At 52.7% G+C, this 40,826-nt stretch carries 41 protein-coding genes and 1 riboswitch (1 of these 42 cut by a window edge); of the genes, 32 read left to right on the top strand and 9 right to left on the bottom strand.

The genetic code is table 11. The annotated features are described in order from the left end of the window. The 3 genes from ACH6EH_RS14155 to ACH6EH_RS14145 all read left to right on the top strand — a co-directional run. The coding region (locus tag ACH6EH_RS14155) for an ISL3 family transposase (RefSeq protein WP_397332787.1) at positions 1-759 on the top strand (759 nt) is incomplete at its 5' end. Between the two features lie 321 nt (positions 760-1,080). Next, positions 1,081-1,659: a hypothetical protein gene (locus tag ACH6EH_RS14150; protein ID WP_397332786.1), complete on the top strand. Its 579-nt coding sequence runs from the start codon at positions 1,081-1,083 to the stop codon at positions 1,657-1,659. A gap of 15 nt (positions 1,660-1,674) precedes the next feature. Further along, on the top strand, positions 1,675-2,358 hold the full coding sequence (locus ACH6EH_RS14145; protein ID WP_397332785.1) for a hypothetical protein: 684 nt from the start codon (positions 1,675-1,677) through the stop codon (positions 2,356-2,358). Positions 2,359-2,869: 511 nt separating this feature from the next. Here the strand turns inward: ACH6EH_RS14145 and ACH6EH_RS14140 are convergent. After that, positions 2,870-4,348, bottom strand: a complete 1,479-nt coding sequence (locus ACH6EH_RS14140; protein WP_138224879.1) for a potassium/proton antiporter — start codon at positions 4,346-4,348, stop codon at positions 2,870-2,872. 171 nt (positions 4,349-4,519) lie between these two features. On the opposite strand from ACH6EH_RS14140, the gene ACH6EH_RS14135 reads away from it, so the two are divergent. After that, positions 4,520-4,852, top strand: coding sequence for a hypothetical protein (locus tag ACH6EH_RS14135; RefSeq protein WP_397332784.1), 333 nt, complete (start codon positions 4,520-4,522; stop codon positions 4,850-4,852). A gap of 107 nt (positions 4,853-4,959) precedes the next feature. Then, positions 4,960-6,225 (top strand): mechanosensitive ion channel family protein, encoded by a 1,266-nt coding sequence (locus ACH6EH_RS14130; RefSeq protein ID WP_138224881.1) that lies wholly within the window; start codon positions 4,960-4,962, stop codon positions 6,223-6,225. Between the two features lie 98 nt (positions 6,226-6,323). On the opposite strand, the gene ACH6EH_RS14125 is transcribed toward ACH6EH_RS14130, so the two are convergent. Continuing rightward, positions 6,324-7,250: an ArsR/SmtB family transcription factor gene (locus ACH6EH_RS14125; protein ID WP_397332783.1), complete on the bottom strand. Its 927-nt coding sequence runs from the start codon at positions 7,248-7,250 to the stop codon at positions 6,324-6,326. Between the two features lie 190 nt (positions 7,251-7,440). Here ACH6EH_RS14125 and ACH6EH_RS14120 point away from each other — a divergent pair, with 190 nt between their 5' ends. Both ACH6EH_RS14120 and ACH6EH_RS14115 read left to right on the top strand, forming a co-directional pair. Beyond that, the gene (locus ACH6EH_RS14120; protein ID WP_397332782.1) at positions 7,441-7,677 is read left to right on the top strand and encodes a hypothetical protein; all 237 of its coding nucleotides are present in this window, start codon (positions 7,441-7,443) and stop codon (positions 7,675-7,677) included. A gap of 1 nt (position 7,678) precedes the next feature. Continuing rightward, the gene (locus ACH6EH_RS14115) at positions 7,679-7,957 is read left to right on the top strand and encodes an RNA polymerase sigma factor (RefSeq protein WP_397332781.1); all 279 of its coding nucleotides are present in this window, start codon (positions 7,679-7,681) and stop codon (positions 7,955-7,957) included. Positions 7,958-8,050: 93 nt separating this feature from the next. Here the strand turns inward: ACH6EH_RS14115 and aroC are convergent, their stop codons facing one another. After that, positions 8,051-9,106, bottom strand: coding sequence for a chorismate synthase (gene aroC, locus ACH6EH_RS14110; RefSeq protein WP_138224884.1), 1,056 nt, complete (start codon positions 9,104-9,106; stop codon positions 8,051-8,053). A gap of 109 nt (positions 9,107-9,215) precedes the next feature. Here aroC and ACH6EH_RS14105 point away from each other — a divergent pair, with 109 nt between their 5' ends. From ACH6EH_RS14105 to ACH6EH_RS14040, 14 genes are all read left to right on the top strand, one after another. Continuing rightward, entirely contained in the window at positions 9,216-10,115 is a 900-nt protein-coding gene (locus ACH6EH_RS14105; RefSeq protein ID WP_397332780.1) for a LysR family transcriptional regulator, read from the top strand. Positions 10,116-10,211: 96 nt separating this feature from the next. Next, entirely contained in the window at positions 10,212-10,919 is a 708-nt protein-coding gene (locus ACH6EH_RS14100) for a Crp/Fnr family transcriptional regulator (RefSeq protein ID WP_397332779.1), read from the top strand. Positions 10,920-11,044: 125 nt separating this feature from the next. After that, positions 11,045-11,350: a thioredoxin gene (gene trxA, locus ACH6EH_RS14095; protein ID WP_138227646.1), complete on the top strand. Its 306-nt coding sequence runs from the start codon at positions 11,045-11,047 to the stop codon at positions 11,348-11,350. A gap of 234 nt (positions 11,351-11,584) precedes the next feature. After that, entirely contained in the window at positions 11,585-11,911 is a 327-nt protein-coding gene (locus tag ACH6EH_RS14090; protein ID WP_397332778.1) for a thioredoxin family protein, read from the top strand. Positions 11,912-12,079: 168 nt separating this feature from the next. Then, positions 12,080-12,239, top strand: a riboswitch (FMN riboswitch). Between the two features lie 141 nt (positions 12,240-12,380). Continuing rightward, entirely contained in the window at positions 12,381-13,388 is a 1,008-nt protein-coding gene (locus ACH6EH_RS14085) for a DMT family transporter (protein ID WP_397332796.1), read from the top strand. Between the two features lie 188 nt (positions 13,389-13,576). Further along, complete coding sequence (locus tag ACH6EH_RS14080) at positions 13,577-14,779, top strand: GGDEF domain-containing protein (RefSeq protein ID WP_397332777.1); 1,203 nt, start codon at positions 13,577-13,579, stop codon at positions 14,777-14,779. A 184-nt stretch (positions 14,780-14,963) separates the two neighbouring features. Continuing rightward, on the top strand, positions 14,964-15,449 hold the full coding sequence (locus ACH6EH_RS14075; RefSeq protein ID WP_138224892.1) for a DUF4385 domain-containing protein: 486 nt from the start codon (positions 14,964-14,966) through the stop codon (positions 15,447-15,449). A gap of 243 nt (positions 15,450-15,692) precedes the next feature. Further along, the gene (locus ACH6EH_RS14070) at positions 15,693-17,462 is read left to right on the top strand and encodes an ABC transporter ATP-binding protein (RefSeq protein WP_397332776.1); all 1,770 of its coding nucleotides are present in this window, start codon (positions 15,693-15,695) and stop codon (positions 17,460-17,462) included. Then, on the top strand, positions 17,443-19,299 hold the full coding sequence (locus ACH6EH_RS14065) for an ABC transporter ATP-binding protein (protein WP_397332775.1): 1,857 nt from the start codon (positions 17,443-17,445) through the stop codon (positions 19,297-19,299). Before ACH6EH_RS14070 ends, ACH6EH_RS14065 begins: the two co-directional genes overlap by 20 nt. Before the next feature lie 75 nt (positions 19,300-19,374). Then, positions 19,375-19,707: a YbbN family protein gene (locus tag ACH6EH_RS14060; RefSeq protein WP_397332773.1), complete on the top strand. Its 333-nt coding sequence runs from the start codon at positions 19,375-19,377 to the stop codon at positions 19,705-19,707. 250 nt (positions 19,708-19,957) lie between these two features. Next, positions 19,958-21,937 (top strand): tetratricopeptide repeat protein, encoded by a 1,980-nt coding sequence (locus ACH6EH_RS14055; protein ID WP_397332772.1) that lies wholly within the window; start codon positions 19,958-19,960, stop codon positions 21,935-21,937. A 190-nt stretch (positions 21,938-22,127) separates the two neighbouring features. Continuing rightward, on the top strand, positions 22,128-22,817 hold the full coding sequence (locus ACH6EH_RS14050) for a methionine ABC transporter ATP-binding protein (protein ID WP_208203403.1): 690 nt from the start codon (positions 22,128-22,130) through the stop codon (positions 22,815-22,817). Then, positions 22,817-23,518: a methionine ABC transporter permease gene (locus ACH6EH_RS14045; RefSeq protein WP_138227648.1), complete on the top strand. Its 702-nt coding sequence runs from the start codon at positions 22,817-22,819 to the stop codon at positions 23,516-23,518. Before ACH6EH_RS14050 ends, ACH6EH_RS14045 begins: the two co-directional genes overlap by 1 nt. Before the next feature lie 77 nt (positions 23,519-23,595). Further along, positions 23,596-24,426: a MetQ/NlpA family ABC transporter substrate-binding protein gene (locus tag ACH6EH_RS14040; protein ID WP_208203450.1), complete on the top strand. Its 831-nt coding sequence runs from the start codon at positions 23,596-23,598 to the stop codon at positions 24,424-24,426. A gap of 40 nt (positions 24,427-24,466) precedes the next feature. Here the strand turns inward: ACH6EH_RS14040 and ACH6EH_RS14035 are convergent, their stop codons facing one another. From ACH6EH_RS14035 to ACH6EH_RS14025, 3 genes are all read right to left on the bottom strand, one after another. Then, entirely contained in the window at positions 24,467-25,714 is a 1,248-nt protein-coding gene (locus ACH6EH_RS14035; protein ID WP_397332771.1) for an ATP-binding protein, read from the bottom strand. A 213-nt stretch (positions 25,715-25,927) separates the two neighbouring features. Further along, entirely contained in the window at positions 25,928-26,896 is a 969-nt protein-coding gene (locus ACH6EH_RS14030) for an anti-sigma factor domain-containing protein (protein ID WP_397332770.1), read from the bottom strand. Then, positions 26,893-27,489, bottom strand: a complete 597-nt coding sequence (locus ACH6EH_RS14025) for an RNA polymerase sigma factor (protein ID WP_397332769.1) — start codon at positions 27,487-27,489, stop codon at positions 26,893-26,895. The genes ACH6EH_RS14030 and ACH6EH_RS14025 overlap by 4 nt, the downstream gene beginning before the upstream one ends. Positions 27,490-27,693: 204 nt before the next feature. Between ACH6EH_RS14025 and ACH6EH_RS14020 the strand changes: the two genes are divergently transcribed. The 8 genes from ACH6EH_RS14020 (at position 27,694) to ACH6EH_RS13985 (ending at position 36,168) form a co-directional block, all read left to right on the top strand. Continuing rightward, positions 27,694-29,301: a copper amine oxidase N-terminal domain-containing protein gene (locus ACH6EH_RS14020; RefSeq protein WP_397332768.1), complete on the top strand. Its 1,608-nt coding sequence runs from the start codon at positions 27,694-27,696 to the stop codon at positions 29,299-29,301. A gap of 253 nt (positions 29,302-29,554) precedes the next feature. Continuing rightward, the gene (locus tag ACH6EH_RS14015) at positions 29,555-30,505 is read left to right on the top strand and encodes an acetylxylan esterase (RefSeq protein WP_397332767.1); all 951 of its coding nucleotides are present in this window, start codon (positions 29,555-29,557) and stop codon (positions 30,503-30,505) included. Between the two features lie 206 nt (positions 30,506-30,711). After that, positions 30,712-31,089, top strand: a complete 378-nt coding sequence (locus ACH6EH_RS14010) for a Na-translocating system protein MpsC family protein (RefSeq protein WP_397332766.1) — start codon at positions 30,712-30,714, stop codon at positions 31,087-31,089. A gap of 129 nt (positions 31,090-31,218) precedes the next feature. Next, a complete protein-coding gene (locus ACH6EH_RS14005; protein ID WP_397332765.1) occupies positions 31,219-32,001 on the top strand; it encodes an ABC transporter ATP-binding protein in 783 nt (260 codons plus the stop codon). A 53-nt stretch (positions 32,002-32,054) separates the two neighbouring features. Further along, entirely contained in the window at positions 32,055-32,936 is an 882-nt protein-coding gene (locus tag ACH6EH_RS14000) for an ABC transporter permease (protein ID WP_138224908.1), read from the top strand. 73 nt (positions 32,937-33,009) lie between these two features. Beyond that, complete coding sequence (locus ACH6EH_RS13995) at positions 33,010-34,053, top strand: ABC transporter substrate-binding protein (protein ID WP_138224909.1); 1,044 nt, start codon at positions 33,010-33,012, stop codon at positions 34,051-34,053. A 56-nt stretch (positions 34,054-34,109) separates the two neighbouring features. Continuing rightward, positions 34,110-34,769, top strand: a complete 660-nt coding sequence (locus ACH6EH_RS13990; protein ID WP_397332764.1) for a cysteine hydrolase family protein — start codon at positions 34,110-34,112, stop codon at positions 34,767-34,769. 16 nt (positions 34,770-34,785) lie between these two features. Next, positions 34,786-36,168 (top strand): MFS transporter, encoded by a 1,383-nt coding sequence (locus ACH6EH_RS13985; protein ID WP_397332763.1) that lies wholly within the window; start codon positions 34,786-34,788, stop codon positions 36,166-36,168. 32 nt (positions 36,169-36,200) lie between these two features. On the opposite strand, the gene ACH6EH_RS13980 is transcribed toward ACH6EH_RS13985, so the two are convergent. Then, positions 36,201-36,752, bottom strand: coding sequence for an SLOG family protein (locus ACH6EH_RS13980; protein WP_208203394.1), 552 nt, complete (start codon positions 36,750-36,752; stop codon positions 36,201-36,203). Positions 36,753-36,891: 139 nt separating this feature from the next. Here ACH6EH_RS13980 and ACH6EH_RS13975 point away from each other — a divergent pair, with 139 nt between their 5' ends. Both ACH6EH_RS13975 and ACH6EH_RS13970 read left to right on the top strand, forming a co-directional pair. Next, positions 36,892-37,800: a DUF6612 family protein gene (locus tag ACH6EH_RS13975; protein ID WP_397332762.1), complete on the top strand. Its 909-nt coding sequence runs from the start codon at positions 36,892-36,894 to the stop codon at positions 37,798-37,800. A 192-nt stretch (positions 37,801-37,992) separates the two neighbouring features. Further along, positions 37,993-38,517, top strand: a complete 525-nt coding sequence (locus tag ACH6EH_RS13970) for a mismatch-specific DNA-glycosylase (RefSeq protein ID WP_397332795.1) — start codon at positions 37,993-37,995, stop codon at positions 38,515-38,517. 74 nt (positions 38,518-38,591) lie between these two features. Here ACH6EH_RS13970 and ACH6EH_RS13965 read toward each other — a convergent pair whose 3' ends face one another. Both ACH6EH_RS13965 and ACH6EH_RS13960 read right to left on the bottom strand, forming a co-directional pair. After that, positions 38,592-39,452 (bottom strand): 1,4-dihydroxy-6-naphtoate synthase, encoded by an 861-nt coding sequence (locus ACH6EH_RS13965; protein WP_397332794.1) that lies wholly within the window; start codon positions 39,450-39,452, stop codon positions 38,592-38,594. Positions 39,453-39,458: 6 nt separating this feature from the next. Then, positions 39,459-40,121: a futalosine hydrolase gene (locus ACH6EH_RS13960; protein ID WP_397332761.1), complete on the bottom strand. Its 663-nt coding sequence runs from the start codon at positions 40,119-40,121 to the stop codon at positions 39,459-39,461. Positions 40,122-40,366: 245 nt separating this feature from the next. Here ACH6EH_RS13960 and ACH6EH_RS13955 point away from each other — a divergent pair, with 245 nt between their 5' ends. Next, a protein-coding gene (locus ACH6EH_RS13955; RefSeq protein ID WP_397332760.1) for a TetR/AcrR family transcriptional regulator crosses the window boundary here: on the top strand, positions 40,367-40,826 show its 5' portion. The gene runs 146 nt beyond the window's last position; 460 of the gene's 606 nt are visible here — the first part of the coding sequence; its start codon is at positions 40,367-40,369; the stop codon falls past the right edge of the window.

The raw sequence follows: 40,826 nt of genomic DNA, 5'->3' as shown, positions 1-40,826 counted from the left end.
CGAGTTGCCGTGGATGAGACTTCTGCACGCCGTGGCCATCGTTATATTACGTTGTTTGTAGATGTCGATACCAAGTTAGTGCTGTACGCGACGGAAGGCAAAGGGAAAGATACCCTTGTACGCTTTCACAACCATTTGCTGGATCAAGGCGTAGAACCCGCACAGATACAGGAGTTTTGCAGCGACATGTCGGTCTCTTTTATAAGCGGGATTGAAGAGCAGTTTCCCACAGCAGCATTGACTTTCGATAAATTTCATGTGATGAAGTTGGTCAATGAAGCCGTTGACGATGTGCGTAAATCGGAACAAAAAGAAGCTCCGCAACTCAAGAAAACAAAGTATCTCTGGTTAAAGAATGAAGCCAATCTAAAGACGGAGCAGAAGGAAGAACTGCAAAGTCTCAAAGACAGCAACTTGAAGACGGGCAGAGCATATCGCTTAAAGCTCGCGATGCAGGACTTATGGACGACGCCTCATCTACTTGCTGATGTGTATCTTCGTGAATGGGTCGGCTGGGCGAGACGATCTCAACTGGAGCCCATGATGAAACTTGCTAAAACCATTAAAACGCATGAAGAAGGCATACTTCGATGGTTTCATAGTAAGATGACAAACGGATTGCTTGAGGGTATTAATGGACTTGTTCAAGCTTCTAAACGCAAAGCTCGCGGATACCGAAACGTGAATAATTTGATTGCTATGGTTTACATGACTGCTAACAAAACACGACTTCCAGCCCTCGCTGCACGAAGGAGTTGAACTCGTCAGTTCCCTCTTTCCCTTTATACCAGATTTTAAAGAAACTCTCAGATCTAAGCGATCCTATGAATCTACAGAATTCGGTGTTAGCCACTCAATTCAGCGAAGAGCCTTAATTTTATATACAGAACCAATTTTTAGGATACTACAATTTGCATAACCATTAATTTCATACTAAAATTTACCTTATAATGGTGATTGATCACTATTATTGTATTAATACAGAGTGTGAAAGGAGGTTGTTGAAATTAAGGGGAGTTTGCAGGAATTAATATTAGACACACTTTGAATACCAATTAACTTAAGGAGGTAGCAATGATAATGAAACTAAGATTGTCCACATTTCTATTAGTAATAGCATCATTACTTTTTACGAGCAGTATATATGCAAATAGCACCGATAATTCTAGTGAAGATGATATTATTACTATTTTAGCTGACGGGATTACTTCATCAAACAGTAGAGAACTTGTAGTTCAGTATGGAGAAAATGGCGGTTTGTTATTTTCGTTTGTAATGTACAATCATTCTCAAATGAATTGGAGTAATAGTCCGGGAAACTTTACAAATTTCAAAAAATCAGATTCAATTTTAGGATTGCCTGCTGGTGCTGGAACAAACGTAGCTAGATGCAATACTCAACTTGGTATTACTCCAAGAACTGTTGTTGGCTCTTCTTCAGAAGTTAGCCTCCCTTACATGGGAAGTTATTATGTAGACCCTAAATCATGGGATGGATACTGGGGAAGAACTTCTTCTAATCAGTCGGCAGGCAGCACCTTTGCTACCCGTTATTCCCCTTTCTCAATAACTTTCAAAAATCAAGTAAATGCCATGGCTGATCCGAGTATGTGTATGGGTGGAGGATCAGTTCAAAATTCATACACTATAAATCACTAACAGGGAGGTATATACATGAAGAAAAAATATTTACTGGTTCCCGCCGCAGGGGTTTGTGCTTTAGCTATGATGTTATCAATGGTTTCGGCTTCATCTAATAACAGTAATTCAAAATTAATCAGTCAATCATTTGATGAGATGAAAGTAACGATTGATAAGATCGATAAGATCAGTGCTGTACAAAATCAAAATTTGGCATCTTTTGATACACTGAAAGTAGACGTAGAAGACTTTGTTTTTTACAAAGCAAATGCACAATTGGTTGCGAAACTGAAAAATACTGAAGTGCCCAGTGATCAGTATCTAATTGATAATATGCTAAAAGACAAATTAACTGCATATGAAGCTATACAGCAAGGAATTACTGTGAGCGACGAGGAAGTACAAAAAGAGATCGATTTTCAACGAGATGTATTTGAAAATCAAATGGATTTGTCATCTCCAGAAGTACAAGATGTTTACGATATGATGAAGAACAGAATTAGAATCACAGGATTATCTGAAGAGGAATTTTGGAAGGCTGATTTCGTTAAACAAGGTTATAAAGATGCATTATTGGAAGGGAAGTTAATGAATTCTTTGCGTGGGGACGATAGAACTTTTGAAACCATTGAAGACTTCCAGAAATACAAAGAAGAATTATTAACCAAGTATAAGGATAAAGTCAGGTTAAATCTTGACGTACTCAACAACATCTGATTTTCCAAAGAATTGTTTCTAGGTGTAAGAATTACATTCCCCAAGGATCTATCTTCTCAATGACCGAAGAAAGGATCAAATTTATAGCTTAAACTTCATTAGCAGAGTATCTAGTGGTCTTCTCAAGTTATGAAGTGATAATTCTTGCTCGCCAACTCAGCTGAGGTATATTGGAAGGAATAAAATAAACCTTGTGAGCGGAAGTACCGCAGACACTGACCTTTAGGGGTAGAAGTCTGCGGTTTTTTATGTTCAGGTTAATATAGGAGGATGTTAGGATGAAGAACTGCACATTTTGTTCAACCAAAACCGCTATGCTGTTCACACATATGGACTATGATTCAGGGGAGTTTTGTATTGAGTGTTATTTGTAGTTGCATGGTTCGTGTGGGGTTTGTAGCTTTCCATTGGTTCCGTTAGGGATTGAATTGGATGTGGATTATCTACTAAAAGCAAAGTTCATCGGCCCGCATAAACGGCCCCGCATACCCGGGCTTTGCCCACACCCGGCTTACTTCCGCTTCTTCTCAGCCGCAGCCTCCGGCACCGGCACGGTGCGGAAGAAGGCCTTGATTTCCTCCCGCCGTGTCTTCGGCAGGAGGATGTACAGAATGTCGTCTTCGAGGAGCAGGGTCTGCCCTCTTGGCGTAATAATCTTGCCCTCCCTCACGATCGCGTTGATCAGCGCGACGTGGGGGATCTGGGATTCCCGAAGCTCCTTGCCGGCGACCCGGGAGCCGGGCTCCACGACAATTTCGATAATTTCCGAATTGGTCTGGCCCATGGATACGAGCTCCAGACTGTGGGGCACGGATACTTTTTTGCCGCCGGAAAGGCCTAGCTTGTTAGCTAATGGTGTAATAGTCGCCCCTTGAATGAGTGCGGACGTCAGCACGACGAAGAACACAACATTAAATAGCAGCTGGCTTCCTTCCAGTCCGGCCATCATCGGATAAGTGGCCAGTACGATCGGTACGGCCCCGCGCAGCCCCGCCCAGGAAATAAACGTAATCTCCTTCAGGTTGAAGTTCAGAAACCTCAGGCTGATAAACACGCCAATAGGACGCGCAACGAACATCAGCAGGAGAGACAAGGCAAGTCCTTGCCATACAATATGAATCAGCTGATTCGGGAACACGAGCAATCCCAGCAAAATAAACATCAGAATCTGCATCATCCACGCAAAGCCTTCATTAAAGCGGAAGATGGAGTGCCGATACGTCAGATCCGAATTGCCGACCAGCACGGCCATGACGTAAACGGCGAGCAGCCCGCTGCCCTGCAGCAAAGCCGTGACACTATACGTAAGAATCGCCAGGGCCATCGAGAGCACGGGATAGAGCCCGGACGAATCCAGATTGATTTTGTTAATAATCCAGACCGAGGCTTTACCGAACAGCAGTCCGGCGGCGAGGCCCAGTCCCATTTGCCAGAACAGCCCCAGCACCATCGACCATACACTGGTATCCGGCTGCATGATGAGCTCGATCAGGGCAACGGTCAAAAAGATCGCCATCGGGTCATTTGTCCCCGACTCGGCTTCCAGCGTAGAGGTCAACCGGGGCTTGATATTCTTGTTGCCCAGGACAGCAAATACGGCTGCGGCGTCCGTGGAGCCGACGATGGCTCCGAACAGCAGGCCTTCCAGCCAGCTGACGCCCAGAATATATTTGGCCAGCACCCCGATAATTGCAGTCGTAATAAACACGCCAACGGTGGCTAGCGTGACGGATGGGATAATAACTTTTCTAGTGCTGGACCATTTGGTCTGCAAGCCGCCCTCAAACAGGATCACAATCAGAGCAAGCACCCCGAACAGTTGAGTCAGAAAGGCACTATCATAATAAATAAACCGGCTGAGGATCATCCCGACCGCAATAAAGAATACAAGGGAAGGGACTCCTAACCGGGAAGAGAATTTCGTGGTAAAGACTCCGATCACTAACAAGGCTGAAAATAATAAAACGGAACGATCGACTGTGAACTCCAAACGGCATTCCCCCTCTGCTGCACTCATAAATATTGTAGCCCAAAATGGCACAGACGACAAACCGGATACAAGATGTAGATGTCTGACCGGAAGTGATCACATGCTTGATGTCAAGCGGATTCTAGGGAATAATGAAAGTACATACCTTATTTAAAGAGAGGGAGAGGACGCATGAGGATGGCAGCGGCGGTGCTGCTGGCCGTATGGCTTCTTCTGATGGGCTATCAGTTTTTTACGATGGAGCCGATCGGATTTCAGGGAGAAGTCGTTCATTACATCGGCGGATGTCTGTTGTTTTTTCAGCTGCTGGCGTGGCCGTTTGTGTTCAAGGTACCGAAGGTGACTTGTGGGTTTATGCTGTTTCTCGCGCTGCTCTCCTGGGGTGTGGCGAGGGCCATGAATCCGGCGTACTACGCCTTTGTGGCGGTCAATGCAGTCTTTGCGCTGCTGAGCTATGGCGGTCATCGGGAGCTGGCCCGGGCAGCCTCGGGTAAAAATATCTAACCTTAAATTTCCTGATCCTCCCCGGCTGGCTTGCCATGTATGTTAGAATGGAGGCTATTACTTGGCCGTGCTTAACGCATGGTGTGATGGATGACAAGGAGGAAGATATGGATTTTATTCAAGACTGGCTGATCAATATGGGCGTTGAAGGCGCGATGGTTACCTATTTGGCTAATGGCATCATGATTGCGGTCATTGCCTTGCTGAGCATCATTGCGAACTATGTAACCAAGCGCGTTGTGCTGAATGTGTTAACCTACTATATTCACAACAACCGTTATCAATGGGACAATTATTTGCTGGAGCGAAAGGTATTTCACAAGCTGTCACATGTGGTGCCTGCCATTATCATATATTATTCTTCTTATTTGTTCCCGGCGTACCAGCATCTGATTGAAAAAGGAGTCATGCTCTACATCATCGTCGTTGTGCTGATGGTGCTGAATGCGTTCTTGAATGCCATCAATGACATCTATAACACATATGAGGTTTCCAAAGCCCGGCCGATCCGGGGATATGTGCAGGTTGTGAAGATTTTTATCTATATTATCGGGGCTATTCTGCTTATCTCCAACATGATCGGGGAGAGTCCGGTCATCCTGCTTAGCGGGATTGGCGCGCTGTCCGCGGTCATCATGCTCGTATTCAAGGATTCCATTCTGGGTCTGGTAGCAGGCGTGCAGCTAACCTCAAACGATATGGTCCGTGTGGGTGATTGGATTGAGATGCCGAAATATGGCGCGGACGGCGATGTGCTGGACATTTCCCTGAACACCGTGAAGGTACAGAATTTTGACAAGACGATCACGACCATTCCGACCTACGCGCTGATCTCGGATTCCTTCAAGAACTGGAGAGGGATGCAGACCTCCGGCGGACGGCGGATCAAGCGGTCCATCTATGTGGATATGAGCAGCGTGTCCATCAGCAGTCCGGAGATGATCGAGAAGTTCAGAAGCATTCACTGCCTTCAGGACTATATCGCGCAAAAAGAGCTTGAGATCCAGCAATACAACCTGGAGCACCAGATTGACGAGCTGAACAAGGTTAACGGCAGAGCTCTGACCAATCTGGGCACATTCCGGGTGTATATCGAATGCTATCTAAGGCGCCATCCCAAGATTCACAAGGGTATGACCTGCATGGTCAGACAGCTTCAGGCCGGAGAGAACGGTCTGCCTCTGGAGATTTATGCGTTCACGAACGATATTGACTGGGGGGTATTCGAGAATGTGCAGGCTGACGTATTTGATCACATTATTGCAGTGGCACCGGAATTCGGGCTTCGTGTATTCCAGAATCCTTCCGGTCATGACCTGAAGCAGATGCTGACACCAGAACAGTCGGAACGGCCAGAACGCGGCTACTCGTAACCTGCTCCCTACAGCACAAAAGCACATAAAAAAACCTCTCTTCGCAGCCTGGCTGTGGAGAGAGGTTTTTTGTGTGTGAGCTAGTAAGCAGCTCAGGTCTACTTATCTCGGTTTAACCCGAATACGTAGGATTCCAGCATATCCCGAAGTGAATCGAAGGATTCCGGGCGCGCGCTGTATTTGTAGCGCTCCCCTTGCTTTTTTAGATGCATCCGGAGAAGTCCGGCTGTTTTGAGCAGAGAGAGATGATAGTGGAGATTGCTCTTGGACAGCTTGGTCTTCTGCTGAAGCTCGGTAAACGTGACAGGACCGGCGGCCAGGATATGCAGCAGAATCAGGCGCTTCTCATCGGCAAGGCTCTTGATCATCCGCAGCATCTGGCTGGTCGGTGTATCCTCATTCATCTGCTCATCATCAACGGCATAGCTGACGACAAGCTGCTTGTCGTTCATAATATCGATCCGGTTGAGCGGCTTGATGTGGTAGGTGGGAATCAGCAGAATAAATTCCAGTTCTTCCTCCAGGTCAAGCACCACCCCGCTCGTGGCAGCATCAATCAGGTCAGGATAAGATAAGGTCCGGCTCAGCTCCTCCACGCGGGCGGCGGAACGCTGAAGGCTGCCAAGGATGTGGTCCGAAATATGGCAGGCCTGCTGCCATTCCCGCAGTACATCCACACTCCCGTCACGGAACGCCTTCAAGCCAATGCTCATGCCGGGACCCTCCTCCAGATAAGGGGAGAGCCTTTCATACAATTCACCCTCGCCCAGCTCCGCCATCCAGTTCAAGTAAGCGTCAATCTCATGCTTGGCAGGGCTGTCCAGGATTAATAAATGCAAAAAAGAAATATGATCGCAGAATTGAAGCTGATCCAGCCGGGCATCGAAGGAGTCCGACAGATGCTTCTCCATCTGCTTTCTCCACTTGTTTCCCAGATCGTGAAGCTGGTTCTTTCGGTCTTGATAGGCAAACAAGCTCGTCACAAGCTCATGCACGGGAGAGTAGTCGATGTGGATCACGGTCATACCTTCAATTCGCTCCTTCTCAAGTTCAGGTCAAACACAAGTTTAACATACTTGGGCTAAAAAAGGATTGCAAAAATAAAAAGTTCATGTATTATTGAACTTAACAGATAAGTTCTAAAAAATATGAACTTCATGAATGAGCGGATACGGAACCTATTCTGATGATCATCCCATTTTAGGAGGGACAACAATGCATAATTGGTTTGGTGCAGAGTATTTAATTGATGAACAGCAGAAGGATTTAGAGAGAGAGGCCTGGGAGGCGTGGAAGTATGTACAAGAGCAGCAAAGGGATAAGAAACAAATCAGCAAATACACTGAAATCACACGGGAATACAGAAAAATCTTGCGAGGACTCAAATTTTTGCTCCAGTCTCTGTTCACACCCCGGCATGGGAGCAAGAAACGGAAAGCGGGCAGGATCTAACGTGGATTTGCTGAAGAATCTCAAACTTAACGCACGAGAGGATGCTGTGTTATCTGCCATCCTGTCTTTGCCGCCAACGATGAGCCAGCCCATGTATTTATACTATTATGAAGGCTTCAGCACCCAGGATATCGCCAAAGTATTGCAAATTCCAATCGTTAACGTCCGAAACCGAATGAGCCGGGCCCGGAAAAAAATTATGCAGAGCCTGGGAGCGCAGCATGGGGGATTTGTGGACGGGAGGCGTAAAAGGCATCAGCCGGAGTGTGAAATGCTGTGACCTTCCGAAGCCAGACAAGACCGACCTGTCTATAACACAAAACGGCTCTGCGAAATCATGATGATCTCGCAGAGCCGTCTCTCTAGTTACAGCTTAGTACAGCAGAGCCGCCTGGCGCTTCAGATGATCCTCAATGACCATGCAGGCCATTGCCTCGATCACAGGCACGACACGGGGACAGATGCACGGGTCATGACGGCCGATCGTCCTGATCTCGCGGTCATTCCCTTGAGTGTCTACCGTCTGCTGGGACAGAGAGATCGAAGAGGTTGGCTTCACCGCAACGCGAAACACGATTTCCTGTCCTGTGCTGATGCCGCCGATGATACCGCCGGCATGATTGGTTTGGAAGCCGGAGTTATCCATCTGGTCATTATGCTCGCTGCCACGCATGGAAGCGGCCTGAAAGCCTGTGCCGAATTCGATGCCCTTGATGGCGCCGACCGACAGCATCGCCTTGGCCAGCTCAGCATCCAGCTTGTCAAAGACCGGCTCGCCAAGGCCTGCTGGAACACCGGTGATGCGGCATTCCACAATACCGCCGCAGCTATCGCCTTCCTCAGCGAGCTTCTCGATCTTGCGGACCATGAGCTCGGCTGCGGCCGGGTCACACGCGCGAACCGGGTTGCTTTCGATTGCAGCCGGATCAAAGGTTTCGCATTTAATGTCCCCTACCTGGGTGGTATACGCCAGCACACCAACGCCTTTCAGCTCCAGCAGCTTGCGGGCTACGGCACCTGCGGCCACACGTCCTGCTGTTTCACGGCCTGAGGCTCTGCCGCTGCCGCGGTAGTCGCGAATCCCGTATTTTTTCTCATAGGTCCAGTCGGCATGTCCGGGTCTGTACATATTCTTGATATCATCATAGCTGGACGGACGCATATCCGTATTGTTCAACAAAATGCACAGCGGTGTGCCTGTAGTCTTGCCTTCGAAGATCCCGGATACGATCCGGATCTTGTCATATTCCTTACGTGGGGTGGTCACTGAGGACTGACCCGGTCTTCTCCGGTCCATCTGTACCTGAATGTAAGACTCGTCGAGCTCCACGCCCGGCGTAACGCCTTCTACAATAACTCCGACAGAATCACCATGGGATTCGCCGAAGGTGGTCATCTTGAATCGTTCTCCAAATGTACTGCCTGCCATAACCATGCCTCCATGTTCTTGAAGTTTCTCTTTTCTTAGTATAACGGTATACTTGAAATAAATGAAATTGTTATTATTGAGCTTTGTCATAGAGAGGGTTGATGACAGAATGCTGAAGACCAGCATGGAAGGGTACCGGGTGTTCTTGGCGGCGGCAGAGTCGCTTAATTTAACCAAAGCGGCCGAGCAGCTGCATCTGACGCAGCCCTCGGTGAGTTATGCCATCAAGCAGCTGGAGACATCGCTCGGAGTGAAGCTGTTTGAGCGATTGTCTAAAGGGGTGCGGCTGACGCCGGAGGGAGAAGTGCTGTACATTCGGGTGCAAAAAAGTTTCGCAGAGCTGGAGTCCGCCGAGAAGGAGCTTTCGAAGCTGCGGGAATATAAAGAAGGCCAGCTGCGCATCGGAGCCAATGGAGCGATGATTAAAGAGCTGCTCATTCCGCTGCTGGACAGCTTCCACAATCATTACCCCGGCATCCGCATTCAGCTGGTGCAGGAAAGCACAGGAGCGGTTGTGCAAAAATTGAAGGACGGGACGCTGGATCTGGGCTTTGTCCATCTGCCGGTAAAGGATGAGGAGATCACCAGCTGGAGCTATGAGACCTTGCCTTATTGTGTCGTCGTGGGCGAGAGCTTTCGGACATGGGCGGGGGCAGGGGAGCCGCTGTCTGCCGCAAGGCTTGCGGAGCTGCCGCTGCTGCTGTTATCCTCTGGCAGCTCCACCCGTTCTTTTATTGAGGGATGGTTTCTATCGCAGGGCGTAGAGATACAAGGGGATTTCGAACTGAACAGCCTGGATATGCTGGCTGAGTTCGCAGAGCGGGGCTACGGAGCGGCCTTCCTGCCAAGAAGCTTCGCCGAGAAACGCATTCAGCAGGGCAAGCTGCTCATGCTGAACACCGCTCTGCCGCTGCCGGACCGCGAGATCGGCATCGCTGTCCGCAAGGGGGGAGCGCGGTCTCTGGCCGCCAGCGCATTTATGAAGCATCTGGAGACTGTGAGGGAATAAACTTACATTGATAAAGCAAAGGAGGCTGCGGCATGGATATGATTCAGCGAATGCCAGCCTGACAAATGAAATCCACGAAACAAGAGGAGGCGGGAGATGGATAACAAGTTATGGTATTTATCAAAGGTCAGCATTTTTGAGGCGCTGGCTGAGCAGGATTTGCAGGAGCTGGACCAGATCGCGCCGATGACTCATTTTGATGCGCTGCCTAAGGGCACATTGATCCAGACGCCGGATACGAACCGCGACGGGCTGTTTTTCATTAAGCAGGGCAAGCTTCGGCTTTACAAGATCAGCCTCGAAGGCAAGCAGTTCACGGCAGGCATTCTGGGCAAGGGCAATATGTTCGGCGAGATCGACACCTTCTCGTTCGGAACCGGCGGCATTTATATAGAAACATTGGAAGAGACGATGATCTGTTCTATTCCACGCGAGCAGTTTGAGGCCTTCTTATCCAAAAGGCCGGAGCTGGCTATGAAGCTGCTGGCTGAATTCAGCACCCTCCTTCGGGAGCGGGATGAGATGCTGGAGAAGCTGGCATTTGGCGATTTGCGGGAACGGGTGCTGCACCTGCTTCTGAAGCTGTCCGAAAAGTTCGGCATCGGCAAGGAAGACCCGGTCAAAATCGATCTCGCCCTGACGCACCAGGAGATCGCGAATATGATCGGCGCCACGCGCGAGGCCGTCACGGTTGTGCTGAATGAGCTGGTTAGGGACGGCATGCTGGAGACGGGCCGCAAGAGCATTGCGGTATACCAAGCGGGGTCAAGAAGCTGTCTGGAGCTAGGCTGCAAAAGCAAATAAGCATGCGACATCCGGAGAAACCTATAACTTTTTATAGGTTTCTTTTCTTTTGTAAGTTACATTACAGAACTAGAGAGAGGAGATGGTCTACAATGAGTTCAACTTACAGAAAAGGAGTGAACAACATGGGAGCCGTTACTTTAACGCAATCCACGTTTCAAGAGCAAATTGATCAGGGGGTCACACTGGTTGACTTCTGGGCACCTTGGTGCGGACCGTGCAAAATCCAGATTCCAATCATTGAGGAGCTGTCCACGGAGCTGGATCAGGCTACCATTGCGAAGGTGAATGTCGATCAGGAGCCGGAGCTTGCGTCCAAATACGAAATTATGAGTATTCCGACACTGCTTCTTTTTAAAGATGGAGAGCTTGTGGATAAAATGGTTGGTCTTCAAAGCAAAGAAGTATTGAAGAACAAATTAAATATATAATCTTACCCCCAAAAGGGAGAGGACGCATTTGGCGTAAATGAGGATGTGAAGCAGTCCGGTCTGGCCTCCATGGGCGAGCGCGACGGACATCCAAGCATCGCCGAGCTGGTTGCTGCCGACTACCAGATCATCACCCTTTAATCCGGCGCACCGCTGCCGGTTATGATATAATACATCTCATGTGCCGAAACCGGCCGGAGAGGTTAGACGATGAGCTGAAGGAGGATGCAGAGCATGGATCGAATTCAAAGCAAGCAGCAATATGAGGATCTGATTAACCGCGAAGGGCTGACGGTCATTAAATATGACGCCACCTGGTGTCCGGATTGCAAGACGCTGGACAAATTTATGCCTGACATCGTAAGCAAGCATCCCGACAAGGAGTTTTATGCCCTGGATGTGGAGCAGCTGGAGGATGTGGCGAGCCATAATGAAGTGCGCGGCATTCCAAGCCTGCTCGTGTATCAAAATGGCGTGAAGCTGGCACATCTGCACAGCAAGTATGCCAAGAAGCCGAATCAGATTTCAGAGTATCTGGAGACACTGGAGTCCAAGAACTGAATCTGGTCATGAAATAGCAGCCCCGGTCTGACACAGCCGGGGCTGCTTCCTTAACGAATGGCGGGAAAACAGCGAAAGTGCATTCTAAACATACAAAAGTATAGTAACTTATTATAAACTGGTGTATAATCAGATGGTATAGATGATATTACAAATACAAATTTGAATATGGATCTTCGGGGTAGGGTGAAATTCCTGACCGGCGGTGATGGCATGAATCTCTTAAGGCATTCATGTATAAGCCCGCGACTCGCTGTATGGTTTATACAGCGACTGACCTGGTGGAACTCCAGGGCCGACGGTAAAGTCCGGATGGGAGAAGATCAATAACAGGTGTGCTGCGCGGTTTTTTGAACGGCGTGAGCAGGCTTGTTTGGTCAGCCCCCGAACTCTCGATTCCAGGATGGAATGGACAGCCGGGGGCTTTCTTGCGGTAAGACTCCGTATTCGAGGATAGGAGAAGTTAATGATGGCACGTGCAGGCACCAACTCCAATCTCCATGCAGATGGAAGGAATTACTCTCGGCTTCACGCAGGAGGAGGCTTCTGGCTCGTCGCTCTGGGAGCCGCGCTCTGGGGGATTAACCCCTTGTTTCGGGTGACGTTATTGAACTACATGACCTCGGCGCAGATTGTGATGCTGGAGCATCTGCTCATCTCGCTGATCGCGGTGCCCATTCTCTGGCGTAACCGGGCAGAGCTGCTCTCTTTGAGCTGGAAGCATGCGGGGGCGCTATTGTTCATTTCTTGGGGCGGCTCGGCGCTTGCCACCATTCTGTTTACGGCGGGGTTGTCGAGCGGCAATCTGAATGCTGTGCTGCTGCTGCAAAAGCTTCAGCCGCTGTTTGCCATCATTCTCGCCAGCCTGCTGCTGAAGGAGCGGCTGCCGCGCCATTTTGGCTGGCTGCTGGGCATTGCGCTTGCTGGAACCTATATGCTGACCTTCGGCCTGTCGCTTCCGGGCGGGAATTGGGGACAATATCTTCAGGCCGGGAGCCTGATGTCTCTGGGAGCCGCTGCTCTGTGGGGCGGCTCCACGGTCATGGGGCGGATGATGGTCGGCAAGATCAAATACGAAACCGTAACCTCGCTCAGGTTCGTGCTGGCGCTTCCACTGCTTTCCATGATTTCCTGGAGCGAGGGCGCAGCCTGGAATCTTCCGGCAGCCGGAACGGCGGAAGGTGCAGCTGTCATACTGAATCTGTCGGGCCAGGCGCTGCTGGCGGGACTGCTGAGCCTGATGATCTATTACAAGGGCCTGACGACAACGAAAGCGTCCGCTGCGACCCTTGCCGAGCTGAGCTTTCCAATGGTCGGTGTGCTAATCAACTGGATGGTCTTCCAGGAAACCATCACCCTTGCACAAACGCTGGGCTTCGTGCTCATCTGGCTGAGTCTGTATCTGCTCTCCAGGCAATCAAATCACGCTGCGGCAGCCGAGCAGCAGCCGGCACCCTATAGGCAGGCCAGCGCCTGAAGCAGCATCCTATGGGGTTGTGCGCTTGCCAATCTTAACAAGACTGCATCTGCAAGATTTCAGATCTGTGCCCTGCAGTCTTTTTTGTCGATTTTCATTGAAAAAAATGTAATTTAAAAGAGGAATTGGCGCTGCAGCTATCGAATTTAATCGAAAGACTGAATCTCGTAATGACTGGATTGATGCATATGAATCTGAATCTGGATATGAACACTGTATTCATCTGCCTCGTCACAGGGCATGTGTTTACCATATTGTTAATTTGGGCATACCGCCGGGGGCATGACAGGGACCGGGCGGTTAATGCTTTTTATGCGGCAAAGATGCTGCAGGCAGGCGGATGGATGCTTGCCATGTTTCGCAATGAAGCCCCTGACCTCCTGACGGTATATGCGGCTAACACGCTGTTGTTCATGGCAGCTGCATGCGAAGCGGCAGCGCTGCTGCGGCTGGTGGATGCTTTCGACCGGCGTACCCGGGCTATGTATATCATGCTGACCGCCGGGTGCCTGATACTGTTTTATTCGGTTGCACTGGGGACGGGCATGGAGAAATACCGGATCGTTGCTGCCTCCTTCGGGCTGTCCCTGTATTTTATACTGCCAGCAGTCAAGATGCTGCGCCGCGCTCGTGCTTCTCTCTTAATGAAGATCACCGCCTTCACGAGCATCCTGATCGCAGGAGGCACCTTCGTAAGGGGCATCGTGACTTTGACAACAGAAGGGCCGACGTCGCTGTATGAGCCGAATGTGTTCCAGCCGCTCGCCTTCCTGCTTCTGTTTCTGCTCTTATTTATGGGAAACACCAGCTTTGTGCTGCTGTCCAAGGAGCGAGCGGATGCCGAGCTGCTGCGGCTGGCCAGCTATGATGATCTGACCGGTGTGCGCAACCGCAGAACCTTCATCACTGAAGCGCGGCTGGCGCTGGAGCAATGCCGCAGGAAAGGGGCACCGGTTTCCTTTATGCTCATGGATGTAGATGAATTTAAGGACATTAACGACACCTATGGCCATGATATGGGCGATCGGGTGCTGCAGGAGTATGCCGGTCTGGTTCAGGCAGCACTGGAGCCGGGAGATCTGCTGGGACGCTATGGCGGTGATGAGTTCGTGGTGCTGCTGCCCTTTGCCGACGAGCGAGCCTCTGATGTGGTAGCCGAGGCGATCCGGCAGGCAGCCGAGGATTCCCGGCATGGTTCTGGAATTCCGTTTACGCTCAGTATCGGAGTGGTCACGGTGCATATGAAGGATAGGATGTCCATCGACAAGCTGTACAAGCTGAGCGATATTGCACTTTATGAGGCGAAGCAGGCCGGCCGGAACCGGGTCATGCGGACCCTCCCGGACGTACATGCTAAGGGAGATGGCATTGCGGCGGAAGCGGCAGGGTAAGGACAGCAGCAGACTAACGGCAAGGCGGCGCAGAGAGACTCTGGCCGTCTTTTTTATATATGCTGAGATCTGCCGTCTCTCCGCCCGGATAACGAGAAGCCGCGGCACATGCCGGTGCTCCTCGTTATCCGGGCGGCTTTTTCGGGTAAAGATAAGGTACAACAATCCCGAAGGAGTGAGGAAGATGAAGGAATTTGATTACTCCCTGGATTACAAGCAGCTGGACCTTCGTCAGCAGCCGGAGCTGTACACGGTCGGACGGGGAGAGCAGGGGGTCCTGCTCGTCGAGCCGTACAAGGGTGAGATTTTGCCCCACTGGCGGTTCAAGACCCCGGAGATCGCAAGGCAATCCTCGGAAAAGATATACGAAATGTTTCTGAATTATAAAGATGAAGGCGATTTCGTCGGTATGGATATGGCCAGAAAATTTCTGCAGATGGGCTATACAAGGGCCCGCAGATACACGAACCATAAAGGCGGACGGAAATATTCCAAGGAGGACGGGGCCATTCTGCCTTACCAGAACGACAAGATCAAGGCGGAAGCGGCGGCGATTTTTAAGAAGAAATGGTTTGAAGCGAAGAGTGATCCTGATTATATCAGGATGAAGGAGGAGCACCGGGACCGGTATGAGCAGGAGGAGAAGCGGGAGAAGCAGAAGCAGCATTAAGCATGCCGAAGCGGCGTAGGACATGTGGAGCATTCCGGAGCAGCAGAAGAAGTTTGGAGCGGCGAACATCCGCAGGCTGAAATACGTTATAATAGACATATGATCTACAAAGCCGGGCTCCTGCTCATCGGCAGGGAGCCCGGCTTTGTACGGAAGTGGAGAAGCAGTCAGTAGATATCATCGGAGCCTTCCAATACATAGAGAACAACTCAATAGAAGGACTCCCGCGGCGGAGGAATGGACATGGGTATCGTTTTTACGTTTTTGAACAAGCATCGGGTGGCTGCCCTGGCGGCACTGCTCATGATGATCATCGAGCTTGCCGTCGAGCTGTCGCAGCCGCTGATCATCTCCAAGATCATTGATGAAGGCATTCAGGAGAAGAATTTGACCGTTGTCTGGACTTGGCTGGCGGTGCTGGCGTCAACCGCGGTAATCGCGTTTGCTGCCGGTATCGCGAGCTCTTTTTTCGCTGCACATGCAAGTCAGGGGCTGGGGTATGACATGCGTGACAGGCTGTACGACAAGGTGCAGTCTTTCTCGTACGCAGTGTTTAACAAGTTCGCCACCTCCTCCCTGATCACCCGGCTGACCGGCGATGTAACACAGATTCAGGATACGGTGTTCATGGGACTGCGGTTTATGACCCGCGTTCCGCTCGTCGTCTCGGGAAGCATTATTATGGCACTGGTCATTGATGTTCAGCTCGGATTGTGGCTGGCGTTGACGGTGCCGATGCTATCGATCTTTATCGCCTGGGTGATGAAGAAAGCCGCGGTTTCCTTCAGGCGGGTTCAGCAGCGTCTGGATACCGTGAACGGCGTCATTCAGGAGAATCTGACCGGCATTCGGCTCATCCGCGTCTTCGTGCGCATGGGACATGAAATTCGCCGGTTCGCCTCCTCTTCAGAGCAGCTGATGCAGCGCACCGTATCCACACTGCGCATGACTGAACGGACAATGCCGTTCATTCTGATCGTGATGAATACCGCAATTATCGCGGTGCTCTGGTTCGGGCGGCGTGACATTATGACCGGCAATGCGTCCATCGGGGAGGTCGTCGCCGTGCTCAATTACTCTCTCCGCTGTATCGGGGCGATGTCGATGCTGTCAGGGCTGGTAATGGTACTATCCCGGGCAAGAGCCTCCGCGCTCCGGATCCAGGAAGTACTGGAGACAGAGGATGCTTCCTTGCAGGGTTCTGGGAAGCAAGATGGAGTCCGCACTGGATTGTCCAAGCAGCCTGATATTCCGGTTATCGCGGGCGACGTTGAATTCAATCACGTAGGCTTCAGCTACCCGGGCAGCGATATTACGGTGCTGGAGGAGATCTCCTTCCGCGCGGCACCGGGGGAGCGGATTGCGATTATGGGAGCTACCGGAGCCGGCAAATCCTCGCTCGTCCAGCTCATTCCGCAGCTCTATCAGGAGCATAAGGGCGCGGTGCTGATTGACGGACAGGCAGCCCATAGCTACGCGCCGGACAGCCTTCGCGCCAGCATTGGCTATGTGCCGCAGGAGGTGCTGTTATTTTCCGGTACCGTGAGGGATAATATCGCCTGGGGACGTCAGGATGCCAGTCTGGAGGACATTATGGAGGCGGCGAAGCAAGCCCAGATTCATGAGACGATTCTTCGCCTGCCGAAGAGATATGACACGATGCTGGGACAGCGGGGCGTGAACCTCTCCGGCGGTCAGAAGCAGCGCTTGTCGATTGCCCGGGCACTGGTCCGCAAGCCGGCGATTCTCATCCTGGATGACAGTACCAGTGCGCTGGATGTCAAGACAGAGTCGGCGCTGCTGCAAGCGCTGAAGGAAATTTCGTGCACGACCTTTTTAATTACGCAAAAAATCAGCTCTACCGTGTCGGCAGACCAGATTCTGCTGCTGGATGAAGGGCGCCTGATCGCCTGCGGTAAGCATGAGGAGCTGATGAACGATTCTGCGCTGTACCGCCGAATCTATGAATCCCAGCATGAGGAGGAAACCGCGCATGTTCAGAGCCTTCATTGAACCATTCCGTCAGCCGAGGCCCCGGTTTGAGCTGGGGGAGGGCAAAGGCATATTCACGGGGAAGAACAAGGTCCGCACCCGTAACTGGCAGGGGACGCTGAAGCGGATCTGGTCTTATCTGGCGAAGCGGAAGGGCAAGCTTGCCGTTGTATTGCTCATGGTGCTGCTCAGCTCCGCCTTAGGGCTTCTGGGCCCATTTCTGCTCGGTACCGCGGTCGATCAATTTCTGGAATCGGCGGGCAGCGCCAGCAGCGCGGATGACTGGACCTGGATCTATTTTCTGATCGGGCTGGGCGTCGTGTTTATCCTGCAGGCGATCACGACCTGGCTGCATAACATCTGGATGATCGGCATCGCCCAGGAGACGGTATACCGTATGCGAACCGATCTGTTCACCCATCTGCACCGGCTGCCCATTCCGTTCTTTGGCAAGCGGCAGCAGGGAGAAATTATGAGCCGCCTGACCAATGATATCGAGAATGTGAGCTCTACCCTAAACAGCTCCGCGATCCAGATCTTCTCCAGTGTACTGACGCTGGCGGGTACGGTTACGGTGATGCTGTGGCTCAGTCCGTTGCTGACACTGCTCACCTTTACGGTCGTGCCGCTCATGGCAGCCGGGCTTCGCTGGATTACCCGGCGCACCGGGCCGCTGTTCAAGGAGCGGCAGCGCAACCTGGGCGAGCTGAACGGCTACATTGAAGAAACCTTGTCCGGCCAGCGCGTCATCAAGGCGTTCTCGCAAGAGAAGCGGGTGCTGCGGGAGTTCCGGGAGCGCAATACGAAGATTCGCATGTCCGGCTTCTGGGCACAGACGATTTCCGGCTTTATTCCGAAGCTGATGAACGGCTTGAACAATTTAAGCTTCGCCATCGTAGCCGGCATCGGCGGAATTATGGCTATCAAGGGCTATATTACGATCGGCGTGATTGTCATATTCGAAAGCTATGCCAGACAGTTTACTCGGCCGCTGAATGATTTGGCGAACCAGTGGAATACCCTCTTGTCCGCAATGGCAGGCGCAGAGCGCGTGTTCGAGGTGCTGGATGAAGAGGTGGAGTCCAGGGATGAGGGCCAGGCGGTGAAGCTGGAGCGGGTAGAAGGCAGCGTCTCCTTCCGGAACGTGTCCTTCTCCTATGAAGAAGACGGCGATACGCTCGATGGAATTACGTTTGAGGTGAAGCCTGGGGAGATGATTGCGCTGGTCGGGCCGACAGGCGCGGGGAAGACGACGCTGATCCAGCTCTTGTCCCGATTTTATGATCCGAATGAGGGACAGATTTTACTGGATGGACGGGATCTGTCGACCATTCAGCGCGAGAGCCTGCGATCTCACATGGCATTCGTGCTCCAGGATTCCTTCCTGTTCGAAGGGACGATTCGGGAAAATATCCGCTACGGGCGGCTTCAGGCCACCGACGAAGAGGTGGAGGAGGCGGCCAAGCTGGCCAATGCGCATTCCTTTATCATGCGGATGAATGACGGCTATGACAAGGTGCTGAAGCATGGCGGCAGCGGCATCAGTCAGGGACAGAAGCAGCTGCTGGCGATCGCCCGCGCGATTCTGGCGAACCCTTCCATCCTGGTGCTGGATGAAGCGACGAGCAGTATTGATACCGTGACCGAGATCAAGATTCAGGAAGGGCTGCAGCGCCTGATGAAGGGCCGGACCAGCTTTGTCATTGCACATCGGCTGAATACGATCCGCCAAGCAGACCGGATTCTGGTGCTTCAGGACGGTCGTTTGCTGGAACAGGGCTGTCATGAGGAGCTGCTGGAGCAAAAAGGATTTTATAGTGAGCTGGTCCACAGCCAGCTCAAGAAAACAGCCAACTAAACAAGGGGCAGCCTGTCAGCCCATCCGTCAAGGGGTGGAGGTGTAAGGCTGCCCTTATGTATAAAGGAGACTTGCATGATGAAGGAGCTATTTACACTGGAAGACATTCACACCACACTTGCCAGCCAGCCGCTGGTGGTGCTCGTGCTCAAGACGCAGCATTGCGGGGTTTGCGAGGCCGTGCAGAGCAAGGTAGCTGCAATGCTGGAGCCGCGGGAGCATATTACCGGCATCTACGCCTATATGGAGCATGCTCCGGAGGCCGCGTCCGCCTTTATGGCGCTGACTTCCCCGGTCGTTCTGGTGTTTTATGAAGGGAAAGAAGTATACCGTGCTGCCCGCTTTGTGCGGATGGAGGAGCTGGAGAGGGCGCTGAAGCGTTACGAAGAGGTGATGAAGCTGCCGTAATCCGTGAAGCTGCAATATTTACATTTAAATTGGAAAATGATATTTTATTCTGTGAAGCAGCCCTATATACTGGATACCCGCAATTGCCTGAGGGGAGCGGAGCTGAGAGAAATGGGCTTTGACTACGAAGGTATTGGGTAAGAATAGAAGGAATTGTCCTCCTGCATCCGGGCAATTCCTTTTCTTTTGCAGCATGGACGGTGTGGTGCAGGAGCATTGAAATACATAGGGTTAAAGGGTGAATTCCAATATGCGGTGGAGGAACAGGCTGTGGCTGCGCCTTGCCCAAAGAGCCCTGAAGAATCGGGATCGGGAGCGAGCGCTGGCTTATATGGATAAAGGTAAGGATTCGATAAGTACGCTTCAGGACCAGATTGCCTACGTCAATCTGCTACACGGTGCCGGCCGCTCACAGGAGGGGCTGACGCTGCTGGGCCAGATCATTGACCAGAAGGGAGCCTCCGCCGCTTATGAACGGCGCGCGCACCTGCTAAGGGAGCTGGGACGGGGCGAGGAAGCCATTACGGACCTGGATGAAGCCATTATGTTGAACAAAGACAACTATTTGAACTGGTATACCCGCGGTGTGCTGAATCGGGATTTGGGAAAATATGAAGAAGCCATCCGGGATCTGAAGCAGAGCATCAGCAGAGAGGGGCCGGAGAGTATCATCTCCACCTACTATGAGCTGGGCATGACGTATGTGGAGAGCGGAGATCCTGCCGCTGCCACCCGCTGGTTTCAGCAAAGCATTCAGCGGCCAGAGCGAAGTATACCGATGTACTATTTCATGCTGGCCCGGTGCCTGTGTCATGAAGGGAAGCCAGAAGAAGCAAAGCAGGTGCTGCTGCAGGGGGTAGAGCTGGCGGACCGCTATGAAGCCCAGGCCGATGAGGGCTACGCGCTGTTTGATGAGGCTACGAATTATAGTAGGGGCGCGTTCCTGACATTTCAGCGGCAGATGAAGGAGAGCTTTTCTTTCCGCCTGCTGCTTGCCGATACTAATCTGCAGCTGGGAGACATCGACGGGGGCCTTCAGGCGATTGCTGAAGGATTGGCCAGGTATCCCGGAGAAGTGGAGCTGTATCTGAAGCGGGCCATGCTTCTTTCTGCCGCCGGCAGAGCCGATGAAGCGAAGGAGAATCTGCGGCTGGCCGTGCATCAGGAGCCGGATGATTTAAGGGCCTATGCCGAGCTTCTGCGTCTGCTGCGGGAAGAGGAAGGAGAGGCAGGAGAAGAGGCTGCGCTGGAGCTGCTCACGGTGCTGATGAAGCGTCAGCCGAGAACGCCCATTGTCTGCTATTGGGCAGCAGACAGCCTGTATCGCCTGGGCCGGTACGAGCATGCGCTGGACATGAACAGCCGCCTGCTGGAGGTAGAGCCGGATGATCCGGCCAACTACATCCAGCGTGCAGACATCTACATTGAAATGGGCAGCCTGCCTTCCGCGGAGGAGGCCATGCAGCAAGCCGTGAAGCTGGAGAACAGCCCGGAAATTCATAACAAGCTCAGCTACATTCAATATTTGCAGGGGCATAATGAGGATGCGCTGCTATCCCTCCAGCAGACGGCAGAGCTCGATCCGGAGTATGAGCAGCACCCCGCCTATCAGTCCGCCAGCGGACATATTTATAAGGAGATGGGCATGTGGGATTTGGCTGTTCAGGCCTACAGCCGGGCGATTCGGGCAGAGCCCCGCCAGGTGAAGCTGTACGAATTCCGCGCCGGCTGCTTCCTGGAAACGGGGCAGCTGGAGCAGGCAGCAGCGGATTGCACGCGGGGGCTTGAGCTGGATGGAGATGCTGCGGAGCTGTACAGTCTCCGCAGCTCGGTTTATTACGCAATGAAGGATTATCCGGCGGCTGCACAGGATATGCAGCAGTACCTGCACTTTTACCCCGAGCACCCCGGAGCTTATTACCGACTGGGACAGATGCTGTACAAGAATCGGGAGGAGGAGGCTGCACTGGCTGCTTTTGACCGGGTGCTGTCGCTCATTCCCGAGCATGCGGACTGCTATTTATATAAAGCTCATATTTATTTCGGACAGCTGGAGCCAGAAGCAGCTCTGCAGCACATTGTGAGCTGGGGGCTGTTCTATGATAAGGGGGCCCCGGTCGGAGAGAGAGTAAACGCCATTCGCTCGCTGGAGGGCTTCACAGAGGAGATCCTGGAGGAGGCTGCAGAACGCTTGAGAGGCATGTACGGCCAAAGCCAGTATTTATCCTGAAGCCCGTGAGGGGAAACGACGTGTTATTTCACCATTTTCTGTAATCCTCTGCAATGATACGAAAGTCGTGAAACTGTGGTATGATAGGAGCACTGACTTTTCATTTCAAAGAAACGGCTTTCGCGGCCCTGACAGGCGGCGGGCCGTTTCTTCTTGCGTCTTCACAGCATGGCAAAGGAGGTGATGTCCTGTGATATCCTTGCAGGAGGTCAGCAGAAGCTTTACACAGGGGGACAGCCGCCTTCAGGCTGTGGACCGCGTGACGCTGGAAATTGCAGCGGGCGAAATTCACGGCATTATGGGAGCCAGCGGAGCAGGCAAGTCCACGCTGCTTCGAATGATTAATCTGCTGGAACGCCCGGATGCCGGGAAGGTATTCGTGGGAGGTCAAGAATTGACGGTTCTCTCGGCATCAGCGCTCCGGCAGGCGAGAAGATCGATCGGCATGATCTTTCAGCACTTTAATCTGGTCGGCAACCGGACGGTGGAAGGGAATGTAGGGATGCCTTTAGAGCTTTCAGGCGTGCGCAGGCCGGAGCGGCAGCAGCGCACAGAGGAGCTGCTTCGCTATGTAGGCCTGCTGGAGAAGAAGCATCAGTACCCCGCGAGCCTGAGCGGAGGCCAGAAACAGCGGGTGGCCATTGCCCGTGCCCTGATCTCGCGTCCTAAGGTGCTGCTGTGTGATGAGCCCACCTCGGCACTGGATGAACGAACAGCTTCAAGTATTCTGGAGCTGTTGAAGGAGGTTCATGCCTCGGGAGTTACCATCGTCATGGTTACACATGAGCGGAGTGTCATTGACCGGATGTGCAGCCATGTTTCAGTGATGGAGCATGGACGCATTCTCCGTACGGCGCCGGTAAAGGAGAGCTATCCATGATGGAATGGTGGAACAATCTCTATCAATATCTGGCGGACTACTTCCAGTATGTATCCGGGTATCAGGAGCAGATCTGGAAGGCGATCGGAGAAACGTTCGTGATGGTCGGCATTTCTATTGCCGCTGCCTTGCTGCTCGGGCTTCCTGCAGGCACGCTCCTGTATCTGACTCGAAGGGGACAGCTGCTGGAGAATCCGCTGCTGTTCGCCATCGTCAACAGCCTGGTGAATGTCATACGCTCGTTCCCGTTCCTGCTGCTGGTAGTCGCGATGATTCCGCTCACCCGCCTGATTGTCGGTACTGCCATCGGAACACTTGCCGCCGCTGTGCCGATGTCGGTCATCGCATTTGCGTATTATTCACGGCTGGTCGAGCAGTCGCTGCTGGAGGTCCCCCGGGATGTCATTGAGGCCGCCTCTTCAATGGGAGCATCTACTCTGCAGATTATTGTGAAATTTGTATATGTGGAGGCGCGCTCGGGACTGGTGCTCGGCCTGACGACTTCCATGATCAGCTTCATTTCGTATTCGACGGTGATGGGCATCGTTGGCGGAGGAGGCGTCGGGGACTTTGCGATCCGTTATGGCTACCAGCGCTTTGAATACGAGATTATGGTGTTCACGATCATCATCATGATCATTCTGGTACAGTCCATCCAGTTCGCCGGGAATGTGTGCTCCCGCCTGCTGGATAAGAAATGAGATTCAATCAGCCCGCTACGCCTGCGCGGCATATCTCAACACATATAAAGGAGACAACAACGATGAAGCTATGGAAAATGAATACGGGCCGGCCCTGGGCAGCCCTGCTGCTTGCCCTGGCCCTGATTACAGTAGCCGGATGCGGCCAGGCCGGCAATGAGTCAGAGCCGGAAGGCAAGGCTGTGGAGGAAATTACGCTGAAGGTGGCTTCCCTGATTCCGCCGATGACCGATGTTCTGGAAATGGTAAAGCCGGCGCTTCAGGAGGAGGGCATCCTGCTGGAGGTCGTCATTCTGTCGGATAATATTCAGCCAAACCACGCGCTGGCGAACAAAGAGGTCGATGCGAACTTCTTCCAGCATGCTCCGTACATGGAGGACTACAACAAGAATAACGATGCCGAGCTGGTGTCGGTGCAGCCGATTTACAACGCTGTTTACGGTGCGTACTCCAAGCGGTATGACTCCATTGAGGAGCTGCCGGAGGGAGCTGTGATTGCGGTGCCGAATGATCCCTCGAACATTGGGCGCTCCCTGGTCATGCTGGAGCAGCACGGGATGATCAAGCTGAAGGAAGGGGTAGGCATTCAGGCGACGGTAGGGGATGTCGTGGACAATCCGAAGGGCTACGAGTTCGAGGAGGTCGATCTGCTTATGCTGGCGCGCACGCTGGATGATGTGGATCTGGTGACGATGACCCCGGCTTACGCCAAGCCGCTGGGACTGACGCCGAAGAAGGATGCGCTCATCACGGAAGGAAAAGACTCGGAGTTTGCGATTACGCTTGTGGCCCGGGAAGACAATAAGGATTCCGAGGCGATCCAGAAGCTGGCACAAGTCATGACAGGACCAGACGTACGGGCCTTCTTCGAAGAGAACTATGCCGAGATCGCGATTCCTGCGTTCTAAAAAAAGTGACCTCTTAACGGCTTGACCCCTGCCTGCACTCTCAAGCCACAGGCAGCGAGATCGTAAACACCGTGCCGTTCTGCGGCTCGCTGTTCACGGATACCGTGCCCTGCATGGAACGGATGGCCTGATAAGAGAAGGTCAGCCCAAGGCCGGTTCCGGTTCTTTTGGTAGAATAGTAGATGGAGCCAAGACGGCTGAGCTGATCTCCGTCCATGCCGACTCCGTTGTCGCGAATCTCGAACTGGACCCGGTCTCCCAGAGACTTGAAGGAGATAAGGACCTGGGCGTGCGGGACGTCCATGCAGGCCTCAATCGCATTTTTGATGAAATTCATGAGCAGCTGCTTCATCTCGGTAGAGTTGCCGTAGACCATCACGGCTTCTGCAGGACAGTCGGTCTGAATGCTCACCTTGTGCATGGTGGCGTACGGGGTCATGACCTCGACAACGGATCTTAAATGAGTGATGAGGTCAAGCTCTTGCCGGTGTGAGCTGAGCGGCTTGCTCATGGATAAGTAATCTGACAAGATCTGCTCTGTCCGGTGAATTTCTTCAATGCTAATATCGATAAAGCGTTCTGTTTTGTCCGGAGAGAAGGCATTGGAGCGAATTAATTTCAGAAAGCCCAGCACGGTCGTCAGCGGATTGCGGACCTCATGGGCGAGTGAGGCGGCCACGTGGTTGGCCGCTTCTACTTTTTCATTTTGCAAATAACGCAGCTGCAGCTCTTTATCGCTGACCGATTTGTTAAACAGCGTCACGAGCAGCCAAATGCCAATAAAGTTCTGGACGGGCATGACGATCATATTAAAGGACAGGTGCGTCAGCAAATAGTCGGTGTGACTAAAGTAAAGATAGATAAGTGGAAGAAACGAGAAGAGGACAGCCGCCAGCAGCGTGACCAGCTGCTTCCGCCTTGCTCGATGATAGGCAGTGCTCAGCAGAACGGAGATGGGAAAGGTCACACACATAATAATCATGGCGTTGAAGGCGCCGATCCCTCCAAGATACAGGCGGTAAGCCACAAATTCAGCCAGGAGAATAAGCCCGGTTGTTATGCCGCCAAAGACCAGGCCAAAAAACATAATGACATATCGGATATCGAACATAATGCCTTGTACGGCACTGGATGGGAAGGTCATCGCGAGGAACAGAGAAATACAGCAGGTGATTGCGATGAAGGCACGGGAGTAGTTGATTTCCAGATTCCGATAGTAGACGTTGTACATAACAAAAGGCATTAAAGCAAAAAACAGCTGCAGCAGGACACCCTTAAATTCCGACAAAAGACATCACCCTCTTAAACCAAGATTGTGTGGCTGCTTACGAAATTCACTAGAAATATTCGACAGTGGGGGAGGAATATCCTTGAGTTTTATATAAAAAAATCATGAAAAGAGACTTTCCATAACAAAAAGGACCGCTTCTGAGGATCAATGATCTTCAAAAGCGGTCCTTTTGCATCATGCATGAAGTGGCCTTATGTTTACAGCTGTTATCTAAATATCAGCCCCGGCGATGGGCGCCGCCAGGATGAGCCGGCCTCGCGGCTGTTCCCCATAAGCGTCCGGCTCCACCGTAATTGCGACGGTGTCATAATCCTCCGGCTCAAAGGTGTAATGCAGCGCGCCAATGCCGTCTCTGGCGAGGAAGGTGCCGGCGTTGCGCTTGTCTTCGCCTTTAATGAGCCATACCTGGAAGGCTTCATTGGATTGCAGCTCCGGCAGATTCTCAGCCTGCACGACCAGATGGGTGCCCTGACTGTCAATGACGATCGTAGCCAGGCCCTGGGCAATAATGTCCTCAGAGACCGGGTCCAGCTTCACCGCTTCACCCAGCTTTAAGCCCTGTGAGGGCTTGAGTGCATCATTCAGCATGGCCTGCAGCCGGTCTGCCTCATTCTGTGCAGCCAACAGCTCCTGCTTCGCAGCTTCGGCCTCGGCAGACTGCAGCTCCAGCTGCCCCACTTCACCCCGAAGCTGGGCACTGTACACCCCTAATGCAATAACGGCAGCGGCAAGTCCGGCGCTGGCAGCCCGCCAGCCGCGGCTGCTTCGCATGAAAATAGCTCTTGGCGGTGCCGAAGCCGTGCCGCTTTCTGTGGCTGAAGCCCGTTCAGCCGCAGAAGACCTCTTCGTGGCCTGAGACTCCGCAGGCTGATTCAGCCCGTTCCCGGCAGCAGGGACAGATTCTTGTCCAGCCGCATTCGGTACGGCTGATGCATATGCTGTGCCGGCTTCACCCTGCAGCACATGTCCCAGGATGCGCTCCTTCATGCCGGCCGGAGGCTGAACAGGCGTTGCCGCCAGCGGCAGGTAATCCAGGACCTTCTTCATTTCCTCCACCTGCTTCACGCATTCAGGGCATTCAGACAAATGCGCCTCGAATTCCTTCTGCTCGGATGCGGACAATCCCCCAAGTACATACAGTTCAACGAGCTCTACCATCGTTGTATGCTTGTCCATCATACAGTCTCTTCCCTTCTTTCCGTCTCCGCCCACAGATTCAGCGCTCCCAATCGCTTTTGAAGCTGTTTCATGGCCAGGCGGACCCGGCTCTTGACGGTGCCAAGCGGTATTTGATATTGAACAGAAACCTCTTGCTGTGTCATGCCCTGATAATAGATGGAGTCTACGACGATCTTCTGCTCTTCGCTTAATTCTGCCAGGGCTTCTGACACCTTTAGACCCAGCCACCGGCTCTCGACAACCTGTTCTGTGCTGCTGCTCTCATCCGGAATGAGATGTATCACCTCATCGGTCACCGGGGAGGCGGCGCTGCGCGCTGATTTGCGGCGCAGCGTATCAATCGCGATATTGCGCGTAATGGCAAACATCCAGGTCGTCAGCTTTCCCTGCTCGCTCTGGTACCGTTCTGCATGATTCCAGATTCGCAGAAACAGCTCCTGCATCACTTCTTCCGCCGCCATCTCATCCTGCACAATGCGGTAGGCAAAAGCGTAAATGACTCTCTCATACTGGCTGTACAGCTGCTCCAGAGCAGCACTGTCCTTCTCCATGATCCGCTGCATGAGCAGGCGGTCATCGTGATTGTCATTCATCCGGAGGCTCCTTTCCCTCAAAACCTCCCTATATTATAGCTTTCGCAGGGAATGTTCCAAAGGATTACATTTTATTTTATTTTTTTTTCGAAAAAAAGTGATCCAAATCTCAAGTCCTCTCGTTACATGGGACAAGAAGCCATTCACAAGACGTGAAGGGTTGCTCATAACATACCATTTCTTAAAAGGAGTGTGCAAAATTTGATGAAATCTACTTTAACCCGAATGCTGACCTTGATGCTGGCATTCATGCTGGTTGTACCCGCAGCAGCTGGTGCTGCAGCAGCACCTACTGTGAAGGGAGCCGCCGAGGATCTTCGCTCTGCACTGGGACGTCTCTTGGGAGAGCATGCGGTGCTGGCGCTGACGGCCATGCAGAAGGGATACGACGGGAAGGCAGACTTTAACGCAGCGGCAGAAGCGCTGAATGGCAACACGGAGGATTTGACCCAGGCAATCAGCTCTGTATACGGTGCTGAAGCGGGCGTAGCATTCAAGAAGGTCTGGAACTCGCACATTGGTTACTTTGTTGACTATGTACAGGCTTCAGCAGCGAAGGACAGTGCCGGCATGCAGAAGGCTGTCCAGAATCTGGAGAAGTACCGCATGGAGCAAGCCAAGTTTTTTGCCGATGCGAATCCGTACATGAATGAGCAGCAGACGGCAGAAGGCCTCAAAATGCACATTAATCACCTGCTGGATGCTTTCAACAGCTACACCGCAGGCAAATATGACGAGGCTTACAGCTATCAGCGTGAAGCTTACATGCATATGTTTATGACAGGTGACGGCATTGCCGGAGCGATCATCAAGCAATTTCCGAAGCAATTCCCGGGGGATGCCATGAGTCCGGCATCGGATCTGCGCTCCGCTCTGGAGCAGCTGCTTGGCGAGCATGCCTTTGCAGCAGCTGTTACATTGCAAAAGGGCATCGACGGTGCACCTGATTTCAATAACGCAGCAGCATGGCTGAACATGAACACCGAGGATCTGACGAAAGCCATTGCTTCTGTCTATGGCAATGAAGCTGGAGCAGCGTTCAAGACGATCTGGAACTCTCATATCGGCTACTTCGTCGACTATGTGAAGGCTACAGGCGCTAACGATGCGGCAGCCAAGCAAAAAGCAGTAAATGATCTGGAGAAGTACCGGATGGAGCAAGCTAAATTTTTTGCAGATGCCAATCCGTTCATGAATGAGCAGCAGACAGCGGAAGGTCTCAAAATGCATATCAACCACCTGGTGGACGCATTCGACAGCTATGTAGCTAAAGACTATTCAGAAGCATACATGATGAACCGTGAAGCCTACACACATATGTTCATGACGGGTGAAGGGATCAGCGGCGCCATTGTGAAGCAATTCCCGGACAAGTTCATGCAAGGCATGACTCCTGAGAAGCCGGCAACACCTATGGTATCCAAGATCACGCTGGGTCTTGGCAGCAAAATGCTGATGGTAGACGGAAAAGCGGTCAAGATGGACGTGGCTCCAATGATCAAGTACAACAGAACCTATATCCCGGTTCGCTACCTTGCTGAAAGCCTGGGAGCGGAGATCAAGTTTGACAATGCCACCAAGACAACCTGGATCATGGCCGGTGAGGATAAGCTGGCATTCTGGATCGGTCAGGATGTTATGGAGCTGAACGGCAAATCTCAAAAGGTAGGCGCGAAGGTGTTTATCGAGAATGGCCGTACCCATGTACCGGTTCGCTTTATCGCTGAGCTGCTTGGGTGGAAGCTGCATGGAACCGCTCAAGACCTGATGCTCACGAAGGAAATGGCTCATATGGGCCACATGAATCATTAATCCTCATTCTTCATTAAAGTAAGTTTAGATAAGGCGCCCCTGCTCAAGGTGACAGACTGGATGTAACACAATCCGGCTGTTCCCTGGATGCAGGGGCGCTTTTTTGCGTAAAGAAAAGTGAGAGGATAAAAGGGATTCATTCGCCAATGCAGAAGTAAGCATGCTAGGGGATGTGCGAGGCTCAGCGGCTTTGAAGGCTGCGGCTTCTTGTTCCACATCCAATCGACAGTATAAAGGAGCTTATGAAATCATCATGAATACGATCAGCCTTCGAAAAATCGAATTGGAAAACTGCAGTCCCATCCCGACCATGGACGAAAGCCGGCTTAACCGGTTCTGGGATGAGCAGCTGGCCCGGCATGAGGAACGCCCGATGGAGGTTACAATAGCCGGGGAGGATACACCTTACCCGGGAATGAAGGTGAACAAAGTCACCTACAAAGGCTTTGATGAGACGCCTGTACATGCATGGCATATTGCACCGGTACAAGCCGAGACGAATGCACCGTGTGTGGTGACCTTTCCCGGCTACACGATGGACCGCGGCTTTCCGGAGCGCTATGCTCACTATCTGCTGCTCGGCTGGCATGTGCTGGCTGTAGACGTCCGGGGGCAGTCGGGAGAGACCGGCAGCCTGCTGCCGCTGGACAGCGGAATCGCTCGCGGCTGGATTACACAAGGCATTATGGAGGCAGAGCGCTCCTATTATATGGCGGTTACTATAGATGCGATGAGAGCCGTCAAGGTAGCGGCCGGGCTGCCGGGCGTCGACGCCAAGCGTATTGCCACAGCCGGAGGAAGTCAGGGCGGGGGACTCGCATTCATCAGCGGAGCACTCAGCCCGCTTGTCGCAGCCGTTGCGGCGGATATTCCCAATCTGTGCCGTATGGATTACGGGGTGCTGCATTCTACCAGCTCCTTGACGGAGGTGGCACAATACATCAAGCGCTATCCCGACCGGCTGGAGGCTGTTCTGTCGAGTCTGGCGCATTTTGATATGCTCAATCTCGCTCCCCGGCTCAAGGTGCCTGTGATGGTGTCAGTAGGCTGGAAGGATACAGTTTGTATGCCGGAGACCATCTATGCCGCCTACAACCGGGTTCAGTCGCCCAAGGAAATCCGCGACTATCCATTCTCCGGCCATGAGGTCAGCGAGCATCAGAAGCGGGAAGCGGTGGTGTTTCTGCAGAAGCATCTGGGCTGAAGGTAAGGATGAAGCACTATCCTGAAATTCCAGGTCATAATGTAAGTTTATATAACACATAAAACTATTTTGTTAGTTTATTTAACATACTCTATTGACTTTGGGCTTTTCACCCCTATAATTAAACACAAGGAGTCAGAGGAAACATCGAATCAACCTAGAAATTTTGATTAGGTGTTACTATAACTCACATTGGGGTGCTTGACATGATGATTACGGCCGGCGATCTCAAGCAGGACATTTTGAGAATTTACAACGCCATTAACAAGAGAATTTTTAATGCGGGCGTCAGGCAGCAGAAGGTCGATTTTGTCGGCAGCAAGATCATCATCGTCTCCAGAAACACCCGGGTCCCCGTCTTAAAGCTGCTGGATGAGCATGATCCCCAGTCTACACGCCAGCTGGACCATCTGCTGTTTCAGGTGCTGAAGCAGGAGATCAAGAAGGAGTTTGAACAACAGCTGAAATTGAATATTATCACGATTTTGAAGGATTATGATGCTGAGACCGAATATTCCGGTACCATCGTTTTCCTGGAGAAGGACGTGGAATGTTATCTGAACGACAAGCCGGAACTCTGTTAAGAGAGCAGGCCGATCGTCAGTTTAGTATCGAACTGTGCAGGAATGCTGCACGTTCGGGCCTGGACTGGCGATTTTTTTATACCCGCTTTGAAAATAACCCCTGTAATTTCAGAAAAAGGAGGAAACAAAATGAGTCAGCACAAAATTGAGATTGATGGTGTCAGCAAATGGTTTCGCCGCAACGGAGAGGAAATTGCTGCGATGCGGGAGACGAATCTTTCGATTGAAGCCGGCAGGTTTGTCAGCATCATCGGCCCCAGCGGCTGCGGGAAATCGACCTTGTTCAATATTATTGCAGGCCTGATGCCGCCCTCCACGGGACGGGTGCTGGCGGACGGAGAAAATATCGTAGGCAAGACCGGTTATGTCGGGTACATGCTGCAGAAGGATATGCTCCTCCCATGGCGGACTATCCTGGATAACATTATTCTCGGCATGGAGGTAAGGGGCGTTCCTCATCAGGAGGCGGTTCAGCGCGCCTTGCCGTTGATGGAGAAGTACGGACTGAAGGGCTTTGACAAGCATTATCCCAAGGAGCTTTCAGGAGGGATGAAGCAAAGAGCAGCTTTACTGAGAACGCTGCTGTATGACCGCGATATTATTTTGCTGGACGAGCCCTTTGGGGCGCTGGATGCCCAGACCCGGCTGACGATGCAGAACTGGCTGCTGCAGATTTGGGAGGATTTCGGCAAGACGGTGCTGTTCGTTACCCATGACATAGACGAGGCTATCTATTTATCGGATGACATTTATGTGTTTTCCTCCAGACCCGGGCGGATCAAGTCCAAGATTACAGTGACCATGGAGCGTCCGCGCAAGACCGAGGATATGACCTCTCCGGCCTTTATGGAGCTTAAGCAGCATCTGATGGATTTGTTATCCGCAGGGCATGAAGAGCCCATATCGTCCTAGTCTCTCAAATACTGTATTTCACATTTTATGAATCTAGTGAAGGAGTGATCTGAATGGAAACTGCACGTAAAGAAGCCTTTGTTGTACATGCCATCCCCTCCCCGGAGCTGTCTGTCAGTGGAGCCAAGAGGCCGGAGGTGGTGCCTTATATTTTGGATGAAGAGGCTATAGAACGAAAAAGAAGCCGGCGGATCGTATGGGGCAGAGCCGCCGTGGCTGCCATGATTTTTGTGATATGGGAGGTATTTACGCGCCTTGGCCTGCTGGATGCCTACTATTGGAGCAGCCCCAGCGCCATTGCCGAGACCACCTGGATTCAGCTGACGGAAGGAACGCTGATGCGCGATGTCATTTACACCTCGGGCTCTACCATTCTAGGTTTTATGTTTGGGACGGCCTTGGGAGCATTGCTGGGACTCTCGTTTTGGTGGTCGAAATCGTACGCAGGCGTCAGTGAGCCGTACTTAATTATTCTCAATGCCATGCCGAAGCTGGCGCTTGCGCCTGTCCTGGTCATCCTGCTCGGCATCGGGTTTTTCTCCAAAGTGGCACTGGCATTCTCTATGACCGTAGTTGTCGCGGCACTGTCGGCCTACAGCGGCGTGAAAAGTGTCGATCCGGATATGGAAAAGCTGATGTACTCGCTCGGCGCAAAACGGCGTCAGGTGTTCGCCAAGGTCGTGGTGCCGTGGTCGATGCCCTGGATCATCAGCAGCCTTCGCATCAACATCGCTCTCGCACTTGCCGGAGCTATAGTAGGTGAATTCATCGCTTCGAGCCAGGGAATCGGACGCATGATTATGTATGCGGGGACCATTCTCGATATTAACCTCGTTTGGGTTGGCGTTGTCGTACTGTCGTTCCTCTCGATGCTAATGTACTGGGGCGTGGTTCTGCTGGAGAAATGGCTGTCCAAGGGCCTTGCCAAGGTCTGAGCCATAGAGTCTTCTCGCTTCCATGACAAAAGGGTTACATGAAAGACCACTATAGATGAAAAGGGGAATGAACATGCACAGAACGATGAAAAGACTGCCTTTGCTTTTAGCCGGATTATTGCTCACTTCACTGCTCGGAGCCTGCGGCGGGAAGACGGAGGAAGAAACGGTATCGGCCGCTGGCGGTACGGAAGAACTGAAGAAGATCGTCATTGCCGAGCCGCTTCATTTGACGGGGTATTTGCCGCTGTATGTAGCTCAGCGGGAAGGGTATTTTGAGAAGAGAGGTCTGGACGTTGAAGTCATTCAGGCGTCCGGCGGCGCGCATGTTACCGCTGTCGTCAGCGGAGATGCGTGGGGCGTGATCGGCGGTGCCGAGTCCAATGCGCTGGCGAACAAGAACAACTCTGACCCCATCGTTTCTGTCGTCAATGTCGTGAACCGGGCTAACGTGTACCTGATGGCGAAGAGTGGTACCGGACCAGCAAGCAATTCCCCGGAGGACCTGAAGGCTTTTCTTGAAGGAAAGAAGATTAACGCTGGCCGTCATGGAGGTACACCGAACCTGTTGACCCGCTACCTGCTGGTCCAACTGGGTCTTGACCCGGCCAAGGATGTACAGCTGTTGGAGCCGGCGGACGGCTCGACCGTGGTCACGATGGTGCAGCAGGGAGCGGCTGATATTGCCAATGGCGCCGAGCCGCAGATTAGCGACGGGATGTCAAAGCAGGTCTGGGACGAGCCGTTTTACAAGTTCCATGATCTTGGCGATTTTGCTTACTCGGTGCTCAGTGTAAAGAAGTCTACGATCGAGAAGGATCCGGAAACGGTGCAGAAATTTACCGATGCGATCATCGAGGCGCTGCAGGCCGTGCAGAATGATAAAGAGCTGGCGGCGAGCATCCTTAAGGCGGAATTCCCGACGCTTTCCGAGGAGGCGCTGCAGGCGTCCATGGACCGTGCGTATGAAGATCATCTATGGAGTCTGGACGGCATGATTTCCGAAGAAGCGTTGAAGAACGATATGGAGGTTATGATTCAAACCGGTATCTTTACAGGCGATTATGCGTATGACGAGCTGGTTGATATGCAGTTTGTGAGAAACGCGCAGCCGTGATGAAGCGAAAAAGCTAGGATTCTTAACCCGAGTAATGACTAAAGGAGAGATTAAAGATGAGAACATTGGAAGAGCTGGTCAAGGAAACACGCACGGCGGTCATTGTGGTGGATGTTCAGAATGATTACTGTCATCCGGATGGGGCTCTGCCCCTTTCCGGCTGTGATCTCAGTGGAGTCAAGAGCATGATGCCGAATTTGCAGGAGCTGTTAACGCAGGCGAGAGCAAACGCGGTTCCGATTATATTCATTCAGACCTTTCATGAGAAGGCTACCGATTCCGAAGCCTGGGTAACCCGTTCCTCGGGCCGTTCGTCAGCAGTATGCCGTACGGGCAGCTGGGGCGCTCAGTTTTACGAGGTCTGTCCGGAAAAAGAGGATGTGATCGTCAACAAGCACCGATACAGCGCATTTGTAAATACGCGGCTTGACTCCGTGCTGCACACGTTGAAGGTCGAGACCCTTGTCATGACAGGAGTAAGCACGAATGTGTGTGTTGAATCGACGGCCAGGGACGGCTTCATGCGGGATTACAACATCGTGCTCGTCCACGATGCATGCGCTTCGTATTCCCAGAAGGCCCATGACATGACGGTGGAAAATATTGAAGGCTACTTCGGGAAGGCGGCTACTACTCCTGAGCTGATTCGTTGCTGGGAGCAGTCTGGCCACCACAGTGATGAAGTGCTAAGGCCGGCGCAGCCGGCAGTGAGCTGATGGCCGTGTGAAAGGCATGTCAAGCGATTCCCTTCGTCTGACCCAATATACGATCTGTTTGGGAGCGCTGCTATCTAATTTGTCTGCAGGGATGTTCAACATTGCACTGGTAGATATTGCGGACTCCCTTCAGGTAAGCCTGCCTTCTGCACAATGGGTTGTCACCGTCTACCTGCTTGTTATTTCTGTGCTGTTGCCCCTGATGGGAAAGCTGGGCGACCGGATCGGAAGAACAAAGGTGCACAATGCGGGCTACTTCATTTTCCTTGCCGGAGCGCTGGGCTGTGCACTGTCGCCTTCCTTGCCGCTGCTTATTGCTTCGCGGGTTGTTCAAGGAGCCGGGGCCGCTATGTATCAGGCGACGAATATGGCGCTTATAATCAGTGTGTTTCCTAAGGATCAGCGCGGCAGGGCACTGGGATTGATCAGTACATTTGTCGCAGCGGGCTCACTGGCGGGACCTGGCCTTGGCGGCCTAGTGCTGGAATGGTTCAGCTGGCGGACCGGCTTCTGGCTGCTAACGGCGCTGGCGCTGACAGCCTGGCTGCTCGCAAACCGGCTGATTCCCAAAGATGCTCCCTCCGGCGCTGGGAAACCAGATCTTGCCGGAGCCGCCCTGTTCGCCGTCTCGCTGACGGTTTTGGTCACATCACTGAGCCTGGGAGGAAGCTACGGCTGGGTATCCTGGCAGGTTCTCGCTCCCATCATCGCGTCTCTTGCCGGCTTCCTGCTGTTTACGGCAAGGTGCTTAACCCCGCGGCCTGGCAACCGGGAGCCATTTATCCAGCTGCGGCTGTTTCGGGAGCCGGGCATTGCCGCCGGTATCGGTGTGACGCTGGTCACGTATTTGGCGGCCTTCTCCGCGCAGCTTCTTCTTCCGGTGTTTTTTCGGAGTGAACTGGAGCTGGGACCGGCTGCCGCGGGGATGATTATGATGGGATATCCGCTGTCACTGGTTATTTTTTCTCCGTTATTCGGAAGCTTGTCAGACAAGCTGGGGACGTATCCCTTGATGTCGGCCGGTCTGCTGCTGATGGCCGGAGCGGCAGGAGCGATGAGCTTCTTGTCCGCTTCTTATCCAGTGCTTGCCGTGCTTGCCTTGATTGTGCTGCTGGGCGGGTCCATGGGCATGATTACTTCCCCTAATAATTCTCTCATCCTGGGCCGCGCAAGGAAGTCCGAGCTGGGGCTTGTCAGCAGCCTCATCGCGCTCTCCCGCAACCTCGGCATGATGCTAGGCACCGCAGCCGGGGGAGCGGCGCTCGGCTTCAGAGATCAGGCTCTTGGCTTTCGCAGCCTGTTCCTGCTCTGTGCGGTGCTGCTGCTCCTGACCTTTGCGGTCTTCGCGCTGTCGTTTCGGTCTTCGCGGTCCAAGGAGTTTAGGGAGATCGAGGGCTAGCACAGCAGTGCCGGGTTAAGGAGTGGATTTCGTCACTCCCAGGGCTGGTCATCCTCCACCGCCGCCTGAATTTCCTCGTGTCCAATATTTACGTAGCCGTAGCCTGATTCCAGATGCTGCCTCATAGCCTGCTCCTTGATGAACCGCGGGCTTGCTTCGCCGTTTTCCTCGTCATATACTAAGAGGATTCCGTCGCTTTTCCGCAGCAGGAGCTCGTCTCTTGCTTTGAATTGCCAGCTGCCCTCATACCCTTTTTTGCTGACTGAGGTATAGAAATCGACTTGCCTGATCAGTCCCTGAAAATAGGTCTTTTTCTCCTCATTCCACTGCTCCTCCGGATGGCTGTAGGCTGTTACAATGGAGCACTTTAACTGGGGATACCTGGACTTCAGACGGATTGCCGCCTCGATGGCCCAGAGATCGACGCCGTATTGGCCGGGAGTGAGCACCCACTCCAGTCCGTCTTCCAGAAAAGGGATCAAGCGCGATTCGATCGCCTTGATAATATAGGGGATGCCCTTATGCTTGTTGCTGTATACGCCGAGCTCGTGAGCCCGGTAGCCGGTGATCAGAAGATTTTTCAAGGGTGACACTCCTTCGGGTTGATGCCTCTACTATAGCATAGCAGACCGGATGGCTGCCGATGTGTTACAGAACAGGGAGGATTGGGTAATAGGATTGGTGGCGAAAAATTATGGAGTCGACAGGCAGGAGGAAATCATTTTGAAAAAATGGACAACAGGATTATTAAGCGTGATATTGGCATTTGGACTGGCTGCATGCAGTAGTGACAATGAGGCTGAGGAAGCAGGTACGGCAACGCCGCCAGCGAACACCGAGCAGCCCGCAGAGAACGGAGAAACCGTGACCGAGCCTGCCGAAGCACCAGCAGAGGAAATGACAGAGACACCGACCGTAGATGAGCTGATTCAAAAAAGCGCCGAAGCCGGCGAGAATTTGAAAAGCTTCTCGATGACTTCTGATATTGAGCAAAACATCAGCCTGGGTGAAGAGCAGCAGAACGTTAGCATTCAGATGATGGTAGATACAACGATGGACCCGATGCAAATGTATCAGGAAATGACGATGGATATGGGAGAGCAGGGCAGCCAGGAGCTGAAGCAGTACATTTTGGAGGATAGTGTGTACTCCGGAGTGGAGGGCGAATGGTACAAAATGCCGGATGCTGAAGCCAAGCAAATTATCGACAGCATGGCCATGACCTCACAGAGTCCAGAGCAGCAGCTGGAGCAGTTCAAGACGATTGCCGAGGACACGGAAGTCAGTGAAGATGGCGATCACTATGTGCTGACAGCCGATGTTTCTGGCGACAGCCTGAAGGAGCTGGCTCAGACTTACATGAACCAGACTGGTGGTAACGATGCGCAGACGCAGGCGATGCTGGAGCAGATGGACATCAAGAGCATGAAGATCGTGTATGGCATCCATAAAGAGACGTACCTGCCGATGGAATCAACGGTAGATATGGTCATGGAAATGGCGGAAGGCGACCAGAAGATTACACTGGAAATGAAAATGACCAGTGACTACAGCAAGCACAATGAAATCGAGAAGATTGAGGTGCCGCAGGAGGTTCTGGACAGCGCGAAAACGATGGACAACGCCGCCTAAGCCTTAAGGCGCGAGTCTGGCGAGAGTGAGCAGTGCAGGGCCCCGCAGGTCAGTGTGAATATATTATAATGAAGAAAGCGGCAGTGCCGGAGGGAACTCTGCACTGCCGCTTTTTATGGCTCCTGCTTAATACACTGTGTTCGCGTCGTAAAGACTCTGGCAGGGAATGCTCAGTAGAAGGAGGAACCGATGATGAATGAAGTCAGTGACCATCTGGATTACGGGCTCTCGGTCATTTTTATTGGCTTTAACCCTAGCCTGCGCTCTGGTGAAAGTGGACATCATTATGGTAACCCGCGTAATCACTTTTGGCGTATTTTGCAGCAATCGGGCATGACTCCAAGGCTGTACCATTTTTCCGAGGATCGGGAGCTCTTGAAGCTGGGGTATGGCTTTACGAATATTGTCGCGCGGCCTACCCGTGGAATCGACGATATTACACGGGAGGAATATGCCGCCGGGCGAAAGCTGCTGTACGACAAGCTCATGCAGTATAAGCCGAGCATCGCTTGCTTTGTCGGGAAGGGCGTATACACGGAGTTTAGCCGAAAATCCCGGGCGGAATGGGGCTTTCAGGCGGAGCCGGTCATTCCGGAGGTCAGAGAATTTGTCGCTCCGTCTTCCAGTGGGCTGGTACGGATGAGTATGGAGAGCATTGTAGAAATTTATAAGCAGCTGGGCAGCAATCTGGCGCAGGATTCACAAGAATCAGAGTAATACAAACAGCAGGCCACCCGGAAGAAGAGCTTCCAGGTGGCCTGCTGTCTGTGTTCGCTGCGCGGAGCCGTGGGTTAGTTCCCATCGGGGAATTGCAGCAGCTCCGGTGCAACAGGCGGTACGAGTCCTTCTGCGGCAGCGCGCTGGAGCAGGGCAGCTACGGCGGCATGGCCGTCTTGACCGAGGTCCTTGGTATATGCATTGACATAAAGCTGGATATGCGACTTGGCAACGTCCGGGTCCATCTCCTGAGCATGCTGCATGACATATTCCTGGGAAGCCAACGGGTCGTTCCATGCCTGCTCCACCGAAGCGTGAATCCAGGACGTAATCCGGGTCAAATCCAGCGACCGGCGGGCAATGATGGCGCCCAGCGGGATAGGAAGACCGGTATCCTGCTCCCACCAGCTTCCGAGATCGGTCATCAGCTGCAGGCCATAGGACGGATAGGTGAAGCGGGCTTCATGGATGACGAGTCCGGCGTCGACATGGCCGTCGCGAACGGCAGGCATGATCTCGTGAAAAGGCATCACGACGATCTCGCCCAGACCGCCGGGAATCTGCTGGGCTGCCCACAGGCGGAACAGCAGATAAGCGGTGGAGCGTTCGCTCGGTACGGCCACGCGGCGGCCGCTCAGCTGGGACGGCTCTGCCGCGGCGCTTTCCCGTCCTGAGGTTAGCACGAGCGGACCACAGCCGCGTCCCAAGGCGCCTCCGCATGGAAGCAAGGCATATTTCTCCAGCACCCAGGGCAGAGCGGCATACGATATTTTGAGAATATCATGGGACCGGGGATCTTCTCCCGCAGCCCAGTAATTGGTCACATCAATATCGGCATAGGATATGTCGAGCTCCGGTGCGCCGGGAATCAGTCCATGCGCCCAGGCATGAAACACAAAGGTGTCGTTAGGACAGGGGGAGTAAGCAATCTTCAGCATTTCTCATACCACCTCCGTAAGTATGGAGCTGGCCGCCTCCAGATGTTTCAGGGCACCTGGAATGTCCCAGGCTTCTCTGTCTCGGAGGCCGACACGGTTAGATATTGCACGAAGCTCAAGCACAGGCAGCTTGACGTCCGCTGCCGCCTGCGCTGCGCCGAAGCCTTCCATGGCTTCAGCCGCCGCGAGCGGGATGCGGGCTGACCGCGCTGCAGCGGTCTCTGCAGTGCCTGTCGCCGTCGAAACCGTCAGAATAGGACCACAGACTGCCTGGAGACCGGCGCGGTTCAGCGCCTCGGTCAGTGCGCGTGTGATGGGCTCGGGGGCGGCAATCGTAGACGAGCCAAAGCCCAGCTCATCGACGCTGAGAAAGCCGCCGGGGGACTCCGCGCCGAGATCGGCTGCGATCATGCGGTCAGCGACGACGAGTCCCGCTTGGCCCGCTTGTCCGTCGAATCCGCCGCCGATGCCGGCACTAATCACGAGGCGATGGCGTCCGCCGCCTGAGGCTAGAACTCTTGCGGTAGCCGCGGCCGCCGCGGCCGGGCCGACACCGGCAGCGATGACCTCAAACCGGTCATCGCCGTTCAGGCCCCGCAGGATGGCTTCCTGCTCGGGAGCTACGGCGGTAACAATTAAAATGGATGCCTCTTCATAATGGGACAATGACGTTCACTCCTTCTGACTGCTGCTCTATGGGATAAGCTGTGTTTTTAATAAAAAAGCTTACTGCAATATGTCTATAACGTTATAACGTTCCGGTGCAATTGTAAAGGGCAGTCCATTTGGTGCAATGAGAATCGGAGCAGATCCCTTTTATGAATGTAAAAAAACACCAATTTTATAGATGTTGAAATAGGCATCAGGTATAATGAGGTGACAACTCAGTAGAGACGAAAGGACCGATATCATTGCGCAAAAAGGGATCTAACGGACAGGAAAGCAGAGCCAGACTGCTGGAAGCAGCAGCTCAAGAATTCGCACGTTCAGGCTATCATGAAACGAAGATCAGCACGATCGTGTCCCGGGCCGGGTTAACCCAGCCGTCCTTTTATCTTTATTTTCAGAGTAAGGAAGCAATTTTTAAGGAACTGATGGAGCTGTTTGAGATTCAATTCAAGGAAATGGGCAGGCATAGCAGGGAAGAGGCCGGTGACCCGGATAACGTGGGCGAGGAAGCAAATCGCCGCGAGGCTGCCGAGGGCCAGATGTACCGGGAGCTGGCAGGACTATTCGGTTTTCTGGGGAAAAATCAGGATTTGACGCAGATTGGTTTTTTTACAGGAACGCAGTCGGCGGCACTAAAGCGCAGGCTGATGTCGGCCATCCACAGCGATTTTGCTGCAAAGCAGCAGAACGGCCATTTCCGGC

The sequence above is a fragment of the Paenibacillus sp. JSM ZJ436 genome, assembly GCF_044383795.1.
Taxonomy (GTDB): Bacteria; Bacillota; Bacilli; order Paenibacillales; family Paenibacillaceae; genus Paenibacillus_AQ; species Paenibacillus_AQ algicola.
The sequence above is the reverse complement of the archived record's forward strand: the minus strand, read 5'-3'. Positions and strand labels throughout refer to the sequence as shown.

Coding starts and splice junctions, on each gene's coding strand:
- ACH6EH_RS14150 (WP_397332786.1), top strand. CDS start 1,081: ATGAAACTAAGATTGTCCACATTTCTATTAGTAATAGCATCATTACTT.
- ACH6EH_RS14145 (WP_397332785.1), top strand. CDS start 1,675: ATGAAGAAAAAATATTTACTGGTTCCCGCCGCAGGGGTTTGTGCTTTA.
- ACH6EH_RS14135 (WP_397332784.1), top strand. CDS start 4,520: ATGAGGATGGCAGCGGCGGTGCTGCTGGCCGTATGGCTTCTTCTGATG.
- ACH6EH_RS14130 (WP_138224881.1), top strand. CDS start 4,960: ATGGATTTTATTCAAGACTGGCTGATCAATATGGGCGTTGAAGGCGCG.
- ACH6EH_RS14125 (WP_397332783.1), bottom strand. CDS start 7,250: ATGACCGTGATCCACATCGACTACTCTCCCGTGCATGAGCTTGTGACG.
- ACH6EH_RS14120 (WP_397332782.1), top strand. CDS start 7,441: ATGCATAATTGGTTTGGTGCAGAGTATTTAATTGATGAACAGCAGAAG.
- aroC (WP_138224884.1), bottom strand. CDS start 9,106: ATGGCAGGCAGTACATTTGGAGAACGATTCAAGATGACCACCTTCGGC.
- ACH6EH_RS14105 (WP_397332780.1), top strand. CDS start 9,216: ATGCTGAAGACCAGCATGGAAGGGTACCGGGTGTTCTTGGCGGCGGCA.
- ACH6EH_RS14100 (WP_397332779.1), top strand. CDS start 10,212: ATGGATAACAAGTTATGGTATTTATCAAAGGTCAGCATTTTTGAGGCG.
- trxA (WP_138227646.1), top strand. CDS start 11,045: ATGGGAGCCGTTACTTTAACGCAATCCACGTTTCAAGAGCAAATTGAT.
- ACH6EH_RS14090 (WP_397332778.1), top strand. CDS start 11,585: ATGGATCGAATTCAAAGCAAGCAGCAATATGAGGATCTGATTAACCGC.
- ACH6EH_RS14085 (WP_397332796.1), top strand. CDS start 12,381: ATGGCACGTGCAGGCACCAACTCCAATCTCCATGCAGATGGAAGGAAT.
- ACH6EH_RS14080 (WP_397332777.1), top strand. CDS start 13,577: ATGAATCTGAATCTGGATATGAACACTGTATTCATCTGCCTCGTCACA.
- ACH6EH_RS14075 (WP_138224892.1), top strand. CDS start 14,964: ATGAAGGAATTTGATTACTCCCTGGATTACAAGCAGCTGGACCTTCGT.
- ACH6EH_RS14070 (WP_397332776.1), top strand. CDS start 15,693: ATGGGTATCGTTTTTACGTTTTTGAACAAGCATCGGGTGGCTGCCCTG.
- ACH6EH_RS14065 (WP_397332775.1), top strand. CDS start 17,443: ATGTTCAGAGCCTTCATTGAACCATTCCGTCAGCCGAGGCCCCGGTTT.
- ACH6EH_RS14060 (WP_397332773.1), top strand. CDS start 19,375: ATGATGAAGGAGCTATTTACACTGGAAGACATTCACACCACACTTGCC.
- ACH6EH_RS14055 (WP_397332772.1), top strand. CDS start 19,958: ATGCGGTGGAGGAACAGGCTGTGGCTGCGCCTTGCCCAAAGAGCCCTG.
- ACH6EH_RS14045 (WP_138227648.1), top strand. CDS start 22,817: ATGGAATGGTGGAACAATCTCTATCAATATCTGGCGGACTACTTCCAG.
- ACH6EH_RS14040 (WP_208203450.1), top strand. CDS start 23,596: ATGAATACGGGCCGGCCCTGGGCAGCCCTGCTGCTTGCCCTGGCCCTG.
- ACH6EH_RS14030 (WP_397332770.1), bottom strand. CDS start 26,896: ATGATGGACAAGCATACAACGATGGTAGAGCTCGTTGAACTGTATGTA.
- ACH6EH_RS14025 (WP_397332769.1), bottom strand. CDS start 27,489: ATGAATGACAATCACGATGACCGCCTGCTCATGCAGCGGATCATGGAG.
- ACH6EH_RS14020 (WP_397332768.1), top strand. CDS start 27,694: ATGAAATCTACTTTAACCCGAATGCTGACCTTGATGCTGGCATTCATG.
- ACH6EH_RS14015 (WP_397332767.1), top strand. CDS start 29,555: ATGAATACGATCAGCCTTCGAAAAATCGAATTGGAAAACTGCAGTCCC.
- ACH6EH_RS14010 (WP_397332766.1), top strand. CDS start 30,712: ATGATGATTACGGCCGGCGATCTCAAGCAGGACATTTTGAGAATTTAC.
- ACH6EH_RS14005 (WP_397332765.1), top strand. CDS start 31,219: ATGAGTCAGCACAAAATTGAGATTGATGGTGTCAGCAAATGGTTTCGC.
- ACH6EH_RS14000 (WP_138224908.1), top strand. CDS start 32,055: ATGGAAACTGCACGTAAAGAAGCCTTTGTTGTACATGCCATCCCCTCC.
- ACH6EH_RS13995 (WP_138224909.1), top strand. CDS start 33,010: ATGCACAGAACGATGAAAAGACTGCCTTTGCTTTTAGCCGGATTATTG.
- ACH6EH_RS13990 (WP_397332764.1), top strand. CDS start 34,110: ATGAGAACATTGGAAGAGCTGGTCAAGGAAACACGCACGGCGGTCATT.
- ACH6EH_RS13985 (WP_397332763.1), top strand. CDS start 34,786: ATGTCAAGCGATTCCCTTCGTCTGACCCAATATACGATCTGTTTGGGA.
- ACH6EH_RS13970 (WP_397332795.1), top strand. CDS start 37,993: ATGAATGAAGTCAGTGACCATCTGGATTACGGGCTCTCGGTCATTTTT.